Raw genomic sequence first — 57240 nt, 5'->3', positions numbered from 1 at the left:
CTCAAGTCCATTCTACAGCAGTCCCGCCGCTTGTCAAGGGAGGCGGTAAAATCTTGCCAAACTCCCCGCCCTGCCTTACAATTACCGCCACGGGAGATTTTCGCCATGGCAGGGCATTCAAAGTGGGCAAACATCAAGCACAGAAAGGCCGCCGTTGACGCCAAGCGCGGCAAGGTGTTCACAAAGGTCATACGCGAGCTGACGGTCGCCGCCCGGCAGGGCGGCGCGGACACCGAGGCAAACCCGCGCCTCCGGACTGCGGTCGCGCTCGCAAAGAGCCACAACATGCCCGGCGACACCATTGACCGCGCAATTAAACGCGGCTCCGGCGGCACGGACGGGGCGGACTTTCAGGAAATTTTCTACGAAGGCTACGGCCCCGGCGGAAGCGCGGTTTACGTGCGCGCCCTCACGGACAACAAAAACCGCACCGTTTCGGACATAAGGCACATATTCAGCAAGCACGGCGGAAGCCTCGGCGAGAACGGCTGCGTCTCCTGGATGTTTGAAATGAAGGGAAGGATAGACTTCCCGGCTGATGTTGACGCGGAAAAACTTTTTGACGCGGCAATAGAGGCGGGCGCGGACGATGTTCTGTCGGAAGACGGCGAGTCGGCGGTAATAACGGCGGTTGACAGTTTTGAAAAAGTGAAACAGTCGCTTGAAGCGGCGGGCTTCAAACACGAGGCGGCCGCCGTAACCATGATCCCCACAAACAACGTCAGAATAGAGGGCAGGGAGGCGAACAAGATGATTCAACTCGTGGAAACCCTTGAAGACAGCGATGACGTTCAGAATGTTTACGCCAATTTTGACATTGACGACAAACTGCTTGAAGAGTTGAGCGAAGGGCAGTGAGGGTCATCGGGATTGACCCCGGCTCGCTTTCGTGCGGATACGGGATTGTGGAGCGTAGCGGGAATACGCTGCGTGTTGTGGAAAGCGGCGCGATACGCCCCAAACGCTCGCTTCCGGTGTCGGAGCGTTTAAGCGAGATAAGCGTCGGCATCTCCCTGAAGATCCGGACGTTTTCCCCCTCCTGCATGTCAATTGAAAAGGTGTTCATGGCGAAGAATTCCAAATCCGCCATCCATCTGGGGCAGGCGCGCGGAACGGCGCTTGCCGCCGCCGGGACGGCCTCCATAGAGGCGCACGAATACTCGTCCACGGGGGTTAAAAAATCGGTAACGGGCAACGGGCGGGCGACAAAAGACGAGGTTAAAAAGATGGTCTCCATTATGACGGGAAAGCGCGAGTTTGCCTCCCCGGACGAGTCGGACGCCATAGCGGTGGCAATTTGCCACATCAACAATGCGGACGCGGCGGAGAAAATACCGGGTTTTTCCGCCGGACGGAGGCAAAGGAGGCGTTTCTCGCCCGATGATTTCCCTGCTGAAAGGAAAGGTTGTTAAAAAGTCTCCCGGCTCGGCGGTAATTGAAGCAGGCGGGGTCGGCTACGGGTTTGTGCCGTCCGCCCGCGCGTTTGAGGAAATGCCCGGCGAGGGCAAAGAGGCCGTGCTTCACATTCACACCCATCTTTCGGTGAACGCGAGGGAGGGCGCGCTTGAGCTGTTCGGATTTTCATCCGGGTATGAGAAGGAGATTTTTGAAAAACTGCTCGGCGTTTCAGGCGTGGGGCCTCGGGCCGCGCTGAAGATTCTGTCGTGCATATCCGCGGAGCGGCTTGCCGAAGCCGTGCGCAAGGGCGACCTTGACAGGAGAAAGATCACCGGCCTCGGCCCGAAGAGGGCGGCGGCGTTAATGAACGAGCTCAAGGGCAAGGTTCTGCCGCCTCCGGGCCCCCAGACCGGCGAAACCGGTGATGACGCCGAGGCCGTTTTTTCCGTCCTGAGAAACTACGGCTTTACCGCCGCGGAGATAAGGGGCGCGCAAAGGGAGATTGAGGAGGAGGCGAAGGAGGCGGGGAGTTTTGAGGAGGCGGTAAAGAGCGCGCTCAGGGTGATGAGGAAATGAGCGGGGAGACGGAAAACAGGGCGGTTAGCCCGGAGGCCGAGGCGTCTGAAAGGGCGGGCGAGGAGAGGTTGCGCCCGGAGAAACTGGGTGATTTTCTGGGGCAGGAAAAGAGCAAGGAAAAAGTGGCCGTTTTCATCGGCGCGGCAAAAAAGAGAAAGGCGGCGGCGGACCATCTTCTTCTCTGCGGCCCTCCGGGGCTTGGCAAAACGACTCTCGCCCGCATAGTTGCGGCGGAACTGGGGGCGGAGCTTCACCAGACATCGGGCCCCGTGCTTGAGAGAACGGGAGACCTTGCCGCCATGCTGACCGGCCTCGGCGCGGGGGATGTTCTTTTCATAGACGAAATCCACCGCACCAACAGGATAGTTGAGGAATATCTTTACTCCGCAATGGAGGATTTCAGCATAGACCTTCTCATGGGCGAGGGCCCGTCCGCCCGTTCAATGAAGATAACCCTTGAGCCGTTCACGCTCATCGGGGCGACCACCAGAACCGGGCTGCTGACCTCCCCGCTTCATTCGCGTTTTGGAATGGAGTTGCGGCTGGAGTATTACGAAGGCGCGGAGATTGAGACCATCATAAAGCGTTCGGCGCGCATAATGGGCGTTGAGATAGACGCCGCCGCCGCCGCGCGCATAGCCGAGAGGTCGCGGGGGACGCCGAGGGTGGCAAACCGGCTTCTCCGCCGCGCGCGGGACTACGCCCTTGTGAAGGCGGACGGCAACATCGGCGAGAAAGAGGCGACCGCCTGTCTTGAGATGCTTGAGATTGACACCATGGGCCTTGACGGGCTTGACCGCGCCATACTTGAGGCCATCATCGTCAAGTTCGGCGGCGGCCCCGTGGGCGTGGAAACCATCGCCGCCACAGTAAGCGAAGACAGAGACACCATAGAGCAGGTGTATGAGCCGTTTCTGCTCAGGTGCGGGTTGCTTGAAAAAACCCCGAGGGGAAGAAAGGCCGCGCCGCTCGCCTACAGTCATCTGGGAATGGAAACGCCTTCGGGAATGCAGAAAAGGATTTTGTAGTCGGGGTTAAACTTGCAAAACTGATTTCACAGTCTAGCATGAAGATTCAATCCTCATCCACCAACAGCCAGATTTGTTGCATAGGTAGCTCGGCTTGAATCTCTTTTGGAAGGTTAGAGTAAACATCCTGAATTTCATTGACAAGATCTTCCGCATTCCACAAGCGGATATTGAAAAAATCGCGCTTGGCTTCCTCCTCCACATTGCGATTAAAACCACCCCATGAGACCAAGAGCCCATGCGTGGCACCAAATTTCTGCATAACACCTTTCAATTCATTATAGGTCGTAGAGTTAATCGGCGTATCACCTGACTTCACCTGAACGCAAAGACGAGGTTCATCAAATCCCATTGACCCTCGTCCTGCCAGAATATCTACACCGCCATCGGACCCCTTTCTCGGATTGGGGCGAACTTCGAAACCTTGAGCTTTCAAAACTTCAGCAACCAAATCTTCCATGCGATGACTTTTGAATTTGTAACCGATAAAATCGCTGACTTGATCATGTGCCAACTGTGCCAAATCAGGAAGTGCCTGCTCTTCATCCCCTGTATTATCAGTCTCTTCCTCTGGCTGTGGCTTTCCCTCTATGACCGCTTTTATTCTATCTTCCTTGTTTTTGTTCACACGAAAGACAGTTAATAGGGAGCCAAAGGCATAGAGAAGGTCCTTATCAAAAGCACTCCGTGGAATTGGCTCACTTTTCCATTTTACTTTTCTACTGTGATGAGCACTTTCGGGATTACCACCTATATACTCATAGTCACCGACAACCTCTCCAAACGCAATTGTAGGTCGTTTTTTTAGGGGTAACGCGAGCAAATCACCAACTTGAATCTCCTTGATGAACCTAAATATCTGCCCCGTATGGTTCCCCACTTTATAGGAGTTCCAATCTGGATATTTTTTCTCCAAGAGTTCGCGTATTTGTTCTCGTGTATGTATGTCGGACAAATCGCCGAGATGAGTCCAACCAATGAACGCCCGTCCTTGCTCAAGAGCGAGGTCTTCTTCTCCCCCATGTTTTCCAGCCCTTGCCACCCAAATCGCCATTTTACTAATACCCTGAAAGTGCTACAGAAAGCCGCATAACCAGTATTCTTCCAGCCGTTTTCACTTGAAAGTTACCCCATTTGGTCAGGTATGGGAAGTCTCTGCCCCGGATTTTCCCCTATCTGTCCAGCGGCACTTCCCTTATGAATTCGTCCCAGTGGGTTTCGGCATTGCTAAACGGCGACTTCAACTTTGCGGATGTATTTCCCTTTACAATTCTCATCCACAACCGCCAGATAGTCACAAATCGCCTCGCGTATGTTTGCAAGCGCCTCCGCCTCCGTTTCACCCTGTGAGACGCAACCCGGAAGACCGGGGCAGGAAATGCTGTATCCCTCTTCGGAATGCTGTAAAACAACCTTGTATTCCATAACGCCAAATTATACATAAAACGGGAAAACAGGAGTTATTCCGGAAAAACACCCTCATCAGGGGGTCAAAACGACCTTGACCGCATTTTCCATCCTCTTGTCCATAAGTTCATACCCCTTCGGAGTGTCGGAAAGCGGCAAGTCGTGGGAGATGATGAAAGACGGGTCAACCCTCCCGCTCTCAACGAGAGGAAGGAGTTTTGAGATGTAATTCTTCGCCGGGCAGACCCCGCCGCGCAGAGTGAAATTTTTAAGATAAAAATCAAGCATCGGTATTGCCACAGGCTCAAGAAACAGACCGATAAACGATATTACGCCGCCCGGACGGACAACCTTGAAGGTTTCAAGAAGAGCGGACTCCGAACCGATGCACTCGCACGCGGAGTCTGCGCCGAGGCCGCCGGTAATCTCCATAACCCTCTCCGCCGGGTCTTCATTTGAAGAGTTGATGACAAAATCCGCCCCCGCGCTCTTTGCCATGCCCAGCCGGTAATCATGGTGGCCGACAGTTATCACCTTTGAAGGACTGAAAAGCCGCGCCGAAGCGGTCGCAAGAAGCCCGAGGGGGCCGTCTCCGAAAACCACCACCACACCGCCGGGTTTGATGTCCGCCCACTCGGCGCAGAAATACGCCGTTGAGAAAACATCACCGAGAAAAAGAAGTTTCTCGTCCTCAACACTTTCGGGAACTTTCTCAAGCGTGGTGTCGGCAAGCGCCACCCGGACAAACTCCGCCTGCCCGCCGCCGTATCCCCCGAACGCCTCGCCGAAACCAAAGCAACCGCCGCCCCCCGTGCATGAAGTCGGAAAATGGTTGTGGCAGTTTGCGCAACCCCCGCAACTGACCCAGAACGGAGCCACAACCCTGTCGCCCTTTTTCAGCCCCCTTGCGTCCTTTCCGGCGTCTTCAACAACGCCCATGAACTCATGCCCCACGACAAAACCCTCATCCATGGGGACAACCCCCCTGTAGAAATGAAGGTCTGAGCCGCAAACGGCGCTCTTTGTAACACGCACTATCGCATCGCGCCCGTCTTTTATGGCGGGGTCGGCGACATTTTCAACGCTCACATCGCCCGGTTTGTTGTAAACCACCGCTTTCATCAGTTCATTTTCGTCCCGGAAACCCCGATGGCCCCCTTGGCTTCAAACGGGGAGACAAAACTCTTGAGCAACGGCTCATCGGAAATTATTGCCTCCTCAAGAACCTTGTCCATGTGCTCAACAAGTTTAATCTCAACACCTTTCTTAACCTCCGCGGGAACGTCCTCAAGGTCTTTCTCATTCTCCTGCGGGAGAAGCACGGTTTTGACCTTTCCGCGCTGGGCGGCAAGGATTTTCTCCTTCAGCCCGCCTATGGGCAGCACCCGCCCGCGAAGCGTTATCTCGCCGGTCATCGCAATGTCGCGCCTGACCGGTTTTTTGAGCAGGGCGGACACAATGGCGGTAACAATCGCTATCCCGGCGGAGGGGCCGTCCTTGGGGGTCGCGCCCTCCGGGGCGTGAATGTGTATGTCAACCATCTGGTAGAAATCCCTGTCCAGCCCCAGCTGCGCGCCGCGCGAGCGCACGTAACTCATGGCCGCGCGGGCGGATTCCTTCATCACGTTTTCGCCCTCCGGCTTGACTCCCGTAACCGTGAACCCCCCCTTTCCGGGAACTATCGTAACCTCTATGGTGAGCAACTCGCCGCCCACCTCGGTCCACGCAAGGCCGGTTACCGCCCCTATCTGGTCATCTTCTTCTATCTCGCCGTGCTTGAACTTGGGAACGCCCAGATAGCCGCCGATGTTCTTTGCCGTTACCCTGACTTTGGAGCGGGACTTGCCGCCTTCGGTCTCGGCGACCTTCCTTGCCACCTTTCTGCAAAGTTTGGCTATCTCGCGCTCAAGCGTGCGCACCCCGGCCTCCCGCGTGTAGCGGCGGATTATCTCAAGAAGCGCGGTGTCGGCGACACCCGTCAGGGAATCCTCCAGCCCGTGCTCTTTTGTCTGCTTGCCGAGCAGAAACTTTTTGGCGATGTGCAGTTTCTCATCCTCGGTGTAGCCCGGTATGCGGATGATCTCCATCCTGTCCTGAAGCGCCCACGGAATGGTGTGAGTGATGTTCGCCGTGGCTATGAACAGAACTTTGGACAGGTCGTAATCCGCCTCTATGTAGTGGTCGTTGAAGTTGGAGTTCTGCTCCGGGTCAAGGCACTCAAGCAGGGCGGACGCCGGGTCGCCCCGGAAGTCCATCCCCAGTTTGTCTATCTCGTCAAGCAGGAACACAGGGTTGATTGTGCCCGCCTTTTTCATTCCCTGAATGATTTTTCCGGGAAGCGCGCCTATGTAGGTTCTCCTGTGGCCGCGAATCTCGGACTCGTCCCGCACCCCGCCAAGGGAGACACGGACGAACTTCCTCCCCATTGAGCGGGCTATGGACTTGGCAAGGGAGGTTTTTCCCACCCCCGGAGGACCCACAAAGCAAAGTATGGGGCCGCGAATCTTCTCGGTGAGCGTCCGCACCGAAAGGTATTCAAGAATTCTGTCCTTGGGGTCTCTGAGGCCGTAGTGGTCTTCTTCAAGTATGCTCCTCGCCTCTTTTATGTCCAGGCGGTCTTTGGTGTGCTCCTTGGTCCACGGGAGGTCCATTATCCAGTCAACATAGTTTCTGACAACGGTTGCCTCGGCGGACATTGAAGGCATCATCTTGAGTTTTTTCAGTTCCTTTTTGACCCTCTCCTCAACCTCTTTGGGAAGCCCCTTGTCCTTGAGTTTCGCCTCAATCTCCTGAACATCGGACTTCATGTCGTCCTTTTCGCCGAGTTCCTTCTGTATCGCCTTCATCTGCTCGGTCAGATAGTACTCCCTCTGGGATTTCTCCATCTGCCTGCGCACCCGCTTGCCTATCCTCTTTTCTATCTCAAGAATCTCCACCTCTTCCTGCATCTTCTCGTGCAGTTTTTTCATCCTCTCTTCGGGGTCTCCGGTCTCAAGCAGTTCCTGCTTGTCGGTAATTTTGAGGTTCAGGTGGGAGGCCACCGTATCCGAAAGGCGTCCCATGTCTTCAATTGCCGAAACGGTTGAGAAGACCTCGCCCGGTATTTTTCTGTTGAGTTTTATGTAGCCCTCAAACGCCTTGAGAACCGACCTTCTGAGCGCGTCCCCCTCAACGCTTTCTGCGCCCCGCGACTCTTCAATGACCGACACCCTGACCTTGTAGAAGTCCGATGTCTCAATGTATTGCTCTATGCGCCCCCTCTTTTTGCCCTCAACCAGAACCTTCACCGTTCCGTCCGGCAGGCGGAGCATCTGGGCGACCGTGCCTATGACGCCCGTGGAGTAAATGTCTTCAGTTTTGGGCTCGTTTTCACTCGCGTCCATCTGGGTGCACAGGAAGATTTCCTTGTCGGCATTCTCGGCCTCTTCAATCGCCTTGATTGAGCGCGCGCGCCCCACAAACAGGGGGGCGACCATGTGCGGAAACATAACGACATCCCTCAGGGGAAGCATCGGCATGTCTTTGGAGATTTTTTCGGAGCTCATGATTTGAGAACTCTCCCTGGCGCGGCGCGCCTCGTTTGACCATTCACATAACATTATATAAGCACGCCGCAACGCTTATCAACTGGGCGGGGGAAAAATTCTCAAGTTGAAAGCCGCCCCGCGCGCCCTTATAATGAGTGAACCGGGAGGAAAACAGGGATATGACCATAGGAAAAAAGCTTCAGACCGCCGTAAACAAGCAGGTAAACGCCGAGTTTTACGCCTCATACCTGTATCTGTCCATGGCTGCCGACTGCGAAGCCGGAGGCTTTCCGGGCTTCGGCAGGTGGATGAGGAAACAGAGCGAGGAGGAAACCGCCCACGCGATGAAACTGTTTGACTTTGTTCTTGACAGGGGCGGGCGTGTGGAACTGGGGGCGATAGCCAAGCCCAAATCGTCTTTCGGCGGCCCCGCAAAGATGTTTGAGGAGGCCCTCAAACACGAGCGCAAGGTAACGCAGATGATACATGACCTTCACCGGCTTGCGGTTGCCGAGAAGGATTCTGCGACCGCCGTGATGCTTGAGTGGTTTATAGAGGAGCAGGTTGAAGAGGAGAAAACCGCCACAGACATTCTGGACAGTCTGAAAATGGCGGGAGACAACCCCGCCGCCCTGCTTATGCTTGACAGGGAAGTGGGAGCGAGAGAGGCGGCTGAATAATTCAGCCCGTGGGAACTCCGAGCATTCTGTCTATGGGCTTCTTTGCCCTCTGCGCCAGTTCTTCGGGAACTTTCACCTCAAAGATTTCCTCCTCAAGGGAGCGCAGAACCTTGTCAAGGGTTATCATTTTCATATACTCGCAAACGGCTTCGGCGCTTGCCGGAAAAAACTTTTTGCCGGGGTTGTCTTTTCTGAGGCGGTGAAGCATTCCCGTTTCGGTGGCGACAATGAACTCGTCTCCGCCGCTGCGGGCGCGCTCCGTCATTCCGGAGGTTGAGAGAAACCTGACATCGCCCTTCCCCGCGCCGTGGTAGAGGTAGTGGGTTGTGCAGCCGCATTCGGGATGAACCACCACTTCCGCGCCCGGATGCTCGTCTTTTGCGCGTTTGATGTCGCCGACTTTAATGCCGGTGTGAACATGGCACTCGCCGGGCCAGATCTCCATTTCCCTGCCCGTAACCTTGGCAACGTATGACCCCAGAAATATGTCCGGCAGAAACAGTATTTTTCTGTCCGGGGGGATTGATTCCACCACCCGGACGGCGTTTGAGGAGGTAACGCAGTAGTCGCTTTCAGACTTCACCTCCGCCGATGTGTTCACGTATGAAACCACCACCGCGCCCGGATGTTCGTCCTTCCATTCTCTCAACTGGTCGGCGGTGATGGTGTCGGACAGCGAGCAGCCCGCCGCTGTGTCTGGGATTAAAACCTTTTTTTCCGGCGAGATGATGCTTGCCGTTTCCGCCATGAAGTGGACGCCGCAGAAAACTATGATGTCGGCGTCGGTGCGCGCCGCCAGTTGAGAGAGGCCGAGCGAGTCTCCGACATAGTCCGCCACGTCCTGCACTTCTGGAATCTGGTAGTTGTGCGCCAGAATAACGGCGTTCTTGTCTCTTTTGAGAGATTCTATACGCCGCGCAGTCTCCGCCGTTTCACCAGCCATTGCGGTTTTGATTATAGCATAGAAACGGGGGGCGGAAGTCCGAGCCTTACGCCAAGTCGCATTGCCAGAGGTTTCCGGAATGACACGCTGACTTCATGCAACCCGGCTGATTTCTACCCGCCTATAAAAATGCGGATTTCTCCGCTCTCGTCTATAACAACCATCTCGCCATCCTGCTTTCTGGCAAGCGCCTGTCCGTTGTAGAAAGGCTCAAGATACCGGTAACGGTGACCGCCCGAAGCATCATTTCCGTCTTTGTCTATATGAAACCAGCCGCCCGCGTCACGGGCGCACGCATATCCTTTGTGAGGAACATCCAGGTCAAAAAATGCACCCGTATTAACAAACCTGCCCTCCGAATCAACGTGCCGACACAAGCCGTCCGGAGAGCGAACCACAGCAACACACTCCCTGAAATCACCCGCATAGAGATGCGGGCCGCCCGGAAGCGGTTCGCCATTTTTGCGTATGTGGTAATAGCGTCCCCGCGCATCTCTGACCGGACAGCGTTGCCGCTGAAAATTGCCGCACCAGTTCCATGTTCCCCCGTATGCGCTGCCTCCGTCCGGATGTATGTGAAACCACTCGCGCTGGAGCATGACCGCCGCCAGACCCTCATAGAAATTAAAGGCGCGAGTGAAACGCTCCGAGTATGCCGGGTTGCCGTCTGGCAGGATGTGAAACCCACCGGCGCCCAGTTGCGCCGCTGCAAGCCCGGGGGCGCGAAACGGCAAAACCTTGTCGTATCTTGCCGGATACAGGGCTTCACCACCGAGGACTTTCAAGTGATGAGTGCCCTCAGGCGCGGGCGCGGTGTTTTTCCACTGCTCAGAATTCATTTGAATTTCAATAGCGGCCCACAGAACTGTTCTCCATTATCATTGCCGCTCTATGAAGGAAGTAAAGGAAATCGGACATTTCCTGATTCTTCCCTTGTGATAATACATCCAGCAAGAATCGGCTTTCCAAATAAACAGCGCGTCCAGATAATTCGCATAACTGTCATCAGCCCGGCTGACAATCCTTCCCGTTGCGTATGAAACGGCAACATTAACAAGCCAGTCGTGAGTGATGCCGACGCACAGCCCGCGCCTTCGAGAGCCAATAATGCCTTTCATAAGTTCCACTGTTGCGGAAAACGGAGGGCTAAAACCCGGATACGGAATTTTATCGCCGCACTCCGACATGCGTTTGATGAAATGGTCGTAAAAATCTTTTTCCGATACCAGACGGGACAGGGTGGTTTCCGCCACCTCAAAGTTTGAAACATAGATATCACACCGCAATCCCAACCATTCTTCAGGGACACTCCCCGAACCGCCGCCTCTCCGCAAACCGTCCGCCGTTTGCCGACAGCGCGGCACCGGGCTGTGCAGTATCCGGGAGATTCCACCCCGCATTATTTTTCCCGCCTCTACGGCATCGCGCTCGCCCCGTGCCGTCAACAACACGTCATTGCCGTGCTCTCCCTCAGGTATTTTACCCCTCTCGGCGTGGCGCATCACCGCCGCCGCCAAGGCATCAGGCGGGATTACATCCATCGCTTTTCCAATGTGGTCGAAGGCGTTTTTGCCGCCGATAATTTGCGCTTCCTCTTTCAAACCTATGCGAACTCCAGCGGCGGTTTGCGCATGTTGCACTTCCGACAAACCTCGTGCCGCATGTAATCTTTAATTAGGTCTTTGTATTCCGGGCTGTTCCATATAGGCAACAGCCCCTTGCCAGACACATTGCCAAAATCACCCAACGTGCGGCGCAATGTATCGGGCGCGCAACAAGGGTCGAAACGCCCCGCATGGTTCACCCATGCCTCCTGACCGAGAAAAGGGCATCGGGCGTCCGGGTGCAACTCGCCGCCATGACCGGGGTCAATCTCATAGATATTTTCCAAGCGAATACGCTTGCCGTTCGGTAGCCGCCTTTCTTCGGCAATACGGCGGCACTGCCGAGCAATTGTATTCCAGCGCGTGATGGAATCACTGTTGCGGCGCAAGTCCTGACCGGCAATCTCCCTGAAATGCGCCCAGAGATGGTGTCCCTTCACCCTGTCAACGCCTTCCGCAACAGCCAGTTCCACAACCTGCGGAACCTGAGGAAGGTTCATTTCCATAAAGGTCATTTGCAGAGTTACGGAACAGTAGTTTCCGCCGCCCGCCGCATGCCTGTCGCGCGTCCGCACAAAGGTTCTGAGATTTTCAAGATTTTTTTCAAAATTATTGCCGACCATGACGATGCTTTGAGATTGCGCGTCCGCTCCGTTCCAACTGATCTTCACATCAGACCCTATAGGGACAATAAGTTCCGCCCACCTTTGCGCGCCAAGTCCGGGAAAGGTGCCGTTGGTGGTCAGGTTCATTTTTACACCATGCTTCCGGCACAAATCAATAATGCGCGGCATGTGCTTATACATCAGTGGCTCGCCCATTGTGGAGGGAATAATTTCTCTCAGCCCCGCTGGCGCGCACTCCTCAATGACACGCTCAACTGTCTCAATGGACATGCGTCGGCGCGGAACCCTTCCGCTTGCGCGCGCCTGTTTCCGCGGGCTGTATGCGGAATGCTCTTCACACATGACGCAACCAAGGTTGCAGTCATCCGGGTTGGTGTCAAAGGTTATGCGCCAAGGCGAGGCGAGGCACTTCAAATCCCCCATGCCGCCGGTCAACTGCTTGCCTCCCGCCCGGATTGAGACGCGCCTTGTGTCAAGCGCCCGTAGTGTCGCAAAACTTCATCCGCATGCCGCCGAGCGCAGGGAATTTGACCGTCATCGGAAAACAGGTAGCCGCGCTTTCCCATGCGTTTGAGCGAAACCGGGTCTGCCACTGCCGCGCGCATCGCCGTGCGTAGGTCGTCCGAGTCGCGGTGTCTGAAAGTCAGGCCGTTCTCCCCGTTTTTGACATATTCGCCCATCCCCCCGTGGCTTGCGGTAATAACCGGCACGCGGCATTGCTGGGCTTCATGAATCACGAGGGGTGAGTTTTCATCCCATATTGACGGAACAACAATACAGTCGCAACGGTTGAAAACATCCCTGACAATATCCTCATTGCGGTATTCGGACATCCACTCTATGCGCGATGCGGTATTCGGGTAATCTGCGGCTTGGTGCTTCAGCGAAGCGGTCAGTTGTCCTTCGGCCCTTCCCCAGATGCGCAAGCGGGCTCCGCCCGGAATACCGGAGAATGCCTCTATAAGAAGGTGAATTCCCTTTGACGGAGAGTGGCGTCCGATGAACCCGAAAACAAAATCTTTTTCACATTCGCGTTGGCGCCCTTTGTAGCGGTCACGATCAAAGCCGTAGTCCGTAAAAACCGTTTTTTCCTCTTCAAGGCCGAACTCATTCACATATCTGCACATAAGATGACGGGACGGCGCGATGAACAGGTCCACGTTGTCGCATGTGCGATGGGCCTGTTCCATTCTGTTGCCAATCCACCGCTCCCAGTAACGCGTTTCCTCATCAGGGCGGACGCCCTCAATGAAACGGTTGTAGCACTGCGTGGCGCACTTCCGGTTTTCCTGACCGTCGCAGATACTCCATGGCTCGCCGCTGGAAAGTCCGCATTGCAGAAACTGCCCGCGCGGACACATAAGCCAGAAATCATGTAGGGTGAAAACCACTGGCAACCCGCATGATTTCGCGACCAAGGGCAACCCCATGGAAAGATGGTTAAGATGCCCGAAATGAACAATATCCGGCGAGGCGGAATGAATGACGCGCTCAAACACCTTGTCAATGTGATGGTTCTGAAAGCGCGAGTTTGACCGCGCGTGGTTGACCAAGTGAACCGGAATGTTATCTCTGACAGGGTCTGTTTCCGTTTGCAGTGTATAGTCTGGCAGAAAGGGGTCTTCCTGTCTTGCAAATACCTCCACCTCGCAACCCTTGTCACTCAAGGCATGCGCCAGCGTCTGGGTGTAAACCTCTGAGCCCGCATTGTAGCGCCTCGGATAGCCGTGTATTACCAGCAGTGCTTTCATCCTTTACCCCGAACACCTTTCAAAACTTCTTACGGCAAGCTTAACCCCTTCCGCTATGAAGATTTTGCAGGAGAATCCCAGTTTTTCCCTTATAAGCGAGGGGTCGCCATAAAAGCGACTGACATCATAATCTCTGCCCCGCCCGTAGACAATGCCGGAGTTGCCGCCCGCTGTTTTCCGCACAAGTTCCGCAAGGTCCTCTATGCCGGTCGGCTCCCCCGGCAGAACATGCATTGGCGGAAGTGAAGCCCCACCGCCGTGAAGATGTTTTGCGGTCATGACAACAGCGTTTGCCGCATCCTCTACATGGGTAAAATCAAACACCTGCCCGCCACCGTGAATCTCCAGAGGCTTGCCGCCCAAGGCGTTGCGGATAAAGGAGTTGAGCAGTCTGGTGGGGTGGTCGCCGGGGTGGCCGTAAACATTTGAGAATCTGAGAACCGAATGAGTCACTCCGTCTTTACGACAATACTCCGTTACCAGACGCTCCCCCTCCGCTTTTATCCGCCCGTAGTGGTTTATCGGACTTAATGCCGCCGTTTCACAAACAGGAAAAAATGAGGGCTCTCCATACACCTCGCGGCTACTGCCAAAAATAAACCACCGACAACCCGACGCGGCCACTGCCCTGAGCAACCGCAAAACGCCATACAGATTGACATGGCTACATACCTCAGGGTTTCTCTCGGCATCACACACCCTTGACACTGCGGCAAAGTGAACAACTCCGGCAACCCCTTTCAGCAAAGCATTAAGGTCATTAGAGGTTATGTCACTCATACAATCCACGGGATGCCCGTCAAGGTCGCACGGGCGCAGGTCAAGAGTCTTCACCGGCCAGTTGATGTTTTCAAAAGCCCTTCGCGTTGCGGTTCCCAAAAGCCCGCCCCCGCCTGTAATCAAAACTGTTTCTGATTTTGCCGATGTTTTGCGAACCATTGCAATTTGACTATAGCACACAAACGGGGGGCGGAGCCGCCTTCAAACCATATCCAAACTGATATCCAGCGCGGGCGCGGAATGTGTGAGCGCCCCGACCGATATAATATCAACGCCGGTTTCAGCAACCTCTCTCACATTTTCAAGCGTAACCCCGCCCGACGCCTCAAGCAGAACCTTCCCCTTCGCAAGGGCGACCGCCTCTTTCATCTGCTCCGCGCTCATATTGTCCAGCATAACAATATCCGCCCCGGCGGCAACGGCCTCGGTAACCTGAGAGAGTTCCTTCGCCTCCACCTCAAGCGGGAAACGAACATAATTCTCCTCCGCCTCTTCCGCCCTCCGCCGCGCTTTTGACACAGCCCCGGCGACCCCTCCGGCAAGTTTAATATGGTTGTCTTTTATCAGTATGCCGTCATAAAGCCCGAACCGGTGGTTTTCGCCGCCGCCCATGCGGACGGCGTATTTTTCAAGTTCCCTCAAACCCGGAGCCGTCTTGCGGGTGTCCATTATTCTTACGCCTGTTCCCCGCACCGCCTCAACAAAACGGGAGGTGAAAGTGGCTATTCCGCTCATGCGCTGAAGGATGTTGAGCGCGAGCCTCTCGCCCGAAAGTATGTGCCTCTGTGAGCCGGTTATGAAAACGATTTCATCACCGGCCTCCAGCGCGTCCCCGTCTTTCACACGCGACCGCCAGGCAAGGTTTTTGTCCAGTTTCTCAAAAACGGTCTTTGCCACACCGAGACCCGCAAGAATGCCGCGCTGCTTTGAGCGCACCGCCGCGCCGCACTCAACATCGGTTTCAAACAACAACTCCGTGGTAACGTCCCCGCCGCCAATGTCCTCCCGGACGGCCGCCTCTATGAGGGCGTCAACCTTTTCCCGGTCAAGAACCGGCGGCTTTCTCTCAATCTTCACAAGTCCTCCCAGCCGGGAACCAGCCCGCCCGCATTCTTACTGAAAATACTGTGGCGGCAAAGCGCGGGGTCGGTCTCGGGGAAATCCTCCCGTATGTGAACCCCCCTTGACTCCTCCCTCATTAGCGCCGCGCGCGCCATCATCATATAAAGACCCGCCGCGCGCGACCGCCCGCCCGTCCGGTCAAGAACACCCTCAAGGACGGAGACAAACTCCCTTATCTTCTCTCCGCTCCGGACAACGCCTAACATATCCGAGGCTTTTTCGGCAAGCGTCCCGTCTCCGGCGGCCTCTTCGCGCGGAAGGGGGGGAGGAGCGGCGGACTCAGGGGAGGCAAGGCTACCCGTGCCGCCGTTTTCAAGCGCGCCCAGCGCCGACCTTCTTGAAAAAACAAGGCACTCAAGAAGCGAGTTGCTCGCAAGGCGGTTTGCGCCGTGGACGCCCGTGCATGCGGTCTCGCCGCAGCAGAACAGACCTTTAAGGCTGGTCTCGCCGAAAAGCCCCGTGCGGACGCCGCCGATGGTGTAGTGAGCCGCCGGGGCAACCGGTATGGGCTGCGTGAGGCAGTCAACGCCGCTGTCAAGGCACATGCGGCGAATGTCTGCAAACCTGTTTTTTATGACGGCGGGGTCAACCCCGGTCAAATCAAGGTAAACGGGCCCCCGGCCCGTCTCCAGATGTATCGCCTTTGAAACCGCATCTCTGGGAGCAAGGTCTCCGAGGGGGTGCGCCCCCTCCATAAACTTTTCGCCGCTTGCGTTCACAAGGCGGCCCCCCTCCCCCCTCAGGGCTTCGGATATGAGAAAACTCGCGCCGCCGCCGGGAGAGTGAAACGCCGTAGGGTGAAACTGCACAAACTCCATGTCCATTATCTCCGCGCCCGCCTCATAAGCCATGGAAATGCCGTCCCCCCTCGCCGACCGGGGGTTGGTCGTCCGGGCAAAAAGCGCCGCCGCCCCTCCCGTGGCAAGTATGGTGGAGCGAGCCCGCGCCGCGCCGCGCTCTCCGCCGCGAACAACCCACGCGCCGAGGCAACTGCCGCCCGCATACATAAGCCCCTCCACCCCGGTCTGCTCCATAATCGTTACATTCTCCGAGCGCGACACGGACGATATGAGAAAATCAACCATTTTTCTGCCGGTCGCCGCGCCGCCCGCATGCAGAACCCGCCGCTTTGAATGGCCCCCCTCAAGGCCGAGGTCAAAACCCCGGTCTGAAACATCAAACTCCATTCCGAAATCCGCCATCTCAATCACCCTCTCCCTGCCCTCGCACACCAGCGCCTCAACCGCCGTCTCCGAGCAAAGGCCGCAACCCGCCTTCAGGGTGTCATCCCTGTGCAGAAAAGTGGAGTCGCCCGCGTCAACCGCCGCCGCAATTCCGCCCTGCGCCCAATACGAATTGCTCTCCTTGAGAGTGGTCCGGGTAACAACCGTTACCCGCGCCCCGCGCCCCGCCGCGCAGAAAGCCGCATACAGCCCCGCAAGGCCGCTCCCTATGACGAGAATGTCCGAGGGTTTCGCGCTCATCCCTCCTCCCCCAGACGGGCAAGCAGGGAGCGCCTGATCTTCTCAAGAGCGCTCCGGCTTTCCACCTTGCGCCCGCCGCGCCCCGTCACATAGAAAACATCAAAAACCTGCTCGGCACGCGTTGACACCTTCGCGTAGGTTATTGAGACGCCCGCCTCCGCAAGCGCGCTTGTAATGTCGTAGAGTACGCCCTCCCTGTCGTCCGCGACCACTTCAACGATTGTCGCCCTGTCCGAAGACCTGTTGTCAAACACGACCGCAGGCGCGGACGAGGCGGTCTTTCTCTGCGCAAGGGCAAACCGCCGCCGCTTTTTCATCTCGCCGTCAAGGTCAAGCGCTCCAGCAAGGGCTTTCTTTATGTCGGCCTCAACCTTGCCCCACAACTCCGGGCTGCCGACGGCGGAGCCGTCCGGCCTGCTGACATACATAACGTCCAGAACATTGCCTTCGCGCGAGTTTTCCGCCCGCGCGTCCAGTATGTTAAACCCGTTCGCGCTCATCACGCCGCAAAGAGTGCGGAACAGCCGCTTGCGGTCTTTTCCCCAGAAAACAAACTCGTCATAACCCTCGGTCTCGTGGTGAACCACCCCCGTTGACACGCCGCCCCGGTGCGCTCCCATTATCTCCAGATGCTTTGCCATACTGGCGGGCGAGTGGTTGAACAGGTAGGACGGGGGCATTTTGCCTATCGCTTCCGCCGCCTGTCCGGCGGAGACCTTTCCGCCGGACAGGCGTTCTATCTCGGCGCACACCGTCTTCTTTCTTGCCCCGGCGGAGGGGGAGCGCTCCACCCTGCCGGACTCAAACACCCTGAGCAGGGAGAAATAAAGGTTTTTGAGCAGCATCCCCTTCCAGTTGTTCCACACATCGCCGCCCACCGACCTTAAATCGGCGAAGGTGAGGATGTAAAGCAGAGACAGCCGCTCCTCGTCTCCTATCCGGCGGGCAAGGTTTGAAACCAGTTCGGTGTCGTTGATGTCCTGCTTCTGGGAGAAATCCGACATTACCTGATGGTTCTCCACAAGGAACTCCAGCAGGTCGCGGTCGCGCGGGGGGAGGCCGAGGCGGCGGGCAATCTTCCCCACCATGTCGCGCCCGGCGCGCTCGTGCCCCTTGCCGACGACGCTCTTGCCGATGTCGTGAAACAGGCAGGCGAGGTATAAAACCTCCCTGCACATTACGGACTCGGCAACCTTGGTAAGCAGGGGAAACTCCCGCTCGCGGCTGTAGTTGAAAAGTTTCTCCACCTCGTCAACAAGAAACAGGGAATGGATGTCCACCGTGTAAAGGTGGTAGGCGTTGTGCCGCATCATGCACACTATCTTTCCGAATTCCGGTATGTAATGGGCGAGAAACCGCAGGCGGTTCATAAGGGAGAGGGTTTTGTAAACGTTTTTGCCGGTTTTCAGAATGCCGGTAAATATGCGGCTGAACTCCGGGCTGTTTCTCATCTCCTCGTCCATAAGCGGGACGCGCTCCCGTATCAGGCCGCGCAGATACCTGCTCATCTCAACCCCGTGCCTGTCCGCGTATTCAAACGCCCTGACCAGATTTTCCGGCGTCTTTGTGAACACGTTCTTTCCCGTAACCGACAAAACGCCGTCGCTCACGGTAAACCCGCCCCCCAGATGGCGGGCTCCCGTGTTGCGGGCGGGCGTGTAACTCGCCGCAACCCTCTCAAGCGTGCGCTGAAACTGCTCGCTCACAAGCCCCGCGCGGAGATAGTAAACCCTCATAAACTTCTCAACCGCCTTCATTGAGGAGTCCTGATAGCCGAAAAACCGCGCCACATCGCTCTGGCAGTCAAACGCCAGCCTGTCCTGCTTTCTGCCCGCAAGGTAGTGAAGGTGCGAGCGCACAAGAAGCAGAAAACTCATGCACTTCATCGTCACCCGGAACTCTTTTTCGCTCAAGACCCCCTTGGCAAGCAGGTCTTCAAAACTTTTGACCTTGTATTTTGCCTGCGCTATCCACAGCATGGTGTTCAGGTCTCTCTGCGCCCCTTCGGACTCCTTCACATTGGGCTCAAGCATCCAGACCGAGCTTCCGAACTTCTCCCTCCGTTTTTCCGCCTCGGCTATCTTCTCCGTTATGAACCGCTTTGACAGTTCGGGCATAAGGTCATTGGCAATGGCGGCCTCAAGCGCCTCATACGGGCGCGGGTCTCCCGCCACAAAGCGGCAGTCAAGAAGCGAGGTGAAGGTGACGAAATCCTTTTTGCAGAGCAGCGCGCAGTCTTCAACGGTTCTCACCGCATGGCCGAGGTCAATTTTCATGTCCCACAGGGGATGAAACACCCCCTCGGCGGCGACCGCCGCCTCCTCTTCAAGCCCCGGCTCGTGCAGAACGAGAAGGTCTATGTCGGAAAAAGGGCACAGGTCTCCGCGGCCGTATCCGCCCAGAGCGACAAACGCCACCCCGCGCGGGGCGGAAGGCGGCAGCTCCGCCGCTTTCCTGATGAAAGAGTCGGCAAGGGCGGCCCTTTCGCGCGCCAGCGTTATGCCCGCCGTAAACCTGTTTGCGGGCCCGAAGGAATGGTGTTTTTTCTCTATCCGCTTTGCGCCCCTGAGGTAGAAACTTTTCAGTTTGGCGCGCCCGTCCGGCTGCTGTGTCGCGGTTGCCATGGTGTTAACGAAGCCGCAGGCTCACCGAGAGGCCGTCTCTTATGGGAACTTGAACCGTCATAAAATCCGGGTCGGCGGCGACCAGTTTGTTGAACCGCGCAACGGCCTCGGAATCGGGCGCGCCGTCCGGGCGGGCGGCCCTGCCGTCCCAGAAGGCGTTGTCCGCAATAAAAAGCCCCCCCTTGCGAACCCTGCCCCGCGCGGCGGCAAACATTTCGGGATAACTTTCCTTGTCCGCATCGCAAAAAATTATGTCAAAAGTTCCCCGCGTTTCCGACAGGATTTGCAGCGCGTCGCCCGCGCGGAAGGACACGATCTTTTCAAGGCCGCTTTTCTTCATAAACTCCGCGGCGGAAGCCGCGTTTTCCTCCGACCTGTCCGTGCATACAACCGAGCCGCCGGGACCCGCCGCCTTGGCAAACCAGTAGGCCGAATACCCGAAGCCGGAGCCCAGTTCAAAAACCCTGCGCGCGCCGAGCATCAGCGCCTGCTGAAAAAGAAACCTGCCCGCAAGCCGCCCCACTATGGGGAAGTCCCTTTCCCGCGCCAGATTCTCCATTTCGGAAACGGTTTCGTCCTCCGGCGGAAACGCCGCGCCCCCGGCGAGAGAATCCATATAGGCGTCTATCACCGGGTGGACTATGGCTAATTTCCGTTCTTTCTCGCTTTGTTTCAAGGTTTCGCGCCGAAGTCAACCGGAACTTCGGCAAATCCTTCGCGGATGTTTGAGGCGCGCGCAAGCACAAAAAGCAGGTCGGACAGCCGGTTGAGATACACGACCGCATCGGGGGAGGTTTTCTCCTTTTTCATCAGTGAAACCGCGCTTCTCTCCGCCCTCCTGCACACCGCGCGGGCAAGGTGCAGGGCCGCCCCCGCCGGAGTTCCCGCGGGAAGGATAAACTCTTTCAGCGGCTCCATTGTCTCAAGAAAACGGTCAAGCCATCCCTCCAGTTTCTCCGTTCTTGCGGCGTCAATTCTGGGAGCGTCCACACCGGGCGGGCTTGCCAGGTCCGAGCCGAGAATAAACAGGTCGTTCTGAATCTCCGAAAGCACCGAAAGAATCTCTTCATCGGAGCAGAAGGAGCGCGCCGCGCCTATGGATGAGTTCAACTCGTCCACATCGCCGTAGGCGGCTACTCTGGCGGAGTCTTTGGAAGCCCGCATGCCGCCGACAAGCGAGGTCTCCCCGCCGTCTCCCGTCTTTGTGTAAACCTTTGTTATGCGCTTTTTCGCCACTGAAAAAGAATAGCCCAGCGACCGGGGCAATTCAAACGGGGTTGCAAGGACGCGCGCCGTGTATTACGCTTTCCGCCGTATTGTTTCACTGGGAGGTGACGGTGTCATGAGATTTTTGAAAAGAGTTGTTGTAGCGGTTCTGGTGGCGGTAGCCGTTCCGCTTTCAATTGCGGGCGCGGGGAAAACGCCCGACCCTCTTCCGGCGCCGCAACTTGTTCAGGATGCGTGGATGTTCATGGCGGCCTACAAGGCTGACCCGGTTGCCCTTGAGGAACTTCTTCCCGGAGGTCTCAAGCCGCATCCGAACGGGCATGTGTTTATCAACATGTATACCGTGCCGGAGGAAACGCAGACTTCGGGCTTCGGGGCTTACAATCTCACATATCTTGCCATTGAGATAGACGGGCATGACTCCTATGTAATGGACAGGGAAAACGGCTATCCGGGCAGGTATTTCGTCCACTATTTCAACAGTTCACCGAAGATGAGGAAGTTTGCCGAGAGCGCGGGCATTCCCGCCGAGGCGGGCAGGACGGCGGCTTATGTAAGGGGCGGAAAGGTGAAAGCGTCCCTCAGAATAGGCGGCAAGCGGCTGATAAAGGCCGAGGCGAAGTTGAAAAGCAGAAGGCTTAAAAACCCTGAAAGCGGGCATTTGAACTATTTCGGGCTGAAAAACGGCAGGGTGGTGAAACACCCTATTCCCTATCTCGGCTCAACAAGGGCTATAAGCGACCCGAAGATAGAGATAACCGCGCCCGAAGGGCATCCGTTGCACAGACTGAAACCGATAGCCGACCCCACATGGGCGGTGTGGATGAAGGGGAGTTTTGTTTATCCGCAGTTTGAGTATGTGAATTGATGAGGGGGAATAAGAGATTGTTACTGGATTACGAAACTGGGAATCATGTATTAAAGTTGCCACTCTTTACAATCTCCGATTTGACCGCCTCAATACCTAGGAGTTTTTCAACAAAGACAGTAAGGTTTTCTGGCTGGTCTTTTTCCCGCTCTCTCACGATTTCTGCGTAGTCAAGATTGAGAAGACCGCAAAGTTCAGAGCCGGTCATTGCTTGGGCCTCGCTGATTTTGTTTTTGAACCCCGCGCGGATTTTGTCTTTGTCTGGCTGATTGAAGCAACAAAAGCGCATGTCAACAGTCCAAGGAATGCGCGTTCCGAGATACTGGATGAACCTATGAAGGTTTGCGCGTTCCCCGGCGGCTTTCTTTGTGTCAAAAGCATCTCCGTCTTTGAGTTCAAGAACAAGACATTCCTGAGCTGTTCCCTTGCGCCGGAAGATCATAAAGTCCGGCTCTGCTCCGGGGTAATCTATTGTCTCGCATTGCTTGATTGCCTCTTTTGAGGCAACAGAGACGCCCGCAGTAATGATGTCTTGAGCAAGGAAGGCATCAAGGTCAGAGATTGTGCGGGAACGCTCAAGGATGATACTCTCAAGTTCCCTTCCTGCCGATATGCTTGTGGAATGAACTTGCGAAATCAGCGCACCAAGTTCAGGAACGCCGAACAAGCGCGTATATCCGCCGTCAGTCCGTCCGGGTTTTGCCTTTTTTAACCGTGCCAACGATGTCGCAACCTATAAAGTTTCGCCCTACCTCTTGGCAGGACTTGAGAACAGAATAACTGCCTGCGGCAGGGTCAACAACAAAGTCGCCCTCATTTGTTACGGCCTCAATCAGGCGCGATTGTAACCCTATGGGCTTGCGGTGGGTGTGTCCGCTGTTTTCCTTCGCCTCCGACCATACATCGGGAATGTTGTGGATTTTCCAAACACCTTTAGCGCGTTTCGGGGCTTTCTGTATCACGACCAGACTCTCGCAAGTCCGGCGCGTCCGGTAGCCCATTCCGAGCCGTTCCTTATGCCAGACAACCATATCAACGGTAAACAGGTCGGTCCCGGAAATCCAGGGGTCTATACCGTTACAGAGATGAAACTTGTCAACCCACAAAAAGAGATGACCAGACGGAATGAGAACCCGGCTGATTGCGTGAATAAACTCCGTGATTGTATCCTCTCCCATTTGTGGGAGTTCGGCACGGGCGCGCCCCCGCTTGTCTCCCTCATTACCAAACCCTTGATAATCCAGAACGCCCCTATATTGAGGGTCAAAGACAACAACCGGCACAACTCCAGCGGGCAACTCCGCAAGAAGGATGAGGCCGTCATTTACGTTCGGAGCGTTTGTCTTAACGCCTTTGGGAATGACAAAGGACGGGGAAACAATGTCGCGTGCCTTGCTGAAAACCGTTTTGCTTTTCTTCGGCGGGGGTGCGTTCACAACAGCCCGCGCAACATCCTCAAAAGGCGCGTCTATTTTGAACAGGTCTTTTTTTGCCGTTGCCGTTTTCATTGTGTCAACTCTCCATACTTCATCCGATGAGCCATAAACCAAGCGGTCTTTTGCTGAACGCCAAGCCATTTCGCCAACTGGACGGAAGAAACCCCTTTGCTGGACTCAGCAACCAGATACATCGCCATTAGCCATGTGTGGAGAGAGACCTTGCTACTCTCCAGAACCGACCCTGTGCGGACGCTGAAGTACCTCCGGCAACCCCGACAGCGATAAGGCATAGATTTATGCTTCACTTCCGACACTTCAAAACAACCGCAATGCGGACAATGCGGCTCGTCTCCCCATTTCAGATTTTCAAAGAACTCCCGCGCCGCCGCCTCGTTGGGAAACCGGCGCAAAAATCCGTAAACGCTCTTGTTTTCTGGCATTGCTTATTCCGCCCTGTCAGCAATCGCGTTTGCTGTCTTCTTGAGAGTGTCAGCCAAGTCCGAAAGTTCGCCCGCTATCTCGGCGGACTTGCTCCGATCATTCTCGGTAATAGCTACACGGCGAAGGTCATTTGTCTTTGCCAAACAAGAGGCTACTAAACTGGTCGCTCCAAGAGCGCGTTTATGTAATTCGTATGTTGTCATCTGAATTACCTCCTTCATCAAGATAACAACACTATATATTACAGTTGCCAAAGTGTCAAATGGGTTTGGCAACTTTAATACATAGATTCCAACTTTTTCGTTAAGCCAAACGGATAAAACCACATAGAGGTTCACCACATAATCCCCCTACATTAAAGAGGTGAGGATAGTACATGGAATTTGTCAGTTGTGTGTGCTCATCACCACTACAATGGCTCATTCTGCAAATAAGCAACTCTAAACAAGATGTCTGAAACAAAGTCTGTCATCAATGCAACCTTTAGATTTTCAGTTCTCCTTCTATTCTCTTAAGAATGTTAGATGCAGTCAAATTTCCGGAATTGATTTCAAGAGATTTTTTCAGATCGTTTATTGCTTCTGCGTGCTTTCCTAATTTATACTGAAGCCAGCCGCGATTGGTGTACGCTCCGTCATTTTGGGAATTGAGCCTGATTGCTTCCGTATAATCCATTACTGCCTCTGCAACCATATCTAATCGGCTCTTGGCCCAGCCGCTACCTACATAAGCAATACTCTTCTGATATTTCTCAACATCTACAAGGCCAGTCGCTTCGGTGAAATCTTCAATTGCCTTTTTATATTCTTCTAAAGCAAGGTAAAACATTCCTCTTTGATAGAGATTGGTAAAACTTCTTTTTCTTTTGAGTTTCTTGTCATAGTAGTGGACACCCAGTCTTTTATTGTAGTATTTTGTTTTACTATTCCTCTCTATAAATCCCGCCAAGTCAGAAAAGAGGTTTTTCTCAGTAATTCCCATATATTCCAATTCTTGATGCATGTTTCTCTTGTTGTCTGCGAGCACAATAAAAACTTTCGCTAACATTTTTTCTTCAACACTCGGCATTCCAAACAGAAATACCGATTGTTGCATAGTTAGGCGTTGAGTCTCTACATTCGGATTCCCAATTGCTGGTTGCCAAATATACCATCTACCATCATTTTTAAAAAAACTTTCTACATCCTTTTTTAGTTCGTCTTTAGTCCTAATCTCTTCTATCTTGCTATCCTTGTAGTTTACATTCATGCAAAACACTTTCCCATCATTATACTTACCTTCTTCATTTTGATTGTCTTCCTCGCAAGCAAACCACAAAGCCACCAAGGAACTGTATGTAAAATCTATCAATCCTGTTGCCACTCTATTATGTTGCAAGTGTGCCATTATCTCCAAATGATCAAGATTTTTGTAGATATTAGGATATGTCAAGCGAACTTCGTCTACCATCTGATCTAAATAGCCTAAAAACAAGGAGGAAATCTGAAATGGGTATTTGAATTCTAATTCGCTCTCATTAAGAAGCCTAACAGTAGCACTGCTTTGTAGTTTCCAACTCGCGTTTTTTTGTCCACGATAAATAAAGCGAGGTGCACTTTCGGCTTTTTCCGTCTCTTCCATGTAAAGTTTCTTTACCTCTAACAGGTAGTCTTCAAGGCTCGTAATAGTCACTTCTTCGATTTGACTCACAACTCATCTACCTTACTACAAAGATTATTGAGACATCTACTATTCATTATTCCCCTAGCAAGCAACATGTTGTTTGCTTTAGTGTAGCACAAACCCCGCACAGCCTCCCGCAGTCTCAAAAACCCGCAGATAAACTGCGCGCCGCACAACCAACCATCACACCCCGGCCACGCGCCCGTGTCGCGCCACTCCCCTAACGCAAAGCGGGCGCGACACGCTTGATGTGGCCGCCAATTCCTATATCGGGGCGAACAAGAGTTTCGGGAGGCGTCCCGAATCTCGCGCCTTCCCCGCTCCCCGCGCCTCCGCAGGCGGAAAGGGAAAGAACAACGGCAACCGCCAGCGCCGTCAGCGTCAGGCGACCCGGAAAACTCTTTGCTGTGAAGTCTTTCAAACGCATTGTCATGACAATAATCAGGATACCAGCAAATCAACCCTTTCAAAACCTCCGCGTTATATCAAAAACAAAGCGCGTTCTCGTGTAGTCGTAAAAGTCCGCCGATGAATCGCGCCTCGTATGGATGACCGTCACCCTCGGATAAAACCCCCGGTATGAAAGCAGCCTGTTTGCCATGCTCGCCGAAAAATACCCCGTCCACTCGCGGCGGTCTCCGAAAAAGGGGTCCGCCTCCCTGTAAACGCGCCTCGCGGCGTCTGCCCTCAGGGAGACGGTGAATCCCATGGGCATTTCGCGGTAAAAACCCTTTCCGGCGGAAAACTCATCGTATTCAAGATGCCCCGCCCCGGCGCGGCGTAAGACCGCGGCGGCAAGAAGAGTTGAGGCAGTGCGAATGCCAAACAAACGGGTAAGGGAAAATCTTGCCCCCGCGCTGTTGCCGTCCTGAAGGGAATTGCGCGGGAACTCGTGATTTATGACCTCCGCCCCGGCGGACAGCCGCCAGACCGGGGAGAGCGGCAGATTGCCTTCCACCCTGCCCCCGATTGACTGCTCGTATAAACGCCCCGCAAGCAGACTGCGCCAGAATACGGGACCGGCGGCAACCTCCCCGCCGCCAAGACTCTTTACATAGTTCGGAAAAACCTCAAACGTGTGCTGGTCAAAACTCTCGCCCCCGTAATCCTTGACCCACAGCCGCGCCGAAACGCCAAGGGTGTCTCCGCCGCCAAGCCCCCCGAAACCCGTCCGCCATGAGCCGCCGAGAAAAAAGTTCACCCCCCTGCCGCCGGTCTCGCGGGAATCATCGCTCAGCCGGAAGGGCAACCCGCCGATGACAACGGTTTGCAGGGAAGTGGACTCGTTTATATTGCTGTCTTCGGCAACCCCTATTGCAAAGTCCACAGTCCACGAACGCCGCTCTTTCATCAGCGACAGAAATTTTTCTATGTTTCCGCGCACCGCCGGGGGAATGTCTTCGGAGAGAACGGCCTCAAACTGATTTTTGGCGTTCGGGTAATCGCCAGAGGCAAAATAGGCGCGGGCAAGTTCCAGACGCGGGCGGAGCAGCCACGGCTCGCGGTTGACCACCGATTTGAAGGAGTCAACCGCCTCCTTCGGGCGGCCAAGTTCCATGAGGACAAGACCGCGCACAAAATCAAAGGTTCTGCGGTCAGCAACCCCGCCGGGGTCAAGAGAGTCCAGAATGCGGAGGGCGTCCTCCGCATCGCCGCCGGAAAGAGCGGCGCGGGCTGAGTTGAGGGATTCGGCCTCCAAAGGCACGGCGTCCGCAAAGGCGGGCGCGGGCATTGCCGGAAAAAGAGCGAGAAAAAACAGAAAGGCGGGTATTGCGCGGGTCAACAAAACGGGCGCGCGGATTTTATTCCGTAGGGGGTTGCTTTGTAGCGCTGAAAGCCCCGGCTGCGGAAAAAACGCCATCCTCATCGCGGAAACTGGCGCCCCAAGTGCCTCCGATGTATTGGTATTCCGTACCGAAAAACTGGCCGCCCCATTTTCCTCTAACATTATCGGGTCCGGAGGTTTCACCCTTGAAAAATCCTCCGTCAACGGTGCGGTCAATTGAGGCCGCCCCAAGAAGTATCTGCCCGGGCACACCCATGTTGTTCGAGATGTCTATGAGGTTGTCTATAGTTCCGCCGACCGTAGGACTACCCCCAAATTGTACAAGAAGATTCACGTCCGCCGTTGCCATACCGGAATCTCCTTGACCGCCAATGTTTTCATAAGCGGCCAGTGTCTTTCCCTGATATGTTGCGCTACCTGTAGCAGCGGTAATGGTGGCGGCGGGAGTTTTACTAACGCTCAGCCCGTCAGCAAACGCCCCCCATATTATGTTGTCTGGAGTCACCTCGTAAGCCCAGAATCCAAACAGCAGAGGGTCGGTATTCTCATACTGAGGCACATCTTGAGCGTCAAAACCCGAAATGGCAACGGCAATCGCGCGCTCGTGCATGAAAACTTGCGCCCCGGGAAGTTCGGGAATGGAGACGGATGCGGGGGCAAGAGTGCCTACGCCATCTGCCACAATACTGCCTCCCTGATACTGAACCGTATCGGCGGTTATTCCGGAAGTAGCGCGGCTCCCCTGAGTAACACTGCCGGGAACGGGGTCATTTCCAGCGGCTCTCTGTCTGACCGCCGCGCCGGAACCCAAGCCGAGGGAAGTGGGTCCGATGCCACCGGCGCCGCCTCCGCCTCCCCCTCCCCCGCCGCAGGCGGAAAGGGAAAGAACAACGGCAACCGCCAGCGCCGTCAGCGGCGGGCGACTCCGAAAACTCTTTACCGCAAATTTCAAACGCTCCGTCATAGTCTTTTCCTCCGGGGCAACCGGCCCGTCTGAACTATAACATAAAACCGGCGCTTTAATGTCAAACCCGCAAACAACCCTTTCCTTGACCGCCCTTGCCAATAGTATAGTTTTAAGCCGATTTTGAGCGTTGACGGAGAGTGTGTTTCCAATGCCCCTGCCCGATGAGACCAGAGAGCGGATAAAACAGATTATTGAAGAGGCCGAAACCCCGCGCTCGGCCCTTATTCCGGCGCTTTGGGCGGTTCAGAAGCGGCTTGGGTGGCTTTCCACGGAGTCAATGGCCGAGGTCGCGGGCATGCTCGGCGTCCCGCCGGCAAGCGTTCAGAATGTGGCGACCTTTTACACCATGTTCTTCACAAAGCCCGTGGGCAAACACACGGTCTGGGTCTGCGGAACGCTGTCGTGCGCGCTGCGGGGCGCGGGAGAGGTTGAGAAATACATCTGCGGCAAACTCGGCATATCGGCGGGAGAAACCACCGGGGACGGCAAAATAACGGTTATGGAAGCCGAATGCCTCGCGTCCTGCGGAACGGCTCCGGTGATGCTGGTGGACAATGTTCTGCATGAAAACCTGACGCGCGAGCGTGTGGACGAAGTGCTTGACGAGTTGAAAAAATCCTGAAACTTCAAATGCCTGACAAAACCATGAGAGAGCACGCGATGCGGATACTGGACGCCGCAATTGATGCGGCGGACCCGCAAAGGTGCGTGTTTGAGCACGTGTCGGTTGAGGGGCGGGAACTTCGCATTGAAGGGAAAACCTACAACCTGCCGTCTTATGAGAATGTGTTTGTGGTTTCCTTCGGCAAGGCGGCAAGCGCAATGGCGGCGGCGGTGGAGAAACTGCTGGGAGACACAATTACGGACGGCATTGTAATTTCGGGCTCCCGTCCGCGCGAGGATTTCAGGAAGGCGCGGTTCATGCTGTCAAGCCACCCCGTTCCCGATGAAAAGAGTGTGGCGGCGGCGCGCGCGGTGATGGCGCTGCTGGAAAAGACCGGCCCGGCGGACCTTGTGCTGTTTCTGATATCGGGCGGCGGCAGTTCAATGCTCGCAATGCCCCGCGAGGGGCTGTCCCTTGAAGACAAAAGCAGGGTTACGGAGCAGTTGCTCATATCCGGGGTTGACACCTACGGCCTCAACACGGTCAGAAAGAAACTTTCAAAAATCAAGGGCGGGGGGCTTCTGAAACAGGCGCTGCCGTCCGAGGCGGCAACCCTCATTCTGTCCGATGTCGTGGGAGACAACCTTGAGATGATCGCATCGGGCCCCACCGTGGCGGACACCACCACCTACAAGGAGGCGTGGCGGGTGATAGAGGCCCTTGGCGTTGAGCACCAGATACCGCCGAGGGTGGTGGTTGAACTTGAAAAAGGGCTCAGGGAGGAGGAAAAAAACCCGCGCCCCGCGCCTGCGGACGGGGGGGAAGCCGCCCAGACCGTGATAGTGGGCAACAACGGCAAGTGCCTTGACGCGGCGGCGGCAAAGGCGCGTTCGCTCGGCTACGGGACGCTTGTGCTTTCATCGCAAATCAGAGGCGAGGCAAGAGAGGTGGCCAAGTGCGTGGCGGCGGTCGCGCTTGACATAGAGAGGTTTGAAAAGCCGCTTGAGACGCCCGCATGCGTCATTTTCGGCGGCGAAACAACCGTGAATGTCAAAGGCGGCGGCAAAGGCGGAAGAAACACCGAAACCGCGCTTTCCTTCTGCATGGAGGTTGTCGGGCACGGCAACATAGTGGGGCTTTTCGCGGGAACTGACGGCATAGACGGGCCCACCGATGCGGCGGGGGCGATATGCGACGGCGACTCGCGCCTTGTCGCGCGCGCAAGGGGCGTCAGCGCGCGAGACCACCTGATGGCGAATGACTCCTACTCTTTCTTTGACTCTCTCGGAGACCTGATAAAAACCGGCCCCACGGGGACAAATGTTATGGACATAGGCATGGCGCTGATCGGCGCGCCGGGGGGCGGGCGGTGAGCGCAAAAGTAAAAACCCTTGACGAGATTGTTGACGGCGCGGGCGGCGCGGTGGAAGCCGCAATGGAAGTTGCGGCAAGGGAGTGGGGCAGAATCTCCCTGAGCCTTGAGATGTGCGGCAAAACGGGAGAGTTTGACCCGTCTCTTTTTATGATAGGCGTTTTAAGCGAGGATGTGATAATCAAAAACCCGCTTGCGTGCGCCACAAAATCGGTTGACATCAACAGCCCGACCTACTATCCGATGTATCTGGTTAAAAATCTGCTTGAGATGGACGCCCTCATGCCCGCGCGCGGATACCACACCCAGCCCGCGCTTTACTGCCACATTGAACTCGCAACCAAGGCGGCAAACTCTCTGGGCCTGTCCGGCACTCTGGCGATGGGGTTTGCGTGCGGCTACTCGGTCGCGCGGACGGGCTGGATTGCGGAAAAGGGCCTCCGCCGGGAAAGGGAATTCTTCCTCAAAACCTTCTTTGAGAACTCAAAAAGAAACCATGACTGGGGCTTCGGATGGCATTCCACGCAGACGCAGTTAAAAAAGATTTTTGACCGGTTTGCCCTGTGGCAGCGGGACGGCGGGGCGCACCAAAGGGAGACCGCCGAGGAGAGGCCGGTCAAGCCGCTGCTTGTGTGAAGTTTTACTGGCCGCCGTAGCCGTCGTATTCATCGGCGAGGTTGGCAAAACCCGGAATTCCTCTCTGTTCAAGAAACGCGAGTTTGCACACGCCGAGAGGCCCGTTCCTCTGCTTGCCGATGATCACCTCCGCCGTGCCGTCTTTGCTGTCATCATCCTTGGCGTAAAAATCGGGACGGTGTATGAACATCACCACATCGGCGTCCTGCTCTATCGCGCCGCTCTCCCGCAAGTCCGAGAGTTGCGGCCTCCGGTCTGAACGTATCTCTGTCTGTCTGCTAAGCTGCGAAACCGCAATGACCGGCACATCCAACTCTTTGGCAAGCGCCTTGAGAGACGAGGATATCTGGGCTATTTCCCTCTCCCTGCTTTCTATTCTTGTGTCGCCCCTCATAAGTTGGAGGTAGTCAATGATTATAAGGTCAAGCCCCTTGTCTTTTTTGAGCCGCCTGCATTTGGCGCGAATTTCAAAGGCGGTCTGGGCGGCGGTGTCGTCTATCAGTATGCGCGACCGCCCGAACTGTTCGGCGGCAACGCTTATCTTGTCCATATCCTTTTCGTTCACATGCCCGCTTCTGAGGCTTGAAAAACTTACATCGGCCATGGAGGAATACAGCCTCTGGGCAAGTTGTATTTCGGTCATCTCAAGGGAGAACAGCGCCACCGTTTTACTCAACTCCACACCCACGTGTTCCGCCATGTTCAGACACAAAGAGGTTTTGCCGAGGCTGGGGCGCGCCGCCACAACCACAAGGTCGGACGGCTGAAGCCCGGATGTAAGTTCGTCTATCTTTCTGAATCCCGTGGAAATCCCCGTAATGGCCAGTTTCTTTTTGCGCGCCTCCTCAAGGTGTTCCATGGTGCGCACGGCAAGGTCCACCGGTTGCGAGAACGCCGGCCTCACCCTCTTGCGGGCTATTTCCATAATTTTGCTTTCCGCCTGGTCCAGCAGTTCTTCGGGGCTTGCGCCGTTTGCCCCGCTCCGCGCTATGTCGCCGCCCGTGCGGATTATCTGCCTGAGAATGGAGGTGTCTTTCACCCTCTGCGCGTAGTAGGAAACATTTGAGGCCGAGGTAACAACGTCCGCCAGAAAGGTTATGTAGTGGTTGCCGCCCACTTCGCTGAGAGACGAGCCGCCCAGTCCGCTTATGTGTTCGGAAACGGTGAGCACGTCCATCGGCTTGCCCTCCTTGTCCAGTTCAACCATTACCTCAAAAATTTTCTTGTTGGATTTTGAGTAAAAGTCATCCGGCGCCACTATCTCAAGAACTTCGTTTATGCACGAGTTTTCAAGCATTATGGCGCCGAGAACCGCCCTTTCCGAGTCTTCGCTCGTGGGGATGCCCGAAACATCTGCCATATAAAAACCTCAACCTCTCCGCCGTATGCGCGGCGGGTAAAGTTTCTAACTTCAAACCGCCGCCGTGTCAAAAAACGGGGGCGCAAACCCCCTTCAAACCGACAACTCTCTTATCAGCCCCGCATGCGCCGGAAACCGCTCCGCCAGTTTTTCCGTATTGCCGAGTTCAAAATCCTCCTGCTTGTAGGCGGGGGAAACAGTGGTTCCCATCAGCGCAAACTCGCCGCCGTCAACAAGTTTCAAACCCTGCCACGCGCCCGCCGGAACAACCGCCTGCGGATGCTGGCCGGACATTATGTCCGTGCCGAGAAACATCAGCCCCGCCCCTGCGGGGCTCAGGGTGAGCAACTGAACCGGGTCGCCGAGATAGAAATGGTAAACCTCATCGGATTGCAGCCGGTGCATGGCGGAAACCCGCCCTTTTTCAAGCAGATAGTAAATTGCCGATGAAAAACGCCTCTCCCCCCGGTAGCGGGCGGGAAGAGACGGAAAGGTTTCGGAACTTAAGTAAGTCTCCCGGTAAAGCCCGCCTTCGGGCTCAAGCGGCTTGAGACCCAGTTTCTTTATTATGTGAGACGCTTTTATCACGATGATTTACAGGCCGCCCGCCCCGTGTTAGAGTAACAGCAAATGCCCGATTCTGAAAAGCCCTCCGGCCAGACCGAGAAAAACGGCGAAGCCCCCGAAACAGACCTTGCCGCATCAATAGGCATGGCCTTCAATCTGGGCGTTTCCTTCAACCAGCAGGCAAAAGGCTCAATGAGCATAGCGCAGGCGCTCGCCGAGATGGGAGAGCATATTTTCACCAGCCTCAACAAGGCGCACGGAGAAAGGTTTCAGCAGGAATACATCATCGCAAACACCGAATACCTGCTGCAAATCGCCCTGCTCGGATACATAGTCCCGTCAATATGCGACTACGAGGACAACTTCAAGGAACGGCTTCTCTCGCTGATTGAAGCCCGCGCCAGAAAACAGGGGGCGCCCGGCGGAGAAAGCGGCGGCACAGACGACGGGGGCAACAAAGGCGGGGGAAGAATAATCACCCCCTGAACCTTCGGCGGGCGCGGAGAAAAGTGTCCGGAAAAACAACCATAACAATCGCCGGAAAAGGCGGACCCGTCAGAGGGACTGTTACAGTTCCGGGAGACAAGTCCATATCGCACAGGGCGCTGATGATCGGCTCTCTTGCGCGGGGACGGACGGAGATAACGGGCCTTGCGGACGGCGCGGACGTAGCCTCAACCGCCGCCGCATTGCGCGCTCTCGGAGCGACCATAGAGACATCGGCGGGAAAGACATCCGTGCGGTGCGAAAAACTCATCCGGCCTTCGGGCGCGATTGACGCGGGAAACTCCGGCACAACCGCGCGGCTTCTCGCCGGAGTTTTGAGCGCGCAACCGTTTGAATCAACCATAACGGGAGACCGCTACCTGAAAAAAAGACCGATGGAGCGGGTAATCACGCCCCTGTCGCTGATGGGGGCAAGCATATCGTCCGAAGGCGGGCGGCTGCCCCTACGCATAAAAGGCGGCAAACTCTCCGCCATTCACTACCGGACGCCCGTGGCAAGCGCGCAGGTAAAATCCGCCATTGCTCTCGCCGCCCTGTTTGCGGACGGAGACACAACCATTGTTGAGCCAGCGAAAACCAGAGACCACACCGAAATAATGCTCAAACACTTCGGGGCGCGGGTAACAACCGCCGGGGCGAAAATAACTGTCGGGGGAAAGGGAGCGGAACGCCTCCGGGGAACGGAAGTGGAGATTCCGGGAGACATATCGTCCGCCATATTTCCGCTGGTAGCCGCGCTGATAAATCCCGGCTCAAAAGTGAGGGTGGAAAATGTCGGGGTCAACCCCGCGAGGACGGGCGCGATTGACATTCTCGGCAAGATGGGCGCGGATGTCCGCCTCGGCAACATGCGGAGCGCGGGCGGCGAGCCGGTGGCGGACATTGAGGCGGCGTGGACGGGCGAACTCAGGGGCGCGGAGATAGGCGGGAGCGAAGTGCCCGCCGCCATAGACGAACTCCCCGCAATCGCCGCCGTGGCGTGCTTTGCGCGTGGAAAGACAACCATTTCCGGCGCGGGCGAACTCAGGGTGAAGGAAAGCGACCGGATAAGCGCGATGGCCGAAGGGCTGCGCAATCTCGGCGCGAAGGTTGAGGAAACTCCGGACGGAATGCAAATAGAGGGCGGGGAACTCCGCGCGGGAACAGTCTCCAGCGCGGGCGACCACAGGGTCGCAATGGCTCTGGCCGTTGCCGCAACCGGAGCGGAGGGGGAAAGCCGCATTGAAGATGCGGACTGCGTGGCAATATCTTTCCCGGAATTTTTTCAGACCCTTGAAAACCTCAGAGGCGGCAAATGAGAAAGGTTATCACCATTGACGGCCCCGGAGCGTCCGGCAAGGGAACGGTGGCGCGCATAGTGGCAAGGCGGCTTGGAATGAAATATATGGACACGGGCGCGATGTACAGGGCTTTCGCCCTTTTCGCCACGGAGCGGGGCGCGGACGAGAGCGAGGCGGCGGCGCTTGTCGGCGAGGCGGAAATTTCGTTTGAGGACACCGGAGACGGAAACTGCGCGGCGCTTCTCAACGGGCGGGATGTGAGCGCGCTTATCAGAACGCCTGAAATCTCGGAAAGCGCTTCCAGACTGTCGCGCATACCGGCGGTGAGAGAGGCGCTGGGGCGGATTCAGCGCGCCTTCGGGGGGAATTCAAGCATAGTTGCGGAGGGCAGAGACATGGGAACGAGGGTGTTTGCCGATGCCGGTCACAAGTTTTTTCTCACCGCCGATGAGCGGGAAAGAGCGAGAAGGCGAACCGCCGAACTGGCGGCGGCGGGCATACGGCGGAGCGTCGGGGAGACGCTTGCCGAAATGGCCTCAAGAGACGCGCGCGACAGCAAACGGAGTCACTCGCCCTTGAAACCCGCCCCCGATGCTGTGATAATAGACACCACACACATGAGTGTGGATGAGGTTGTTGAGGAAATTCTCAGCTTGGTAAAAGGTTGAACGCTTTTTTCACAAAGGCACGGCGGACGGACAGGCGGCTGCATTGCGGGCTGAGTCGGTCCGTATGATGTCAGATCCCGCAGGTAAAACAACAGGTAACAGCTCACAGGACTTTTCACGCCTCCTTGAGGAAAGCAGCGGCTTTGAGCGCGAAAACCTCACGGGCAGGGTTGTCCGGGGCACGGTGGTGCGCGTTGAAAAGGAAAATGTTTTCATCAGCATAGGGCTTCGCTCCGAAGGCATCGTCCCCCTGCGGGAGTTTACGGATGAGGAAGGCGGCGACTGCAAGGTGTCGGAGGGGCAGGAGGTTGACGTTCTCGTCAAAAGCGTGAGGCGCGGCATTCCCAGAATATCAAAAGCCGAGGCGGACGGCCTCAGGCACATAAAGCGGCTGGGCGACCTTTTCAATGAAGAAACCCCGGTGCGGACAAAGGCGGTCAAGAGAATCAAGGGCGGCCTTGAGTGTGTTGTTGAGGGGAACATAACGGGCGCGTTTATGCCCGCTTCGGAATCGGGAATACGGGGGGGGCGCAACAGCGCGGACAAACTTGTCGGCGAGACCTTTGATTCGCTGATAATTGAACTGGACGGCAAGAGGGTCGTTCTTTCAAGAAAAAAGATACTTGAGAGAAGCAGGGCGGAGCGGGTCGCGGAGTTTGTCTCGCAGGTGGAAGTGGGAACGGAGGTCAGGGGCGTGGTGTCAAAAATAATCCCCTCCGGCGCCTTTGTGGACCTTTCGGACGGCAGCGGCGTGGTTGAGGGTTTCATACCGGTCGGAGAAGTGGCGTGGAGGCACATCAAAACCCCCTCGGACGTGCTTTCCTCCGGACAGGAAATTCCCGTCCAGATCATAAGGATAGAGAACAACGGCGACAGAATCGGCCTCAGTTACAAACAGACGCAGCCGACCCCGTGGGAGGAATTTGCTGCCACGACCCCGCAGAATTCAAAGGTCAAAGGGAAGATCTCAAACGTCAACGAGGTGGGCGTTTTCATTGAGGTCGCAAGGGGCGTTGTGGGGTTGCTTCACCCCGACAACATAAGTTGGAAGGAAAAGGTTGACCCCGTTGAGGTTTACGGCGACAGAAAAGGCGAGGAGATTGAAGTGGTGGTGCTCAGGTGCGACACGGAAAAGAAAAAGGTCTCCCTCGGCGTCAAGCAGCTCCAGAAAGACCCGTGGAAAACCGCGGTTAAAAAACTGAAAAAAGGCGAGACGGTTCTCACGGGCACGGTTAAAAAAGAGACGCGGGGCGGCTTCGTTCTGGACCTTGAGGATGACATGGAGGGTTTCATCCGGTTTGCGGACATGGGTGATTCGGACAGGGATGCCGACAAAAAGGCGGGCGATGAGATAACCGGCGTTGTGAAGAATGTGGACGACCATGCGCGCGTGGTCACCTTGAGCGCCGTTATGCTCAGCAGAAAGAACGAAAGGGAAATGCTAAAGGAGTTCACCTCCCGGCACGGAGAGACGGACTCCCCCAAACTCGGCGACCTGATGTCCGGCGGGACGGGAAACGATGACCCTCAAAAATAGTTTGCGCCTTGCGGCGGCGGGCGTGATTGTGATTGTCGCAATCGCCTTTGTGGTCGGCGCAAGAGCGCCCAAAGTGGCGGTTCTCAAAATTGAGGGCGTGATTCTTTCCGCCGAAACCTACACACGGGCCGCAAGGGAGATAGAGAGGGACGACTCCATCAAGGCGCTTGTGGTGAGGATTGACTCTCCGGGCGGCAGCGTTGCCGCGTCTCAGGAAATTCACGCGCTTGTCCGGCGGCTTGGCGAAAAGATGCCGACCGTGGCAAGCATGGGCAACATTGCAACTTCGGGCGGCTACTACGTGGCGTGCGGCGCTCCGGTGATTGTGGCAAATCCGGGAACGGTAACGGGAAGCATAGGGGTCATAGCGACTTTCGCCAACTACGGCGACCTGCTCCGGTGGGCAAAGATGGATTTTGAGGTCATCAAAACCGGCGAGTTCAAAGACTCCGGCTCCCCCCTGCGCCCCCTCTCGGAGGAGGAGCGCGAATACCTTCAGGGCATAATGGACGGCGCGCTGGGGCAGTTTCAAAAAGCCGTTGCGGACAGCAGGGGCATGAGCGCCGGGCAGGTGGAGAAGGTGTCGGACGGAAAGATAATTTTAGGGCTTGCCGCGCAGGAGGCGGGGCTTGTTGATGAGATGGGGACGTTGCAGAGCGCGATTGAAATGGCGGCGGAAAAGGCGGGCATCCCCGCAGACTCGCCCGTGGAGAACTTCCCTGAGCAACCGCTGGGGCTTTCCTCTTTCATATCGCAACTGAGTGGCGCGGCGGATGTCGGGGCGGTTGCGGAGCGCATACTGCGTCCGTCCGGGCTTTACTATCTGTCCGCCCGTCTTGCGGCGGGAAAGGTCTTTTAACTGACGGCAAATCCTTGTATGTTATGTAAAACTGTCGGTGGAAGGAGAACCGGATGAAATACCTGAAAATAATCTTTACTCTCATATTCGTTGCCGCGGGGGCCGCCCTTTACTTCAGCAACAGGGAATGGGCGGACACCCCGGCGGTCATCGGGTTTGATTCCGTCCCGTTCTACAGCATTCCCCCGGTTTTCAGCACGAACGGAATCATTCTCGCGACAACTTTCCTTCTGGGAATGGTCTTCGCTCTGGGGCATTCGTCTCTCAACTGGATAGAACTGATTGGCAAAAACAGAAAGATAAGAAAACTTGAGAAAGAAGCGGGGAAGGTGGAAGAGAGCGACACGGAAGAAGGCTGACTATTTGAGATTTCGTTATGAAAAATCAGGAAATCCCCCCTGAAGTCGCCGAGAAACTGGGGCATTACGTTTACCTGTATGTTGACCCCCGCAACGGGAAAGTCATGTATGTAGGCAAAGGTGTCGGTAACCGCGCCATTGAGCATCTATCTGACAGAAGGGAATCCAAGAAAGTCAGATGGATACAAGAATTGAGAGCCAAAGGGTTTGAACCGCGCATTGAGATTCTCGCCCGCAGGTTGGCTACGGAAGATGAAGCCCAATTGGTTGAGCGGTGTGTTATAGACGCCATCGGCTTGGAGAACCTTACAAACATCGTGCGCGGGCATGACACCGAACATGGTAGGGAACTGCTTGGGGAAATCGTGATTCAGGAAAGGAACGAGCTAGTTGACATACAGCATTATGTTCTTCTCTTTAACATTAAAAACACCTTCAAACCGGGCATGTGTCAAAAGCAAATTTATGAGATGACTCGCGGTTTTTGGCTTATCAAAGAAGAACACAGAGAGAAAGCCCAATACGCTTTCGGGGTGTTCAACGGAACTGTGCGCGGTGTGTTTTCTGTAGATGAATGGCATAGAGCAGTAGACGCAACAATAGAAGAGTTTCCAAATCATAACATAGGCAGTCACCGCATCGACCCGCGCAGATGGTTCTTCACAAGTAACCGCAAAACACCTGATGAAATAAGCGATAAGTATCTTTACAAATCAGTAAGTGAGCACTTGGGCGGGCGAAACCCTGTTATCCCCGTCCCCCCACAAAGCGGAACACCGTTATGAAAGCGCAAACACCATCCGGCAAGCCCTCCTGGATAAAGGCGAAAATCCCTTCCGGCGATAACTACACCCGGCTCAAAGGGCTTACCCGCAACCTTGGGCTTCACACCGTTTGCGAAGAGGCGCGCTGTCCGAACATCGGGGAGTGCTGGAGCGCGGGGACGCTCACTTTTATGATAATGGGCGACACCTGCACAAGAAGTTGCGGCTTCTGCCATGTGAAAACCGGCGCCGGAGGCCCGCTTGACTGGGACGAGCCCCTGCGGGTCGCGGAAGCGGTGAGCAACCTTATAAGCCACAACTCCCTTATTTCCCACGTCGTTGTAACATCGGTCAACAGGGACGACAAAAACCTTGACAGCGCAAAAATCTTCGCGCTGACAGTGAGGGAGATAAAGAGAGCCGCGCCGTCCGTCAAAGTGGAGTGCCTCATTCCCGACTTCAAGGGCTCGGAAGAAGCGCTTGAAACCGTTCTGTGCGAAAAGCCGGACGTGCTGAACCACAACATAGAGACCGTTCCGCGCCTTTACGCGCTGCAACAGAAAACACAAACCGGCAAACTGCGCGCCGTCCGCCCTCAGGCGGTTTACGAACGTTCACTCGCGCTTCTGAAAACCGCGTCCGCCGGAGGGACGCTCACAAAATCCGGCATCATGGTGGGGCTTGGGGAAACGTTTGAGGAAATAACCCTCACCCTCAGAGACCTCCGCGCCGCCGGATGCGGCATTGTTACCATAGGGCAGTATCTACAGCCCACTTATGACCATATCCCCGTGTCGCGCTTCTATCACCCGGTTGAGTTTGAGTCGCTCAAAGAATACGGGGAAAAAATAGTGGGCATACCGCACGTTGAGGCGGGGCCGCTTGTGCGCAGTTCCTATCATGCGGAGAAACAGGCGACCGCCCTTGGCTCAAAACACAGCGGCGGAGAATCCGGTCTCCGCGCCGGGGCAAATTGAAATATCTCATTCTTCAGGGAGACGGCATGCCGGACAGACCGCTTGCCGAACTGGGGGGCAAAACCGTTCTTGAGGTTGCGGCGACACCAAACCTTGACCGCATAGCGCGCGGCGCGTCCGTTTTCGGCATCGCCTCGCACATCCCCCCGTCCCTTCCGCCCGGAAGCGATGTGGGCAACCTCAGCGTTCTGGGATACGACCCCCTTGCCCACTACACGGGCAGGTCTCCGCTTGAGGCGGCGGGAATGGGCATCCCCCTTAAAGAAACAGACCTGACTTGCAGGTGCAATCTGGTAACCCTGACGGAGACCGGCGGCGCGGAGGTCATGGAAGACTACAGCGCCGGGCATATCTCCACGGAGCAGGCGCGCGAACTCATAGAAAGCGTAGCCCAAGCGTTTGAGTCGCGGGGCGTCCGGCTGCTTGCGGGCGTGAGTTACCGCCACCTCCTGATTACCGACAGGTCGCGCTCCGGAATTTCGTCAACGCCGCCGCACGACATTTTAGGAAAGGAGACGGAGCAGTTTCTCCCGCGCGGAAAAGACTCCGGATTTTTCCGCAAACTTATGGAGGACGCAAAAGAGGTCCTTAAAAACCACCCGGTCAACCGGCGCAGAGAGGAAAAAGGCGAACATCCCGCAAACGCCGTATGGCTGTGGGGCGAGGGAACCGCTCCGTCCCTCCCGCCTCTGGAGGAGACTCTCGGCGTGAAGGGGGCGGTTATCTCGGCGGTTGACCTTGTGAAGGGTATCGGCAGGTGCGCCGCAATGGAAGTGATAGAAGTTCCCGGCGCGACCGGGTATCTGGACACAAACTACGAAGGCAAGGTTGAGAGCGCTCTACGGGCTCTTGAGACAACCGACCTTGTGATGATTCACATAGAGGCAACGGACGAAACCGGGCATGTGGGCAAGACGGAACTGAAACTCCGCGCCGTTGAAGACTTTGACGGCAGAGTGGCGGGTCCCGCGCTGGAGGGTATGGAGCGGTTCGGTGATTTCAGAGCGCTGCTCACATCCGACCATCCCACGCCCCTGTCCCTCAGAACCCACTCAAGAGACCCTGTGCCGTTTGCCATATACGATTCGCGCTCCGTTGCCGATTACGGAGAAAGGGTGTATTCGGAAAAGTGCGCCGAAGATTCGGGAACAGTTTTTGAGGACGGCTGGAAACTCGCCCGCGACCTCACGGGCAAGGGTTGAAAAGCCGTTTTGAACACCTCGTCAAGTTGACGCAACCGGACCGCGTTACAACAACAACATCTTCAATTCGCACTCCGCCCGCGCCCTCGTAGTAAAGCCCCGGCTCAACGGTTACGACATTGCCCTCCCGCAACACCCCGCCCGAAGGCCCCACGGACGGCGGCTCGTGAAGCCCCATGCCAAGCCCGTGTCCGGTGGAATGGATAAAGCCCTGAGGGGTTTCCCCCCTGTCGGTATGAAACCCCGAGGACTCAAAAAATTCCGTTACCGCCCCGTGAACATCCGCGGCTTTGACACCGTGCCTTATCATCCCGAAGGCGAGACGCTGGGCTTTCAAAACAGCCCCGTGCATGCGGACAATCTCAGGCGGCGGGCGACCGTGAACCACCGTGCGCGTCATGTCTCCGAAGTAGCCGGACGGCGACCGGGGAAAGATGTCTATGACAACCGGGCGGCCTGTGAAAACGGGACCCTCCCCCCCGTGGTGCGGCATGGCGGAATGCTCTCCGCAGGCGACTATTGTTCCCGAAACCGAATATCCCGCGCCCGCAAGACGGGAATTTATTACACCCTTTATCCTCTCCGAAGTCAGAGGCTTTCCGCCCGACAGCAGAACGCCGTTTCTGCCCGCCTTCGCTCCCAGCACAAGGGCGGTTGCCTCTCTCATGGCGGATGCCGTGTCCGCAAGAGACTTGCGGATGAGCGACACCTCCCCCGCGCTCTTTTTCATCCTTTCCTCAAACAGCATCGCCCCGCTTGCGCACGACACCTTCAAACCCTTCTTTCTGAGCGCGTCCGCAAACGCGAGGGGAAAGGTCGCGCCCACTTCCACGCGGGAAATTTTTCTCTCGGCGGCAAGGGCCGCCGCTATATCGGCAAGAGAACGGCGGCCCCGCGACCCCGCATACCGGGAAAGCGGAATCACTTTGGAAACGGCGGCCTCTTTTTTTCCGCGCGCGAGTTCAAGGTCGCTCAAAACCAGTATGGACTCGCCGCCGTGCTTGAGAAAAACAACGGGGTCGGGAACGGCAAACCCGCCCGTGGCGTAAAGCAGGTCGGGGTTTGCTTCGCTTGAATCTATGATCAACACCGCTTTTTTGCTTTTCATTTGCCAACAACTATACCGCAATAGCAAGGCGGTGGTTGTCTTAAAGCGGGCTCTGTTGTATAATCGCAGAGCCCGCTTACGGCGGGGAGGTTTGAAATGGCAATGTTCGGGGTTACCAAACAGGCGGCGGACGAGATAAAAAAACTGCTTTCCGCCGAGGATATGACGGGCGGGTTTCTGCGCGTTCGTGTGGTGCCGGGCGGCTGCTCCGGATTTTCCTACGAGATGGGGTTTGATGACGAGACCGACGAGTCGGACAAAGTGTTTGAGGAGCAAGGCGTCAGGGTCGTGGTTGACGGCATAAGTTTCGGATACCTTGAAGGCGCAAGCCTTGACTACCGGGGCGGACTGGACGGCACGGGGTTTTCCATAAGCAACCCCAATTCAAAAGGCTCCTGCGGTTGCGGGCAGTCTTTCAACCTCTGAATCGCGCCGCACCGCGGCGGTAGCGGCGGCTTATATGTCAAAACAATCCAAAGCGGTTGAGGCGCACGAGGAAGCCAAATCCCCTGACAGAATCAAGGCGCGCGCGCTTGTCGGTCTTTTGTATGCCGACTTTACGCCGTGGAGTGGGCTTGACGGCTTTTCACGAACCATAAAATCACCCTCCGGAAGGGTGATTGAGATAGCGGACGACCCGGCCGTTATAGCCGGGGTGGGAACGCTTAAAGAAAACGGCAAACGGGTTGCCGTTATAGCCCAGCAAACCCCCTCAAATGAAGAGGAGCGCGCGGCGATGAACTACGGAATGGTGAAGGCGGACGGCTACGCCATATCCATTAACATGATGGAATACGCCGAGAAGAACGGGCTTATTATCAACACCTTCATAGACACCGTGGGCGGAGACCCGTACGAGTATTCGGCGGAAAAACTTCAGTCGTGGCTCATATCGGGGTGTCAGGCAAAGATGCTCTCGCTGGCGACCCGGTCGGTCTCAACAATAATCGGGCTTGGTGGCAGCGGCGGCGCGATAGCGCTGCAACTCGCGCACTGCCGTCTTATGCTCGCGCGGGCGGAGTTCTCGGTCATCACACCGGAGGGGTGTTCCGCCATTCTGTTCAGAAGCCCGGACAAGGTGGCCGAAGCCCTTGAGGTTCTTCAGCCCTCGCCGGAGCACATGCTGAAATACAACATAATTGACGACATCATTCGGGAGCCGAAAATCGGCTCAAAAAACTATGCGGCGGAAACCGCCAAAAATGCGGGGCGACGCCTCGCGCAGGCCATTGAAGACATTGAGAAAAGAGATGTTGAAGAGCTCAAAAACACTCTGCGGAGCAACATAAACCTGTGCGGACGGGTGGAAGACCGGTCGGACATTTACAAGGTCATAAGCAGAAAACTCAAGTCGTTTCTGCCTTCAAGGCTGTCCGTCGCCAAAACGCCGGAAGTGTCCGAAATACAACTCGCCATTTACGGCGCGGAGCCGTTTTTCTGCAACGATGAAAAGGATTCGGAGGGCAAGATAGTGCGCGCCGGATGCCACAACCGCTACAAGAGAGAGGAGGTTGAGGCCAACCTGTTTTCCTGCCCCTACTGCAACAAGCCCGAATCGCTGGGCTCTGACGACTACATAGAGTTTCTGTTTGACGAGGGCAGTTTTAACGAGATAAGCCCGGAATTGACCGTGGAGGACCTGTCCTCGCAGTTCAACCTCGCGGACTACTCCCAGACCAGAAAAAAGATGGCGGGCAAAACAAACTCAAAAGACTCTCTGGTAGTGGGATACGGCTCCATATTCGGCCGCCCGGCGGGTTGCGCCATATGCGATTTCCGCTTCATGGGGGGCTCAATGAGCGCGGTTTTCGGCGAGAAGATGCGGATGATAGTTGACTACTGCATACAGAACGATCTGGACTTGATATCGGTAACCGCAAGCGGCGGCGCAAGAATGCAGGAAGGAACGGTCGCCCTTTATCAAATGGCAAAAACCATCTCGGCCATCCTCAAACTCAAAGAGTCGGGGCTGTCATACATATCGGTTCTCGCCCACCCCACCACGGGCGGCTCTCTTGCCAGTTATGCGGTTCAGGGCGATTTCATCATTGCCGAGAAAAAATCCATAATAGCATTTGCGGGAGACAGGGTCGTGAAACTGACAAGCGGGGGAAGAGGGGTGAACCCCGACACCATGACTCCGGACTTTTATCTGAAAAACGGCGGCATTCACGCGGCGGTGGAGAGAACGCAGCTAAAGCCGCTTGTCTCCGGGCTTTTAAGACTGAGAAACAAAAAGCCGGACGGCGGGACTCAGGACCTGCCGCCGCCCTCCGAACCGGAAGAAAGCCGGTAGGAGCCGTCAAGCCGCCTGACCCCGCCCACCTCCTCGGCGGTTGCGCCGAGCGTGTCTCCCTTCATGCACTGGTAGAGAAAGTTGGCGTTGTCTCTCGGGGCGTCGCTTTTCAAATTCGGGTTGAAGAACACCTCTTTTGTATGAACAAGCCCCGCCCTGTTGTAGGAAGAGAGTTCAAACTTCATGCCCATTCTGAGCGCATCGCACGGACACGCCTCAACGCAGAAGCCGCAGAAAACGCAGCGCATAAAATCTATGTTGTAAACACCCGGTCTTCTCTCAACCCCGTAGTCATCGGCGGGCTCGCTGACTATTGAGATCGCCTGAGTGGGGCATGCCACCTCGCACAGTTTGCACGCAACGCACCGGATTTCGCCGTCATCATCGGCGGGCATCTCATGAAGACCCCTGTAGTTCGGGGGGAGTTCCTTTACCTCATCGGGGTAACTGACGGTTACCTTGGAGCGAAACAGGCTTTTGAATGTTATCCAAAGCCCGGCAAGTATCTGCGGAAAGTGCAGACGCTCAAGGAAACTGAGCTCAGGGGAGCGGACAACTTTGACTTTTATGGCCACGGTTCAAACTATACCACAGCCGCATAAAAAAAGAGGAAGCCCCGCAAGGGACTTCCTCTTTTTTGTTCTTCCAGTTTGGAAAATGCGTCTTTATCAGACACCGCCCGTAAGGGGCTTCCATGTGCCTGACAAAAGCATCATTCCCGGAATCAGCAGGGTCAAAAACGCTTCAATAATGAAGAGATACCCTATCATGCTTCCAAGATTTTTGCCCTGAGCAAACGCGAAGAAGCAAAGCAGAGTAAGCAAAGCCCATGCAAGGCAGAAAACGCCAAACATGCCGACTCCAGCCGACTCCATTCCCGCAGGGAACACCTTAAGGGCGTACCATACGAACGCTATCGTCGCGAACAGACAATACCAGCCAAGACCCTTGGCGTCGTGCCCGTGCACAAAAACCGCATATACCAGAAGGTATATGAGCGCGAATACAGAAACCAGAGCGGCTCCCGCAGTTACACCCGCCGCGTGAAGTTCCCACGCCGCTTTCGCTATAAGAAGCGCAACACCGAGGTTGAGAACCCCGACCTCTTTGCCTCCTGTCTTACCGAGCAGGGTCATTCCATTTGCAAAGAATACAAACCCTACCAGCAGAAGAACGTAACCTAACAGTCCTTCAACTACCATTTCTCCTTACCTCCTTAAGTAAGAGTTAAGACCTTTTTAACAGAAAAAAGGGGGGCAAGTCAATAGTTTATTAACAGTCGGAGACTGCGGGCAAAGGCGGTCAGCAACCGATTTCACGCGCTATTACAAGGCGCTGAATCTCAGAAGTCCCCTCGGTTATGGAGGACAGGCGCGCGTCTCTGAAGAAGCGCTCCGCCTTGTATTCAACGCTGTAGCCGTATCCGCCGAGTACCTGAATGGCCTCGGTCGCCACCCATTGAACGACATCGGCGGCGAACAGTTTCGCCATTGAAGCATTCTTGAGCGCGGGCCCGCCGCCGCCGTAGAGCCATGCGGCCTCATAGACCAGCAAGCGCGCGGCCTCTATTTTGGTCGCCATGGTCGCAAGTTTGGAACTTATCTCCTGATGCTTTGATATGGGCTTGCCGAAGGTCTCCCTCTCCGTTGCGTATTGAAGCGCGTATTCGTAGGCGGCCTGAGCAAGGCCGACCGATTTCGCCGCATGCGTTATGCGCGCGCCGAGAAGAGTCTCCATCGCGGAGCCGAAACCGCCCTCGCCCACCAGAAGGTTTTCGGCGGGAACTTCGCAGTTTTCAAAAATCAATTCGGAGGTGTCCGCGGCGCGGTGGCCGAGTTTGTGTATTTTGCTGCTGACACTAAATCCGGGAAAGCCCTTCTCCACTATGAATATGCTTATCCCCTCGCCCTTTTTTGTCTTGTCCGTATAGGCGGCGACCACCGAGAAATCCGCCATGCTGCCGTTTGTTATCCACGTCTTTGTGCCGTTCAGTATGTATTTGTCACCCTCTTTTACCGCCTGAGACCTGATGCTGCGGGCGTCCGACCCGGCTCCGGGCTCCGTCAGACCGAGCGCGCCTATCTTTTCCCCCTTGATTCCCGGAACAAGATATTTCTGCTTCTGCTCCTCGGTCCCGAACTTGTATATCGGGAAGCACGCAAGCCCTATGTGGGCGTTGACCGCCATTGCCGCCGCCGACCACACCTTGCCCATCTCCTCGGCAAACACGCAGTCGGTTACCTTGTCCATGCCGACCCCGCCGTATTCTTCGGGATACATAATTCCCAAAAATCCCATCTCCCCGAGCATGGAGAAAATCTCCATCGGGAACTTCTCCTCTTTCTCATGCTCCTCAACAAGCGGCTCTATCTTGTTCGCGCAGAAGTCCGCAAGTGTTTCCTGAAACAGCTTCTGCTCTTCGCTCAACTCAAAGTTAAGTGACATTTTTGCCTCCTTTGCCTGACATCGCGGAAGAAGTCCCTTATCAGGTCTCCGCACTCGCGCTCCAGCACGCCGCCGCGGTATCCGACCGTATGGGACACCGGCGCGCGGTTGCTGTCAAGAGCGCCGACAGTTTCATCGTATGCGCCGAAAACAACGGTCTCAATGCGCGAATTCGCCACCGCGCCCATGCACATCATACACGGCTCAAGGGTAACGTAGAGAACGCAACCGCCGAGGCGCCAGTCGCCCGTCTTTGCGGCGGCGCTTCTTACCGCAAGTATTTCGGCGTGCGCGGTGGGGTCTCCCAGAGACTCCATGCTGTTGTGCGCCGAGGCAATAACCCCGCCGCCGGGGCCGCGTATGACCGCCCCCACGGGGACCTCGCCCCCGCCCGCCGCAATGCGCGCCTCGGCAAGGGCCGCCTCCATAAAGCGGATGTCCGGAGAGAGGTTACTTTCTCGCACTAAATTTGAGCCCCGCCTCATTCCTGTCCCATGTCTTGTCGGTTATCTCTTTTATCTCGGCAACCTTGACCTTCTGGGTGGCGGTTACGGGAAACCCGTCTTCGTAAACCTCAATGAACCTCGGAACCATGGCAACCATAACCCTTTCGGCCATCCATTTGCAGAACTCCGCCGGGTCAAAGGTTTCGCCCTTCTTCAGAGTCAGGCACAGTTTGATTTCGTCATCCGAAACGTTGGGAAGGCGCAGACCCACGGCTATCGCCTCCTGAATCGCCGCATACTGCATCGCCTCGTCGGCAACGGCCACGGGGTCAACGTTTTCGCCCGAAACCCTTATCCTGCTGTATCTGCCGGCAAAGTAGTATCTGCCGTCAATGCCCCTTGCGAAAAGGTCATCGGAGTTGAAAAATCCTTCATCGTCAAACGCTTCCCTTGTGCGCCTTTCATCCTTGAAGTATTCGTTGAGAGTGGTGTGGGGCACAAGCGGCTTTATGAACAGAAGCCCCTTTGCCTCATCGGGCGGGGTGATGTTGTCTGAGGGGTCCCAGAAGTATTTCACCGGCTCGTCCGCGCTTTCGGGCTTTCTGAGCTCCACGTGGTATCCCTCCATCGGGAAGCCTGAGGAGCCGGGGCGGTGGTCTTCGGGGTCTTTCCAGAGAACCATTCCCATCTCCGTTGAGCCGTATCCGTCTATAACCCTCACATTGAACCTCTGCTGAAACTGGTCAAGGTCTCTGGGGGCGGGAGAGCCAAGCATTATTCTGACCTTGTGTTTGGCGTCCCATTCGCTTTGCGGGGCGGACCACAGGTATTCGGCGACCGCGCCGAGCATGTTGATGGAAGTTGCTCCGCAACCGGCGGCCCATTTCCAGAAATTGGAGGCGGAAAAGCGCGGGAAGAAAACCGCCGTCGCGCCCGCGCCCATGGCGCTGAAAAGGCACATAACCTGCGCGTTTGCGTGCCCGAGCGACAGAACGCTCATCAGGGTGTCATCGCCCCGTATTCCCTGCTGCTGTATGTAGGAGCGCACCGTCATAACAACGCCGCCGTGGTCTCTTGCCACGCCCTTGGGCATTCCGGTCGTGCCCGAAGTGAACATGCATCTCTCCATGTCGTCCACGGAAACATCCACGCCGGGGTTGGCGGTGTCGCCGCCGTCAAAAACCGAAAAGGGGTGAACTTTCACCTTTCCTATGCTTTCGGGAATTTTCTCGTCCCCCTCCGCCACAACGAAGATGGCTTCAAGGGCTTCAAGCGAGTCCGCTATCTCTTCAAGGTAGGGAATGCTGCCGCCGTCTATGACAAGCACTTTCATCCCGGAGTAGTTGATGACATAGGCGAGGCGCTCGCCCTTTTCGTCTTTGTTCACGGGAACCTGCACGGCGCCGGTTTTGTGCGCCGCGATGATGGTGAGAACATATTCGGCGCAGTTGAGCATATACATACCCACCTTGTCGCCCTTTTTGACGCCGAAATCCTTTATAAGCGTGTTTGCCACCTTGTTGGCAAGTTCGTTGGTCTCCCCGTAGGAAAAGGTTTTGACGATGTTGCCGTCCCTGTCGCCCACTTTGAACATGTCTTTGCCGGGAAACTGTTCGGCTCCTTTCTCAAGGTTCTTTGTAACGGGATGCCACTGGGAAGTGTCATCAAAGGTTCCGAAGGGCAAGTCCCCCGTCCCCACATATTTCTGGTCGCGCGGTTTGAATAAAAGACGCATTGCGGTAAATCCTCCTGTTGGTCGCGTGCTGTCCGGTGTTTTGGTGGAAACGGTTCACCGTCTCCACAAGCCACAGACGGAAATGCTATACAAAGCGCGGGGGGATTTCAACCGGTAGGGGGCGGCGGGGGACTGAAACGGACGGACACCGGAGTCGCCCGGCAATACCGAAGCCCGCTTGCGCGGAAGCGATGACGGGGTAGGATACACCCGCCCAATTTCCGAGCCCCTCCTTATGCCCGCGCTTTTTGAAATCACCATTCTCGCAATCGGCATTACCGGCCTGTGGGTCGGCGCGGACTCCGCCGTCAGCGGCGCGTCCGCTCTGGCAAAAAGGGTGGGCGTTCATCCCGTTGTCGCGGGGCTTACCGTTATCGCAATCGGAACATCTCTGCCCGAACTCATCGTCTGCCTCATAGCCGCGCTTAAAGGCTCGGCGGACATCGCGGCGGGCAACATAACGGGCAGCAATGTGGCAAACGTATGCCTGATATTAGGCTTGAGCGCGGTCGTCCTGCCGTTGCGGACGCCTCAGGGGCTGAGGGCGGAAGGAGCGGCGGCGGCCCTGTTTATGGCGGCCCTGATACCGCTTTGCGCGGACGGCAACCTCAGCCGCCCGGAAGGGGCGGCGGTAACCGCTCTGCTTTTGCCCCTGATAATCGCTCTTTACCTGAGGCAGGCAAACAAAAACGAACCCATCACTGATGGAACCGTCACGGACATCCCCGCCGTTTCGGGCGGCATCGGCATCGTGCTGGTCTCCACACTTGCGGGGCTTGCCGCGCTCGCGCTGGGGAGCGACCTGATTGTTGAGGGGGCAACCGGCATCGCGCGCGGCGCGGGCGTCCCCGAACTGGTCATCGGGGCGAGCGCGGTCGCCGTTGGCACTTCGCTTCCCGAACTCGCGGCGTCAATGGCCGCCGTGGCAAAGAGGGAGAACTCAATCGCAATCGGAAACATCGCCGGAAGCAACCTGTTCAACATAGTGATTCTGGGGATTACCGCAACCGCCGCCCCGCTTTCGGTGGACGCGGACGCGCCGGGATTTCAGATGCCGTTTGCCGCCGCCATGTCGCTGGTCGCCCTGCCGTTTATGAAAAAGGGCGCAACCATAGGCAGGGGAGCGGGGGCCGCCCTGCTCATCCTATACGGGCTGTTTCTCTACAGGGTTTTCCAGTGGTAGCGGAAACCTATCTTTCGTAGGCGGTTCTTCTTCTGGTTACAAGGCAACCCCTGTTGTCCACCGCTTCGGTCAGATAATACTGGGTGAAAATACTCGCCTCCCCCCGGTTCTGGAGCAGCACTATGTCTCTTGCAAGGGGAAGCACTTCAAAGCCCTGAGCGGCGGAAAGATTCCTTGACCACTCCTGACAAGTGGTGGGCGACAGAAAAGTCTCGGTCACATGCACATCGCACTTGGTTTTTCTCCTTCCCACCTGAGAGGGGGTGGCCGTTATGTTTATGTGGCTTATGCCCACGTCCGGATATCCGCTGAAAGACATGGAAAAGAACGGTCGTTTGTCTATCTCCCTTTCCTCGGGGGAAACAAAGTCATGGCTTTCGTGCGGCTTGTCTTTGAGGAATATTTCGGATTCCCTCTGAATTGCCTGGGCGCAAACTTTGACTCCGCTCTCCTGAGCGTTGGACAAGGGCTTTGTAGTGGCGCGCGCGTCCGCCGCAGTTCCCAAAAGTAATGCGAACACCGCAAAATAAATTACTCTGAACATTAAAAAAACCTCCCTGTGGCGCGTAATCGCCACCCTATTATAACAAAACCGACCCTGAAAGCGAAACTACTTTCTGGTTTTCAGCGAAATCCCCGACCCGCTTCTGTCCCATGTTTCGTCTCCGACAGCCTTGAGCGCGCCGAGGTTTATCTTCTGCGTTGAGGTAAGCGGAAACTGTTCGTATATCTGGATGAATCTGGGAACCATGTAAACGGGAACCTGTTCCGCCATCCACAGGCAGAACTGCTTATGGTCAAACTGTGCGCCGGGGTTGAGAACTATGTTGAGTTTGACCTCATCGTCCGACACTTCGGGCAGACGCACGCCAAGCGCAATCGCCTGCCCGACCGCCTCATGCCGCAGCGCGGTGTTGGCAACGGCGTTCGGGTCAACATTTTCACCCGAAACCCTTATCCTGCTGTAACGGCCCTGAAAGTAATACCTGCCGTCCACGCCTCTGGCGAAAAGGTCGTCCGAGTTGAAAAAACCTTCACTGTCAAACGCCTGCTTTGTCCGTTCGGGGTCTTTGAAATACTCATTGAGAGTTGTGTCCGGTATCAGGGGGCGGATAAACAACAGCCCCACGCACTCCGGCGGCGGGGAATCATGCCTCTCCGTGTCCCATTCCTCCCGAACAACCCTGTCCGTGTCTTCAGGGTCTCTTATCTCCAAATGGTAGCCCGCCGTAACAAAGCCGGACGAGCCGGGGCGGAAGTCCTCCGCATACTGCCAAAGCGCCATCCCCATCTCGGTTGAGCCGTAGCCCTCAACCACCCGCACGCCGAACCTCTCTTCAAACTCCGTCCGGTTTTTGGGCGCGGGGCCCGCAAGCACTGTTCTGACGGCGTGCTTTGAGTCAAATTCCGATGGCTCAGCCGCCCACAGATATTCGGGAACCGAGCCCAGCATGTTGGTAACCGTGGCCCCGCACTGCGCCGCCCACTTCCAGAAATTGGACGCGGAAAACCGCGGGTATATCCGGCAACTCGCCCCCGCCGCTATTGAGGCGAACAGGCACATCACCTGCGCGTTCGCGTGGGCGAGGGAAAGCACCGTCATCAGCACATCATCGCTGCGCACCCCCTGATGCTCAAGGTATGCGCGCACGGTCAGGATAACCCCGCTGTGATTTCTTGAAACGCCCTTGGGCATTCCGGTCGTGCCCGAAGTGAACATGCACCTTTCGGTGTCGGAAACCAACACCTCCACGGGCGGATTTTCAGCCGGAAACTTTTCAAAAAACGAGAACGGAAGAACCTTCGCGGGGCCTATTTTCTCCGGCAGTTTTCCGCCCCCGCCCGAAGACGCGACAAGCACAAACTCCAGATCCTTAATCTCGCCCGCCACGTCCGCAAGCAGAGGCACGCTCTCCTCATCGGTCATAAGAACCCTCTGCCCGGAATAGTTGACTATGTAGGCGAGGCGTTCACCCTTCTCATCTTTGTTGACGGGAACTTGAACCGCCCCCGCCTTGTGTATGCCGAGAATTGAAAGCACAAACTCCGCGCGGTTGAGCATGTATATGCCGACCGTCTCCCCCTTGACAACCCCCAGCCCGCCCGTGAGACCGGCGGCTATGCGGTTTGCGAGCCCGTTCGCCTCTTTGTAGGTGTGAGACACGGTCTCTTCGCCGTCAGCGCCAGCGACCGCAAAGAGGGTCTTTTCCCCGAATCGTTCCGCCCCCGCCTCAAGATATTTCGTGATTGGAAGCCACTCGCCCGTATCGTCAAAAGAGCCGAAAGGCAGGTCGCCCCCGCCGATGTATTTTTTGTCGCGCGGACGGAAAAGCAGTTTCATACTGCGCCCCTCTCCCCGGTTGAGTTCAGAACAAAATCCATACCGATTACAACGACAGATTAACCGGTTTTTCCGCAACCTCACAAGGACGGAACATCACTCGGGCCGGTTCAGCCTCTCGCGCACCAGTTTTATGTTGGCGAGCGCCGTTTCCTGCCGGGGGTTGATCTCCAGCGCTTTCTCCAGAGCGTCCACCGCCTCAGGGTAACGCCCGAGTTGCGCAAGCACCGCGCCGAGGTTGGCACGGACATCCGCATCGCCGGGGGAAACGGCAATGCCGTGCCGGTAAATCTCCAGCGCTTTCTCAAAGCGGCCCGCGTTGAAATGCTCGTAGGCAAGGCGGTCAATAAACTTGGGGAGTTCGGGATAAGCCTCCAGCGCCTCCCCGTAGCGGCCCGCATTCATGTAAAGAAAAACAAGTTCCCTGAGCGCCGATTTGAATTCCGGGTCCGCTTCCAGCGCACGGCGGTAGTAACGTTCCGCCTTTGCGGTCTGCTTCAGCTCCTCGGCGTCACGCCCCATGTAGAAATAGTGCCACGCCGGAACATCCTTATCTATCTTGGCAGCGGTCTCCATAGTCTCAAGCGATTCCTTGAAACGTTTTTGCCGGCGCAGAGCGGCGGCCAGATTTTTCCACGCCTTGGCGTCTTTGGACTTCAACCTTATGGCTTCGCGGAACGCCCGCTCCGCGCGGCGGTAGTCTTCCATCTCCGGCTCCCGGAAATCCTTGGTTTTCAACCATGCCACTCCGAGGTCAAGGTGAACTTTTGCGGAATTCGGGTCTTGCTTAACCGCATTGCGGAAGGCGGCAAGCGCCTCCTCCGTGCGCTCCTCGTCCCGGAGGGCGACGCCAAGGTTGTAATAGGCGTGATGAGCGTCCGGATTGTGGGAGGAAACATGGGTGAAAAAGGTTATCTCGTCATGGTAAATCCGTGAATGATTCCATGTCAGAGCGCCGTAACAGACAAGCAGCAGGGCGGCAACCGCCTGCGCCGCGCGCATGGCGGGGACGGGCAGCCGCCGACAGGCGACCACTGCGGCGGCGACAAGGAGCGCTATGAAACCGATGGACGCGGGATACAGATAACGGTCGGCGGCAAAGGCAAACAGCATATAGGAATTAACGGCGAGGCCGAGCATGGGCGAGATCGTGGCTCCGAAGAACAGAGTCGCCGCCAGAGGGCCGCGCCCTATGCGGCGTCTTGCCCGCCACAAGGCAAACACAAGAGCAAAGACGGCAAGCAGCGGCAGCCAGTTCAGCAAACCGCCCGGACTGACGTCCCACTTGGAGTAAACCACCGGCAGCGGGTCGGGCCACAGCATTTTGGCGGGGTAAAACCACAACGCCTTGCCCGCGGCAATGACGCGCTCAACAAAGGAATACTCAAACTCTATGTGGGCGCGGGCGGTGAAGAGGCTTATGTCGTAGAGGGTTATAACCGTGCCAATCAGCAACATGGGAATGACCCGCATAAAACTCGTGGCGGTAACACTCCCGCGCTTCCACCATTCCCATATCAGAATGGCGGCGGGCAGGGTGATGACGAAACTCTTGCTGAACATACCGACGGTGAACAGGGCAAGCATCTTTATGTAGTCGCCGGTTTGGGAACGTTCGTAGTGGCGCAACCAGAAGCCCGCCGCAAGCAGGTAGAACAGAGTGGCGAGAAGGTTCTTGCGGGAGATGATCCACGCCACCGCCTCAACGTGTATCGGGTGCGCGGCGAAGACCGCCGCGGCAAGCCACGCGCCGGGCACGGCAAGCCGCGCCAGCAACCGCCACAGCAACACGGAAACAGTCCCGTGCAACAGGACGTTGACCGCGTGAAATCCGGCCGGGCTGTAACCCCACAACTTATGCTCCAGCCAGAAGGAGGTGTATATCACCGGCCAGTAATGCCCCTCGTATTCCACGCCGCCCCGTGTAAACCATATATCCCAAAGCCCCGACCATGTGGCGACCGCCTGAGAGTCCGTAAACACCGCATCATCCCAGACAAACCCGGCGAAATAAACCGGCCAGTAACTGACCGCCGCCAGCAGTATCAGCGCCGCCGGCGGGACTATCCGCGACAAGCGGGGATAAGAGGGAAGAACGGAGACATCAGAAGCGGGCGGAGGAGGCGGGGGCGGAGGGGGCGCGGGTCTGTTTCGCCGTCTTTTAGATTTTGCCATTTTGGGGGAACGTCCCTTCATTGTTTCAGGTCAGGTGTTCAGGCGCGCGCCGTCAGACGGGCCGAAGGGCGGAGCATTTTCCGCCTCCCTCCATAAAGTTTTTAAGCAGTTCCATTCCGTGCTCTGTCAGGACGGATTCGGGATGAAACTGAACCCCTTCAAGCCTGCCCCCGCCGGAAAAGCCCTTGTGTCTTATGCCCATTATCTCGTCCTCATCCGTCCACGCCGTTACTTCAAAATAATCGGGAAGGGAAGGCGGGTCAACGATGAGCGAGTGATACCTTGTGGCGCGAAACGGGCTGGGAAGCCCTTTGAACACGCCGCCGCCGCCGTGGAGTATGTCGGAGGTCTTGCCGTGAAGAAGCCGCTTTGCCCTCTCTATGCGCGCCCCGAACGCCTGGGCAACCGCCTGATGACCGAGGCAGACGCCGAGGATGGGTGTCTTCCCGGCAAACCTTTTCACCAGTTCAAGCGAAATCCCCGCCTTGTCGGGAGAGCACGGGCCCGGCGATATGACTATCATCTCCGGGGCAAGTTCTTCCACCTCATCCGTTGTTATGGCGTCATTGCGGCGGGTGGAAACCTCCGCGCCCAGTTCGCAGAAATAGTGAACAAGGTTGTAGGTGAAAGAGTCGTAATTGTCTATCATTAAAATCATTGAGATAGAATTATACACGAATGATAAATCAAGACGATAAAGCCCCTTTGACGCTCCGCAGTTCCTATTATAGTATGGGGGCACTCGCTACAAAGAAAAGACAATGAATAAGGAAGTAAACCTTTCTTCTGCTCTGGTGCTCCTTTTGTGCTCGGCTAGTTTGCTGGGTTGTGCAACCGCAAAGCCCATTACTGGTCCCCATGGTAAAAAGGGATATGTGATAGAGTGCGATTCAACTCACGAATGCTACGCAAAAGCCGTTGAAATGTGCGAAGGCGGGGAATACGAACTAATGCACGAAGGGGGAGCGAAAGAGAGTGGCAGTAGCGTAGGCATTAGTTTTAAGGGCGATACTTTTTTCTCCTCAAGCAAAGGGGTGTTAATTATAAATTGCAAGTAAAGACCTTTTAATAAGGTCATTATCCTTCTTATTTTACACTCCGCGCCTTTTCAAGCGCCTTAATCAGCGCCCTCGCTTTGTTGACCGTCTCCTCGTATTCCTTTGCGGGGTCGGAATCCGCCACAATTCCCGCGCCCGCCTGAAAGTATATTGAGCCGTCCTTAATCAGGAAAGTCCTGATGGCGATGCACGTGTCCATATCGCCCGAAAAACTCATATAGCCCACCGCGCCGCCGTAGGGGCCCCTCGTGCTCGGCTCTATCTCGTCTATTATCTCCATCGCCCGGACCTTGGGCGCGCCGCTGAGCGTGCCCGCCGGAAACACCGCCTTCACCAAATCAATCATGTCGCGCCCGGGGGCGATCTCGCCCCTCACATTGGATGTCATGTGCATCACGTGCGAATACCTCTCAACCTTCATAAAGGAATCCACCTTGACCGTGCCGGGCTTTGCGACCCTTCCAAGGTCGTTGCGCGCCAGGTCCACAAGCATTATGTGTTCCGCGCGCTCCTTTTCATCGGCAAGAAGCTGGCGGGCGAGCGCGTCATCGGCGGCGGCGTCCGCGCCCCTCGGGCGGGTCCCGGCAATGGGGCGGCTCTCCACAACGGCGCCGGTTTTTCTGACCATCACTTCGGGAGACGCGCCGACAAGCGTCTGTCCGCCGGTTTTCAGCAGAAACATGTAGGGAGACGGGTTGAGTTCCCTCAGCGCGCGGTAAAGAGCGAGCGGCTTCACATCAAGGGGGGTATGCCACCTCTGCGATATTACCGCCTGTATTATGTCGCCCGCGCGTATGTATTCCTTCACTGCGGCGACCGCGCTTTCAAAGTCCGCCCTCTCAAAATTGGATGACGGCGCTCCCGCGCCGCCGTCCCGCGCGGGAGCGGAACTCCGGGGCGGGGGGGCGGCAACCGCGCTTTTCAGCCGCTCTATCTCCTTCGTGGCGGAGTCGTAAACCTCTTTTGCGCGCCCGGGATCGGGGCAGTGGGCGCAGACAACGATTTTCACGCTACTGTTTGTGTTGTCAAAAATGAGGACGGAAAAGGTAACGGCAAAGTGCAAGTCCCAGACTCCAAGCAGGTCGGGCTTGCTTGCGGGCAGGTCTTCAATCAGCCGCACGGCGTCATAGTTCATATGGCCCACCGCGCCGCCGGAAAAGGGGGCAACGCCGGGGTCCGCCACAAACTTGTATCTTCCCAGAAGTTTCCGCAGAAGTTCAAACGGGTCGCCCGTTTCGGTTCGCGCCGAGCCGTTTTCAATGATCTCAACACTCCGCCCTCTGGCGCGGAAAATGCAGTTTGAGCCCGACCCCAGAAAACTGTGGCGCGCCCACTTGTCCGTGCCGTCCGCGCTTTCAAAAAGAAACGAATGCTCCGACCTGTCTATCTTGGCAAACACGGATACGGGCGTGTCGTCAACTTGCGGTATCTCGTCCCATACGGGAATCAGGTTTCCGTGTTTCAGTTTCTTTTTGAACTCTGTAAAGGAAGGAGTTATCACGGGTGGAAGTGTAAGTTATTACAGCCCAATGGCAAAAAACCCTAATTCAGGCATCAGTTGCTCAATGTTGATTTTGTCTGCGTACTTCATTTCTATAGGATTGGTCAGCGAATCTTCGAGACTTCAACTGAGAATCTATCAAATACTAAAAGTCCTAGGGTTTTACGAAAAGCAATGCCTATCTCTCTCAGGTCTTGCCCTATACCGCTACCGGGAAGCAGTAATGTCATGTGGGGTTGAAAAGATTTTGCACCAAAAGCATTATGGCTTCTGGTGCTACGTTTTCGCTTACCGAGAATGTCTTGAGACTCCAGTGCTGT

The 57240-nt window shown here is 56.2% G+C and carries 58 protein-coding genes (1 of these 58 cut by a window edge); 21 read left to right on the top strand and 37 right to left on the bottom strand.

Annotation, left to right across the window (positions count from 1 at the left end):
* Positions 1–105: 105 nt before the first annotated feature.
* The 4 genes from OXF42_00715 to ruvB are packed head-to-tail and all read left to right on the top strand — an operon-like array spanning position 106 to position 3002.
* On the top strand, positions 106–858 hold the full coding sequence (locus tag OXF42_00715; GenBank protein ID MCY4046624.1) for a YebC/PmpR family DNA-binding transcriptional regulator: 753 nt from the start codon (positions 106–108) through the stop codon (positions 856–858).
* Positions 855–1412, top strand: a complete 558-nt coding sequence (gene ruvC / locus OXF42_00710) for a crossover junction endodeoxyribonuclease RuvC (protein ID MCY4046623.1) — start codon at positions 855–857, stop codon at positions 1410–1412. Before OXF42_00715 ends, ruvC begins: the two co-directional genes overlap by 4 nt.
* Positions 1381–1974 (top strand): Holliday junction branch migration protein RuvA, encoded by a 594-nt coding sequence (gene ruvA / locus OXF42_00705; GenBank protein MCY4046622.1) that lies wholly within the window; start codon positions 1381–1383, stop codon positions 1972–1974. The genes ruvC and ruvA overlap by 32 nt, the downstream gene beginning before the upstream one ends.
* Positions 1971–3002, top strand: a complete 1032-nt coding sequence (gene ruvB / locus OXF42_00700) for a Holliday junction branch migration DNA helicase RuvB (GenBank protein ID MCY4046621.1) — start codon at positions 1971–1973, stop codon at positions 3000–3002. The genes ruvA and ruvB overlap by 4 nt, the downstream gene beginning before the upstream one ends.
* A 46-nt stretch (positions 3003–3048) precedes the next feature.
* Here ruvB and OXF42_00695 read toward each other — a convergent pair whose 3' ends face one another.
* The 4 genes from OXF42_00695 to lon all read right to left on the bottom strand — a co-directional run bounded on the left by OXF42_00695 (position 3049) and on the right by lon (position 7954).
* Complete coding sequence (locus OXF42_00695) at positions 3049–4056, bottom strand: restriction endonuclease (protein ID MCY4046620.1); 1008 nt, start codon at positions 4054–4056, stop codon at positions 3049–3051.
* Positions 4057–4229: 173 nt separating this feature from the next.
* Positions 4230–4427 carry a type II toxin-antitoxin system HicB family antitoxin gene (locus tag OXF42_00690; protein MCY4046619.1) on the bottom strand — a complete coding sequence of 66 codons (198 nt, stop codon included), beginning with the start codon at positions 4425–4427 and terminating at the stop codon, positions 4230–4232.
* 57 nt (positions 4428–4484) lie between these two features.
* On the bottom strand, positions 4485–5531 hold the full coding sequence (locus tag OXF42_00685; protein ID MCY4046618.1) for an alcohol dehydrogenase catalytic domain-containing protein: 1047 nt from the start codon (positions 5529–5531) through the stop codon (positions 4485–4487).
* Entirely contained in the window at positions 5531–7954 is a 2424-nt protein-coding gene (gene lon / locus OXF42_00680; protein ID MCY4046617.1) for an endopeptidase La, read from the bottom strand. The genes OXF42_00685 and lon overlap by 1 nt, the downstream gene beginning before the upstream one ends.
* Before the next feature lie 161 nt (positions 7955–8115).
* On the opposite strand from lon, the gene OXF42_00675 reads away from it, so the two are divergent.
* Positions 8116–8616: a ferritin gene (locus tag OXF42_00675; protein MCY4046616.1), complete on the top strand. Its 501-nt coding sequence runs from the start codon at positions 8116–8118 to the stop codon at positions 8614–8616.
* A gap of 1 nt (position 8617) precedes the next feature.
* On the opposite strand, the gene nadA is transcribed toward OXF42_00675, so the two are convergent.
* From nadA to OXF42_00620, 11 genes are all read right to left on the bottom strand, one after another.
* On the bottom strand, positions 8618–9574 hold the full coding sequence (gene nadA, locus OXF42_00670) for a quinolinate synthase NadA (protein ID MCY4046615.1): 957 nt from the start codon (positions 9572–9574) through the stop codon (positions 8618–8620).
* A 98-nt stretch (positions 9575–9672) separates the two neighbouring features.
* Positions 9673–10398, bottom strand: coding sequence for a methyltransferase (locus OXF42_00665; GenBank protein MCY4046614.1), 726 nt, complete (start codon positions 10396–10398; stop codon positions 9673–9675).
* Between the two features lie 39 nt (positions 10399–10437).
* Positions 10438–11160, bottom strand: coding sequence for a histidine phosphatase family protein (locus OXF42_00660; protein MCY4046613.1), 723 nt, complete (start codon positions 11158–11160; stop codon positions 10438–10440).
* A 2-nt stretch (positions 11161–11162) separates the two neighbouring features.
* Positions 11163–12224, bottom strand: a complete 1062-nt coding sequence (locus OXF42_00655; GenBank protein ID MCY4046612.1) for a radical SAM protein — start codon at positions 12222–12224, stop codon at positions 11163–11165.
* Entirely contained in the window at positions 12221–13540 is a 1320-nt protein-coding gene (locus tag OXF42_00650; protein ID MCY4046611.1) for a glycosyltransferase, read from the bottom strand. The genes OXF42_00655 and OXF42_00650 overlap by 4 nt, the downstream gene beginning before the upstream one ends.
* Before the next feature lie 3 nt (positions 13541–13543).
* Positions 13544–14479: an NAD-dependent epimerase/dehydratase family protein gene (locus tag OXF42_00645; GenBank protein ID MCY4046610.1), complete on the bottom strand. Its 936-nt coding sequence runs from the start codon at positions 14477–14479 to the stop codon at positions 13544–13546.
* A 42-nt stretch (positions 14480–14521) separates the two neighbouring features.
* On the bottom strand, positions 14522–15397 hold the full coding sequence (gene nadC, locus OXF42_00640; protein ID MCY4046609.1) for a carboxylating nicotinate-nucleotide diphosphorylase: 876 nt from the start codon (positions 15395–15397) through the stop codon (positions 14522–14524).
* Entirely contained in the window at positions 15394–16926 is a 1533-nt protein-coding gene (gene nadB, locus OXF42_00635) for an L-aspartate oxidase (GenBank protein MCY4046608.1), read from the bottom strand. Before nadB ends, nadC begins: the two co-directional genes overlap by 4 nt.
* The gene (glnD, locus tag OXF42_00630; GenBank protein MCY4046607.1) at positions 16923–19550 is read right to left on the bottom strand and encodes a [protein-PII] uridylyltransferase; all 2628 of its coding nucleotides are present in this window, start codon (positions 19548–19550) and stop codon (positions 16923–16925) included. The genes nadB and glnD overlap by 4 nt, the downstream gene beginning before the upstream one ends.
* Positions 19551–19554: 4 nt before the next feature.
* Entirely contained in the window at positions 19555–20226 is a 672-nt protein-coding gene (locus OXF42_00625) for an O-methyltransferase (GenBank protein ID MCY4046606.1), read from the bottom strand.
* A complete protein-coding gene (locus tag OXF42_00620) occupies positions 20223–20786 on the bottom strand; it encodes a cob(I)yrinic acid a,c-diamide adenosyltransferase (GenBank protein MCY4046605.1) in 564 nt (187 codons plus the stop codon). Before OXF42_00620 ends, OXF42_00625 begins: the two co-directional genes overlap by 4 nt.
* A gap of 106 nt (positions 20787–20892) precedes the next feature.
* On the opposite strand from OXF42_00620, the gene OXF42_00615 reads away from it, so the two are divergent.
* On the top strand, positions 20893–21645 hold the full coding sequence (locus tag OXF42_00615; protein ID MCY4046604.1) for an acetoacetate decarboxylase family protein: 753 nt from the start codon (positions 20893–20895) through the stop codon (positions 21643–21645).
* Positions 21646–21688: 43 nt separating this feature from the next.
* Here OXF42_00615 and OXF42_00610 read toward each other — a convergent pair whose 3' ends face one another.
* The 8 genes from OXF42_00610 to OXF42_00575 all read right to left on the bottom strand — a co-directional run bounded on the left by OXF42_00610 (position 21689) and on the right by OXF42_00575 (position 27937).
* A complete protein-coding gene (locus tag OXF42_00610) occupies positions 21689–22312 on the bottom strand; it encodes a restriction endonuclease (protein ID MCY4046603.1) in 624 nt (207 codons plus the stop codon).
* A 16-nt stretch (positions 22313–22328) separates the two neighbouring features.
* A complete protein-coding gene (locus OXF42_00605) occupies positions 22329–23153 on the bottom strand; it encodes a DNA methyltransferase (protein ID MCY4046602.1) in 825 nt (274 codons plus the stop codon).
* Positions 23150–23524: an IS1595 family transposase gene (locus tag OXF42_00600; GenBank protein MCY4046601.1), complete on the bottom strand. Its 375-nt coding sequence runs from the start codon at positions 23522–23524 to the stop codon at positions 23150–23152. The genes OXF42_00605 and OXF42_00600 overlap by 4 nt, the downstream gene beginning before the upstream one ends.
* A 3-nt stretch (positions 23525–23527) precedes the next feature.
* Positions 23528–23728, bottom strand: a complete 201-nt coding sequence (locus OXF42_00595) for a hypothetical protein (GenBank protein MCY4046600.1) — start codon at positions 23726–23728, stop codon at positions 23528–23530.
* A gap of 280 nt (positions 23729–24008) precedes the next feature.
* Positions 24009–25214: an FRG domain-containing protein gene (locus OXF42_00590; GenBank protein MCY4046599.1), complete on the bottom strand. Its 1206-nt coding sequence runs from the start codon at positions 25212–25214 to the stop codon at positions 24009–24011.
* 193 nt (positions 25215–25407) lie between these two features.
* Positions 25408–25620: a hypothetical protein gene (locus OXF42_00585; protein MCY4046598.1), complete on the bottom strand. Its 213-nt coding sequence runs from the start codon at positions 25618–25620 to the stop codon at positions 25408–25410.
* Between the two features lie 33 nt (positions 25621–25653).
* Complete coding sequence (locus OXF42_00580; GenBank protein ID MCY4046597.1) at positions 25654–26919, bottom strand: porin family protein; 1266 nt, start codon at positions 26917–26919, stop codon at positions 25654–25656.
* 70 nt (positions 26920–26989) lie between these two features.
* The gene (locus OXF42_00575; protein ID MCY4046596.1) at positions 26990–27937 is read right to left on the bottom strand and encodes a hypothetical protein; all 948 of its coding nucleotides are present in this window, start codon (positions 27935–27937) and stop codon (positions 26990–26992) included.
* 151 nt (positions 27938–28088) lie between these two features.
* Between OXF42_00575 and nuoE the strand changes: the two genes are divergently transcribed.
* The 3 genes from nuoE to OXF42_00560 are packed head-to-tail and all read left to right on the top strand — an operon-like array spanning position 28089 to position 30552.
* On the top strand, positions 28089–28562 hold the full coding sequence (gene nuoE / locus OXF42_00570; protein MCY4046595.1) for an NADH-quinone oxidoreductase subunit NuoE: 474 nt from the start codon (positions 28089–28091) through the stop codon (positions 28560–28562).
* A gap of 8 nt (positions 28563–28570) precedes the next feature.
* On the top strand, positions 28571–29917 hold the full coding sequence (locus OXF42_00565; protein MCY4046594.1) for a DUF4147 domain-containing protein: 1347 nt from the start codon (positions 28571–28573) through the stop codon (positions 29915–29917).
* Positions 29914–30552: a hypothetical protein gene (locus OXF42_00560; GenBank protein MCY4046593.1), complete on the top strand. Its 639-nt coding sequence runs from the start codon at positions 29914–29916 to the stop codon at positions 30550–30552. Before OXF42_00565 ends, OXF42_00560 begins: the two co-directional genes overlap by 4 nt.
* A gap of 4 nt (positions 30553–30556) precedes the next feature.
* Here OXF42_00560 and dnaB read toward each other — a convergent pair whose 3' ends face one another.
* Complete coding sequence (gene dnaB, locus OXF42_00555) at positions 30557–31912, bottom strand: replicative DNA helicase (protein MCY4046592.1); 1356 nt, start codon at positions 31910–31912, stop codon at positions 30557–30559.
* A gap of 93 nt (positions 31913–32005) precedes the next feature.
* Positions 32006–32500, bottom strand: a complete 495-nt coding sequence (locus OXF42_00550; protein ID MCY4046591.1) for a cupin domain-containing protein — start codon at positions 32498–32500, stop codon at positions 32006–32008.
* A 42-nt stretch (positions 32501–32542) separates the two neighbouring features.
* On the opposite strand from OXF42_00550, the gene OXF42_00545 reads away from it, so the two are divergent.
* The 9 genes from OXF42_00545 (at position 32543) to OXF42_00505 (ending at position 40632) form a co-directional block, all read left to right on the top strand.
* Positions 32543–32965, top strand: coding sequence for a hypothetical protein (locus OXF42_00545; protein MCY4046590.1), 423 nt, complete (start codon positions 32543–32545; stop codon positions 32963–32965).
* A gap of 23 nt (positions 32966–32988) precedes the next feature.
* On the top strand, positions 32989–34284 hold the full coding sequence (aroA, locus tag OXF42_00540; protein ID MCY4046589.1) for a 3-phosphoshikimate 1-carboxyvinyltransferase: 1296 nt from the start codon (positions 32989–32991) through the stop codon (positions 34282–34284).
* A complete protein-coding gene (gene cmk, locus OXF42_00535; GenBank protein MCY4046588.1) occupies positions 34281–34934 on the top strand; it encodes a (d)CMP kinase in 654 nt (217 codons plus the stop codon). Before aroA ends, cmk begins: the two co-directional genes overlap by 4 nt.
* Before the next feature lie 64 nt (positions 34935–34998).
* Complete coding sequence (locus OXF42_00530) at positions 34999–36471, top strand: S1 RNA-binding domain-containing protein (GenBank protein ID MCY4046587.1); 1473 nt, start codon at positions 34999–35001, stop codon at positions 36469–36471.
* The gene (gene sppA / locus OXF42_00525) at positions 36455–37330 is read left to right on the top strand and encodes a signal peptide peptidase SppA (protein ID MCY4046586.1); all 876 of its coding nucleotides are present in this window, start codon (positions 36455–36457) and stop codon (positions 37328–37330) included. Before OXF42_00530 ends, sppA begins: the two co-directional genes overlap by 17 nt.
* Before the next feature lie 53 nt (positions 37331–37383).
* Complete coding sequence (locus OXF42_00520; protein ID MCY4046585.1) at positions 37384–37689, top strand: hypothetical protein; 306 nt, start codon at positions 37384–37386, stop codon at positions 37687–37689.
* 17 nt (positions 37690–37706) lie between these two features.
* Positions 37707–38474, top strand: a complete 768-nt coding sequence (locus tag OXF42_00515; protein ID MCY4046584.1) for a hypothetical protein — start codon at positions 37707–37709, stop codon at positions 38472–38474.
* A complete protein-coding gene (lipA, locus tag OXF42_00510) occupies positions 38471–39430 on the top strand; it encodes a lipoyl synthase (protein ID MCY4046583.1) in 960 nt (319 codons plus the stop codon). The genes OXF42_00515 and lipA overlap by 4 nt, the downstream gene beginning before the upstream one ends.
* On the top strand, positions 39427–40632 hold the full coding sequence (locus OXF42_00505) for a cofactor-independent phosphoglycerate mutase (GenBank protein MCY4046582.1): 1206 nt from the start codon (positions 39427–39429) through the stop codon (positions 40630–40632). The genes lipA and OXF42_00505 overlap by 4 nt, the downstream gene beginning before the upstream one ends.
* Here the strand turns inward: OXF42_00505 and OXF42_00500 are convergent.
* A complete protein-coding gene (locus OXF42_00500; protein ID MCY4046581.1) occupies positions 40616–41740 on the bottom strand; it encodes a Xaa-Pro peptidase family protein in 1125 nt (374 codons plus the stop codon). The genes OXF42_00505 and OXF42_00500 overlap by 17 nt on opposite strands.
* 102 nt (positions 41741–41842) lie before the next feature.
* On the opposite strand from OXF42_00500, the gene OXF42_00495 reads away from it, so the two are divergent.
* Together OXF42_00495 and OXF42_00490 are read left to right on the top strand one after the other, a co-directional pair.
* Positions 41843–42166, top strand: coding sequence for an iron-sulfur cluster assembly accessory protein (locus tag OXF42_00495; protein ID MCY4046580.1), 324 nt, complete (start codon positions 41843–41845; stop codon positions 42164–42166).
* A 34-nt stretch (positions 42167–42200) separates the two neighbouring features.
* Positions 42201–44036: a hypothetical protein gene (locus OXF42_00490; protein ID MCY4046579.1), complete on the top strand. Its 1836-nt coding sequence runs from the start codon at positions 42201–42203 to the stop codon at positions 44034–44036.
* Here the strand turns inward: OXF42_00490 and OXF42_00485 are convergent.
* From OXF42_00485 to OXF42_00465, 5 genes are all read right to left on the bottom strand, one after another.
* Positions 43994–44611, bottom strand: a complete 618-nt coding sequence (locus tag OXF42_00485; GenBank protein MCY4046578.1) for an NADH-quinone oxidoreductase subunit I — start codon at positions 44609–44611, stop codon at positions 43994–43996. The two genes, OXF42_00490 and OXF42_00485, sit on opposite strands and share 43 nt — an antisense overlap.
* 93 nt (positions 44612–44704) lie before the next feature.
* On the bottom strand, positions 44705–45238 hold the full coding sequence (locus tag OXF42_00480; protein ID MCY4046577.1) for a hypothetical protein: 534 nt from the start codon (positions 45236–45238) through the stop codon (positions 44705–44707).
* Positions 45239–45338: 100 nt separating this feature from the next.
* Positions 45339–46481: an acyl-CoA dehydrogenase family protein gene (locus OXF42_00475; protein MCY4046576.1), complete on the bottom strand. Its 1143-nt coding sequence runs from the start codon at positions 46479–46481 to the stop codon at positions 45339–45341.
* A complete protein-coding gene (locus tag OXF42_00470) occupies positions 46460–46909 on the bottom strand; it encodes a nucleoside deaminase (GenBank protein MCY4046575.1) in 450 nt (149 codons plus the stop codon). Before OXF42_00470 ends, OXF42_00475 begins: the two co-directional genes overlap by 22 nt.
* A 22-nt stretch (positions 46910–46931) precedes the next feature.
* Positions 46932–48662: an AMP-binding protein gene (locus tag OXF42_00465; GenBank protein MCY4046574.1), complete on the bottom strand. Its 1731-nt coding sequence runs from the start codon at positions 48660–48662 to the stop codon at positions 46932–46934.
* A gap of 235 nt (positions 48663–48897) precedes the next feature.
* Here OXF42_00465 and OXF42_00460 point away from each other — a divergent pair, with 235 nt between their 5' ends.
* A complete protein-coding gene (locus OXF42_00460) occupies positions 48898–49845 on the top strand; it encodes a calcium/sodium antiporter (protein ID MCY4046573.1) in 948 nt (315 codons plus the stop codon).
* Positions 49846–49852: 7 nt separating this feature from the next.
* Here OXF42_00460 and OXF42_00455 read toward each other — a convergent pair whose 3' ends face one another.
* The 6 genes from OXF42_00455 to OXF42_00430 form a co-directional block, all read right to left on the bottom strand.
* Complete coding sequence (locus OXF42_00455; protein ID MCY4046572.1) at positions 49853–50389, bottom strand: hypothetical protein; 537 nt, start codon at positions 50387–50389, stop codon at positions 49853–49855.
* A 66-nt stretch (positions 50390–50455) separates the two neighbouring features.
* Positions 50456–52186, bottom strand: coding sequence for an AMP-binding protein (locus OXF42_00450; GenBank protein MCY4046571.1), 1731 nt, complete (start codon positions 52184–52186; stop codon positions 50456–50458).
* 96 nt (positions 52187–52282) lie between these two features.
* The gene (locus OXF42_00445; GenBank protein ID MCY4046570.1) at positions 52283–54361 is read right to left on the bottom strand and encodes a tetratricopeptide repeat protein; all 2079 of its coding nucleotides are present in this window, start codon (positions 54359–54361) and stop codon (positions 52283–52285) included.
* 52 nt (positions 54362–54413) lie between these two features.
* On the bottom strand, positions 54414–55019 hold the full coding sequence (locus tag OXF42_00440) for an aminodeoxychorismate/anthranilate synthase component II (GenBank protein ID MCY4046569.1): 606 nt from the start codon (positions 55017–55019) through the stop codon (positions 54414–54416).
* Between the two features lie 428 nt (positions 55020–55447).
* A complete protein-coding gene (gene trpE / locus OXF42_00435) occupies positions 55448–56920 on the bottom strand; it encodes an anthranilate synthase component I (protein ID MCY4046568.1) in 1473 nt (490 codons plus the stop codon).
* Positions 56921–57024: 104 nt separating this feature from the next.
* On the bottom strand, positions 57025–57240 hold the 3' portion of the coding sequence (locus OXF42_00430; GenBank protein MCY4046567.1) for a hypothetical protein. It continues 354 nt past the right edge of the window; only the last 216 of its 570 coding nucleotides appear in the window; its start codon lies off the right edge, out of view — the gene reads right to left on this strand; it ends in the stop codon at positions 57025–57027.

This window comes from Candidatus Dadabacteria bacterium (assembly GCA_026708565.1).
In the GTDB taxonomy this organism is placed as follows: domain Bacteria; phylum Desulfobacterota_D; class UBA1144; order Nemesobacterales; family Mycalebacteriaceae; genus Mycalebacterium.
This window is presented reverse-complemented; position numbering and strand designations above follow the sequence as displayed.

What these genes read in the sequence shown, in the direction of transcription:
- OXF42_00715 (MCY4046624.1), top strand. Translation starts at nt 106, where the DNA reads ATGGCAGGGCATTCAAAGTGGGCAAACATCAAGCACAGAAAGGCCGCC.
- ruvA (MCY4046622.1), top strand. Translation starts at nt 1,381, where the DNA reads ATGATTTCCCTGCTGAAAGGAAAGGTTGTTAAAAAGTCTCCCGGCTCG.
- ruvB (MCY4046621.1), top strand. Translation starts at nt 1,971, where the DNA reads ATGAGCGGGGAGACGGAAAACAGGGCGGTTAGCCCGGAGGCCGAGGCG.
- OXF42_00695 (MCY4046620.1), bottom strand. Translation starts at nt 4,056, where the DNA reads ATGGCGATTTGGGTGGCAAGGGCTGGAAAACATGGGGGAGAAGAAGAC.
- OXF42_00690 (MCY4046619.1), bottom strand. Translation starts at nt 4,427, where the DNA reads ATGGAATACAAGGTTGTTTTACAGCATTCCGAAGAGGGATACAGCATT.
- OXF42_00685 (MCY4046618.1), bottom strand. Translation starts at nt 5,531, where the DNA reads ATGAAAGCGGTGGTTTACAACAAACCGGGCGATGTGAGCGTTGAAAAT.
- lon (MCY4046617.1), bottom strand. Translation starts at nt 7,954, where the DNA reads ATGAGCTCCGAAAAAATCTCCAAAGACATGCCGATGCTTCCCCTGAGG.
- OXF42_00675 (MCY4046616.1), top strand. Translation starts at nt 8,116, where the DNA reads ATGACCATAGGAAAAAAGCTTCAGACCGCCGTAAACAAGCAGGTAAAC.
- OXF42_00665 (MCY4046614.1), bottom strand. Translation starts at nt 10,398, where the DNA reads ATGAATTCTGAGCAGTGGAAAAACACCGCGCCCGCGCCTGAGGGCACT.
- OXF42_00650 (MCY4046611.1), bottom strand. Translation starts at nt 13,540, where the DNA reads ATGAAAGCACTGCTGGTAATACACGGCTATCCGAGGCGCTACAATGCG.
- OXF42_00645 (MCY4046610.1), bottom strand. Translation starts at nt 14,479, where the DNA reads ATGGTTCGCAAAACATCGGCAAAATCAGAAACAGTTTTGATTACAGGC.
- nadB (MCY4046608.1), bottom strand. Translation starts at nt 16,926, where the DNA reads ATGAGCGCGAAACCCTCGGACATTCTCGTCATAGGGAGCGGCCTTGCG.
- glnD (MCY4046607.1), bottom strand. Translation starts at nt 19,550, where the DNA reads ATGGCAACCGCGACACAGCAGCCGGACGGGCGCGCCAAACTGAAAAGT.
- OXF42_00615 (MCY4046604.1), top strand. Translation starts at nt 20,893, where the DNA reads ATGAGATTTTTGAAAAGAGTTGTTGTAGCGGTTCTGGTGGCGGTAGCC.
- OXF42_00605 (MCY4046602.1), bottom strand. Translation starts at nt 23,153, where the DNA reads ATGAAAACGGCAACGGCAAAAAAAGACCTGTTCAAAATAGACGCGCCT.
- OXF42_00600 (MCY4046601.1), bottom strand. Translation starts at nt 23,524, where the DNA reads ATGCCAGAAAACAAGAGCGTTTACGGATTTTTGCGCCGGTTTCCCAAC.
- OXF42_00595 (MCY4046600.1), bottom strand. Translation starts at nt 23,728, where the DNA reads ATGACAACATACGAATTACATAAACGCGCTCTTGGAGCGACCAGTTTA.
- OXF42_00585 (MCY4046598.1), bottom strand. Translation starts at nt 25,620, where the DNA reads ATGACAATGCGTTTGAAAGACTTCACAGCAAAGAGTTTTCCGGGTCGC.
- OXF42_00580 (MCY4046597.1), bottom strand. Translation starts at nt 26,919, where the DNA reads ATGCCCGCGCCCGCCTTTGCGGACGCCGTGCCTTTGGAGGCCGAATCC.
- OXF42_00575 (MCY4046596.1), bottom strand. Translation starts at nt 27,937, where the DNA reads ATGACGGAGCGTTTGAAATTTGCGGTAAAGAGTTTTCGGAGTCGCCCG.
- nuoE (MCY4046595.1), top strand. Translation starts at nt 28,089, where the DNA reads ATGCCCCTGCCCGATGAGACCAGAGAGCGGATAAAACAGATTATTGAA.
- OXF42_00565 (MCY4046594.1), top strand. Translation starts at nt 28,571, where the DNA reads ATGCCTGACAAAACCATGAGAGAGCACGCGATGCGGATACTGGACGCC.
- dnaB (MCY4046592.1), bottom strand. Translation starts at nt 31,912, where the DNA reads ATGGCAGATGTTTCGGGCATCCCCACGAGCGAAGACTCGGAAAGGGCG.
- OXF42_00545 (MCY4046590.1), top strand. Translation starts at nt 32,543, where the DNA reads ATGCCCGATTCTGAAAAGCCCTCCGGCCAGACCGAGAAAAACGGCGAA.
- cmk (MCY4046588.1), top strand. Translation starts at nt 34,281, where the DNA reads ATGAGAAAGGTTATCACCATTGACGGCCCCGGAGCGTCCGGCAAGGGA.
- OXF42_00530 (MCY4046587.1), top strand. Translation starts at nt 34,999, where the DNA reads ATGATGTCAGATCCCGCAGGTAAAACAACAGGTAACAGCTCACAGGAC.
- sppA (MCY4046586.1), top strand. Translation starts at nt 36,455, where the DNA reads ATGACCCTCAAAAATAGTTTGCGCCTTGCGGCGGCGGGCGTGATTGTG.
- OXF42_00520 (MCY4046585.1), top strand. Translation starts at nt 37,384, where the DNA reads ATGAAATACCTGAAAATAATCTTTACTCTCATATTCGTTGCCGCGGGG.
- OXF42_00515 (MCY4046584.1), top strand. Translation starts at nt 37,707, where the DNA reads ATGAAAAATCAGGAAATCCCCCCTGAAGTCGCCGAGAAACTGGGGCAT.
- lipA (MCY4046583.1), top strand. Translation starts at nt 38,471, where the DNA reads ATGAAAGCGCAAACACCATCCGGCAAGCCCTCCTGGATAAAGGCGAAA.
- OXF42_00500 (MCY4046581.1), bottom strand. Translation starts at nt 41,740, where the DNA reads ATGAAAAGCAAAAAAGCGGTGTTGATCATAGATTCAAGCGAAGCAAAC.
- OXF42_00495 (MCY4046580.1), top strand. Translation starts at nt 41,843, where the DNA reads ATGTTCGGGGTTACCAAACAGGCGGCGGACGAGATAAAAAAACTGCTT.
- OXF42_00490 (MCY4046579.1), top strand. Translation starts at nt 42,201, where the DNA reads ATGTCAAAACAATCCAAAGCGGTTGAGGCGCACGAGGAAGCCAAATCC.
- OXF42_00480 (MCY4046577.1), bottom strand. Translation starts at nt 45,238, where the DNA reads ATGGTAGTTGAAGGACTGTTAGGTTACGTTCTTCTGCTGGTAGGGTTT.
- OXF42_00475 (MCY4046576.1), bottom strand. Translation starts at nt 46,481, where the DNA reads ATGTCACTTAACTTTGAGTTGAGCGAAGAGCAGAAGCTGTTTCAGGAA.
- OXF42_00470 (MCY4046575.1), bottom strand. Translation starts at nt 46,909, where the DNA reads ATGGAGGCGGCCCTTGCCGAGGCGCGCATTGCGGCGGGCGGGGGCGAG.
- OXF42_00465 (MCY4046574.1), bottom strand. Translation starts at nt 48,662, where the DNA reads ATGCGTCTTTTATTCAAACCGCGCGACCAGAAATATGTGGGGACGGGG.
- OXF42_00460 (MCY4046573.1), top strand. Translation starts at nt 48,898, where the DNA reads ATGCCCGCGCTTTTTGAAATCACCATTCTCGCAATCGGCATTACCGGC.
- OXF42_00455 (MCY4046572.1), bottom strand. Translation starts at nt 50,389, where the DNA reads ATGTTCAGAGTAATTTATTTTGCGGTGTTCGCATTACTTTTGGGAACT.
- OXF42_00450 (MCY4046571.1), bottom strand. Translation starts at nt 52,186, where the DNA reads ATGAAACTGCTTTTCCGTCCGCGCGACAAAAAATACATCGGCGGGGGC.
- OXF42_00445 (MCY4046570.1), bottom strand. Translation starts at nt 54,361, where the DNA reads ATGGCAAAATCTAAAAGACGGCGAAACAGACCCGCGCCCCCTCCGCCC.
- OXF42_00440 (MCY4046569.1), bottom strand. Translation starts at nt 55,019, where the DNA reads ATGATTTTAATGATAGACAATTACGACTCTTTCACCTACAACCTTGTT.